This window comes from Pedobacter sp. L105, from assembly GCF_009765875.1.
Taxonomy (GTDB): domain Bacteria; phylum Bacteroidota; class Bacteroidia; order Sphingobacteriales; family Sphingobacteriaceae; genus Pedobacter.
The window spans coordinates 1-57,671 of sequence record NZ_LMUP01000002.1; the positions used below are offsets into that span (position 1 = coordinate 1).

The 57,671-nt window shown below is 39.3% G+C and carries 49 protein-coding genes and 1 riboswitch (1 of these 50 running past the window's edge); of the genes, 22 read left to right on the top strand and 27 right to left on the bottom strand.

The window, feature by feature from the left end:
* Positions 1 to 775, top strand: a 775-nt coding sequence (locus tag GSQ84_RS01230) for a chloride channel protein (RefSeq protein WP_174238622.1), incomplete at its 5' end; no start/stop codon positions are given.
* Positions 776 to 801: 26 nt separating this feature from the next.
* Here the strand turns inward: GSQ84_RS01230 and GSQ84_RS01235 are convergent.
* Both GSQ84_RS01235 and GSQ84_RS01240 read right to left on the bottom strand, forming a co-directional pair.
* Entirely contained in the window at positions 802 to 1,281 is a 480-nt protein-coding gene (locus tag GSQ84_RS01235; RefSeq protein WP_158795436.1) for an OsmC family protein, read from the bottom strand.
* A gap of 1 nt (position 1,282) precedes the next feature.
* Positions 1,283 to 3,862: a BamA/TamA family outer membrane protein gene (locus GSQ84_RS01240; protein ID WP_158795437.1), complete on the bottom strand. Its 2,580-nt coding sequence runs from the start codon at positions 3,860 to 3,862 to the stop codon at positions 1,283 to 1,285.
* Positions 3,863 to 4,086: 224 nt separating this feature from the next.
* Here GSQ84_RS01240 and GSQ84_RS01245 point away from each other — a divergent pair, with 224 nt between their 5' ends.
* From GSQ84_RS01245 to GSQ84_RS01255, 3 genes are all read left to right on the top strand, one after another.
* Positions 4,087 to 5,571 carry a carboxylesterase/lipase family protein gene (locus GSQ84_RS01245; RefSeq protein ID WP_158795438.1) on the top strand — a complete coding sequence of 495 codons (1,485 nt, stop codon included), beginning with the start codon at positions 4,087 to 4,089 and terminating at the stop codon, positions 5,569 to 5,571.
* Between the two features lie 109 nt (positions 5,572 to 5,680).
* On the top strand, positions 5,681 to 6,064 hold the full coding sequence (locus GSQ84_RS01250) for a hypothetical protein (RefSeq protein WP_158795439.1): 384 nt from the start codon (positions 5,681 to 5,683) through the stop codon (positions 6,062 to 6,064).
* A gap of 46 nt (positions 6,065 to 6,110) precedes the next feature.
* The gene (locus tag GSQ84_RS01255; protein ID WP_158795440.1) at positions 6,111 to 6,431 is read left to right on the top strand and encodes a Dabb family protein; all 321 of its coding nucleotides are present in this window, start codon (positions 6,111 to 6,113) and stop codon (positions 6,429 to 6,431) included.
* Between the two features lie 59 nt (positions 6,432 to 6,490).
* Here the strand turns inward: GSQ84_RS01255 and GSQ84_RS01260 are convergent, their stop codons facing one another.
* Positions 6,491 to 10,156 carry a CheR family methyltransferase gene (locus GSQ84_RS01260; RefSeq protein ID WP_158795441.1) on the bottom strand — a complete coding sequence of 1,222 codons (3,666 nt, stop codon included), beginning with the start codon at positions 10,154 to 10,156 and terminating at the stop codon, positions 6,491 to 6,493.
* A gap of 124 nt (positions 10,157 to 10,280) precedes the next feature.
* The gene (locus GSQ84_RS01265) at positions 10,281 to 11,780 is read right to left on the bottom strand and encodes an acyl-CoA dehydrogenase family protein (RefSeq protein ID WP_158795442.1); all 1,500 of its coding nucleotides are present in this window, start codon (positions 11,778 to 11,780) and stop codon (positions 10,281 to 10,283) included.
* Between the two features lie 279 nt (positions 11,781 to 12,059).
* Between GSQ84_RS01265 and GSQ84_RS01270 the strand changes: the two genes are divergently transcribed.
* Positions 12,060 to 12,740: a pseudouridine synthase gene (locus GSQ84_RS01270; RefSeq protein ID WP_158795443.1), complete on the top strand. Its 681-nt coding sequence runs from the start codon at positions 12,060 to 12,062 to the stop codon at positions 12,738 to 12,740.
* 7 nt (positions 12,741 to 12,747) lie between these two features.
* Here the strand turns inward: GSQ84_RS01270 and GSQ84_RS01275 are convergent, their stop codons facing one another.
* Both GSQ84_RS01275 and GSQ84_RS01280 read right to left on the bottom strand, forming a co-directional pair.
* Entirely contained in the window at positions 12,748 to 14,949 is a 2,202-nt protein-coding gene (locus tag GSQ84_RS01275) for an outer membrane beta-barrel protein (protein ID WP_158795444.1), read from the bottom strand.
* A gap of 437 nt (positions 14,950 to 15,386) precedes the next feature.
* Positions 15,387 to 16,073 carry a hypothetical protein gene (locus GSQ84_RS01280; protein ID WP_158795445.1) on the bottom strand — a complete coding sequence of 229 codons (687 nt, stop codon included), beginning with the start codon at positions 16,071 to 16,073 and terminating at the stop codon, positions 15,387 to 15,389.
* Positions 16,074 to 16,642: 569 nt separating this feature from the next.
* A riboswitch (TPP riboswitch) is annotated at positions 16,643 to 16,736 on the top strand.
* Positions 16,737 to 16,786: 50 nt separating this feature from the next.
* Between GSQ84_RS01280 and thiM the strand changes: the two genes are divergently transcribed.
* Genes thiM through GSQ84_RS01300 form a run of 4 tightly spaced genes read left to right on the top strand, consistent with a single transcriptional unit; the run spans position 16,787 to position 19,694 of the window.
* Positions 16,787 to 17,596 carry a hydroxyethylthiazole kinase gene (gene thiM, locus GSQ84_RS01285; protein WP_158795446.1) on the top strand — a complete coding sequence of 270 codons (810 nt, stop codon included), beginning with the start codon at positions 16,787 to 16,789 and terminating at the stop codon, positions 17,594 to 17,596.
* The gene (thiE, locus tag GSQ84_RS01290; protein ID WP_158795447.1) at positions 17,583 to 18,224 is read left to right on the top strand and encodes a thiamine phosphate synthase; all 642 of its coding nucleotides are present in this window, start codon (positions 17,583 to 17,585) and stop codon (positions 18,222 to 18,224) included. Before thiM ends, thiE begins: the two co-directional genes overlap by 14 nt.
* Positions 18,221 to 19,054 (top strand): bifunctional hydroxymethylpyrimidine kinase/phosphomethylpyrimidine kinase, encoded by an 834-nt coding sequence (gene thiD, locus GSQ84_RS01295; protein WP_158795448.1) that lies wholly within the window; start codon positions 18,221 to 18,223, stop codon positions 19,052 to 19,054. Before thiE ends, thiD begins: the two co-directional genes overlap by 4 nt.
* Entirely contained in the window at positions 19,041 to 19,694 is a 654-nt protein-coding gene (locus tag GSQ84_RS01300; RefSeq protein ID WP_158795449.1) for a TenA family protein, read from the top strand. Before thiD ends, GSQ84_RS01300 begins: the two co-directional genes overlap by 14 nt.
* Before the next feature lie 9 nt (positions 19,695 to 19,703).
* Here GSQ84_RS01300 and GSQ84_RS01305 read toward each other — a convergent pair whose 3' ends face one another.
* Together GSQ84_RS01305 and GSQ84_RS01310 are read right to left on the bottom strand one after the other, a co-directional pair.
* Positions 19,704 to 21,032, bottom strand: a complete 1,329-nt coding sequence (locus GSQ84_RS01305; RefSeq protein ID WP_158795450.1) for a serine hydrolase — start codon at positions 21,030 to 21,032, stop codon at positions 19,704 to 19,706.
* A gap of 116 nt (positions 21,033 to 21,148) precedes the next feature.
* Positions 21,149 to 21,625 carry an N-acetyltransferase gene (locus GSQ84_RS01310; protein WP_158795451.1) on the bottom strand — a complete coding sequence of 159 codons (477 nt, stop codon included), beginning with the start codon at positions 21,623 to 21,625 and terminating at the stop codon, positions 21,149 to 21,151.
* Between the two features lie 81 nt (positions 21,626 to 21,706).
* Here GSQ84_RS01310 and GSQ84_RS01315 point away from each other — a divergent pair, with 81 nt between their 5' ends.
* A complete protein-coding gene (locus tag GSQ84_RS01315) occupies positions 21,707 to 21,871 on the top strand; it encodes a hypothetical protein (protein ID WP_158795452.1) in 165 nt (54 codons plus the stop codon).
* Between the two features lie 52 nt (positions 21,872 to 21,923).
* Here the strand turns inward: GSQ84_RS01315 and GSQ84_RS01320 are convergent, their stop codons facing one another.
* Complete coding sequence (locus GSQ84_RS01320) at positions 21,924 to 22,754, bottom strand: S1/P1 nuclease (RefSeq protein WP_158795453.1); 831 nt, start codon at positions 22,752 to 22,754, stop codon at positions 21,924 to 21,926.
* A gap of 190 nt (positions 22,755 to 22,944) precedes the next feature.
* Here GSQ84_RS01320 and GSQ84_RS01325 point away from each other — a divergent pair, with 190 nt between their 5' ends.
* Together GSQ84_RS01325 and GSQ84_RS01330 are read left to right on the top strand one after the other, a co-directional pair.
* On the top strand, positions 22,945 to 23,637 hold the full coding sequence (locus GSQ84_RS01325; protein ID WP_158795454.1) for a hypothetical protein: 693 nt from the start codon (positions 22,945 to 22,947) through the stop codon (positions 23,635 to 23,637).
* Between the two features lie 36 nt (positions 23,638 to 23,673).
* Positions 23,674 to 23,889 (top strand): hypothetical protein, encoded by a 216-nt coding sequence (locus GSQ84_RS01330; RefSeq protein WP_158795455.1) that lies wholly within the window; start codon positions 23,674 to 23,676, stop codon positions 23,887 to 23,889.
* 10 nt (positions 23,890 to 23,899) lie between these two features.
* On the opposite strand, the gene GSQ84_RS01335 is transcribed toward GSQ84_RS01330, so the two are convergent.
* A complete protein-coding gene (locus GSQ84_RS01335) occupies positions 23,900 to 25,129 on the bottom strand; it encodes a ThuA domain-containing protein (protein ID WP_158795456.1) in 1,230 nt (409 codons plus the stop codon).
* 236 nt (positions 25,130 to 25,365) lie between these two features.
* On the opposite strand from GSQ84_RS01335, the gene GSQ84_RS01340 reads away from it, so the two are divergent.
* On the top strand, positions 25,366 to 26,130 hold the full coding sequence (locus tag GSQ84_RS01340) for a ThuA domain-containing protein (protein ID WP_158795457.1): 765 nt from the start codon (positions 25,366 to 25,368) through the stop codon (positions 26,128 to 26,130).
* Between the two features lie 42 nt (positions 26,131 to 26,172).
* Here GSQ84_RS01340 and GSQ84_RS01345 read toward each other — a convergent pair whose 3' ends face one another.
* A complete protein-coding gene (locus GSQ84_RS01345; protein WP_158795458.1) occupies positions 26,173 to 26,937 on the bottom strand; it encodes a ThuA domain-containing protein in 765 nt (254 codons plus the stop codon).
* 316 nt (positions 26,938 to 27,253) lie between these two features.
* Between GSQ84_RS01345 and GSQ84_RS01350 the strand changes: the two genes are divergently transcribed.
* Positions 27,254 to 30,154, top strand: coding sequence for a triple tyrosine motif-containing protein (locus tag GSQ84_RS01350; RefSeq protein ID WP_158795459.1), 2,901 nt, complete (start codon positions 27,254 to 27,256; stop codon positions 30,152 to 30,154).
* A gap of 68 nt (positions 30,155 to 30,222) precedes the next feature.
* Here the strand turns inward: GSQ84_RS01350 and GSQ84_RS01355 are convergent, their stop codons facing one another.
* The 3 genes from GSQ84_RS01355 to GSQ84_RS01365 all read right to left on the bottom strand — a co-directional run bounded on the left by GSQ84_RS01355 (position 30,223) and on the right by GSQ84_RS01365 (position 34,508).
* Positions 30,223 to 32,058, bottom strand: a complete 1,836-nt coding sequence (locus GSQ84_RS01355; RefSeq protein ID WP_216848843.1) for a glycoside hydrolase family 9 protein — start codon at positions 32,056 to 32,058, stop codon at positions 30,223 to 30,225.
* 97 nt (positions 32,059 to 32,155) lie between these two features.
* Positions 32,156 to 33,241 (bottom strand): glycoside hydrolase family 18 protein, encoded by a 1,086-nt coding sequence (locus GSQ84_RS01360; protein ID WP_216848844.1) that lies wholly within the window; start codon positions 33,239 to 33,241, stop codon positions 32,156 to 32,158.
* 94 nt (positions 33,242 to 33,335) lie between these two features.
* Positions 33,336 to 34,508, bottom strand: coding sequence for a heparan-alpha-glucosaminide N-acetyltransferase domain-containing protein (locus tag GSQ84_RS01365; protein WP_158795461.1), 1,173 nt, complete (start codon positions 34,506 to 34,508; stop codon positions 33,336 to 33,338).
* A 363-nt stretch (positions 34,509 to 34,871) separates the two neighbouring features.
* Between GSQ84_RS01365 and GSQ84_RS01370 the strand changes: the two genes are divergently transcribed.
* Complete coding sequence (locus GSQ84_RS01370) at positions 34,872 to 37,304, top strand: TonB-dependent receptor domain-containing protein (RefSeq protein WP_158795462.1); 2,433 nt, start codon at positions 34,872 to 34,874, stop codon at positions 37,302 to 37,304.
* 60 nt (positions 37,305 to 37,364) lie between these two features.
* On the opposite strand, the gene GSQ84_RS01375 is transcribed toward GSQ84_RS01370, so the two are convergent.
* The 7 genes from GSQ84_RS01375 to GSQ84_RS01405 all read right to left on the bottom strand — a co-directional run bounded on the left by GSQ84_RS01375 (position 37,365) and on the right by GSQ84_RS01405 (position 44,327).
* On the bottom strand, positions 37,365 to 37,775 hold the full coding sequence (locus GSQ84_RS01375) for a c-type cytochrome (RefSeq protein WP_254070757.1): 411 nt from the start codon (positions 37,773 to 37,775) through the stop codon (positions 37,365 to 37,367).
* Positions 37,776 to 37,799: 24 nt separating this feature from the next.
* On the bottom strand, positions 37,800 to 38,261 hold the full coding sequence (locus tag GSQ84_RS01380; RefSeq protein WP_158795463.1) for a RidA family protein: 462 nt from the start codon (positions 38,259 to 38,261) through the stop codon (positions 37,800 to 37,802).
* A 29-nt stretch (positions 38,262 to 38,290) separates the two neighbouring features.
* Positions 38,291 to 39,220, bottom strand: a complete 930-nt coding sequence (locus tag GSQ84_RS01385; RefSeq protein WP_158795464.1) for an SMP-30/gluconolactonase/LRE family protein — start codon at positions 39,218 to 39,220, stop codon at positions 38,291 to 38,293.
* 35 nt (positions 39,221 to 39,255) lie between these two features.
* Entirely contained in the window at positions 39,256 to 41,025 is a 1,770-nt protein-coding gene (locus GSQ84_RS01390; RefSeq protein WP_158795465.1) for a c-type cytochrome, read from the bottom strand.
* A 501-nt stretch (positions 41,026 to 41,526) separates the two neighbouring features.
* On the bottom strand, positions 41,527 to 42,939 hold the full coding sequence (locus GSQ84_RS01395; RefSeq protein ID WP_158795466.1) for a CehA/McbA family metallohydrolase: 1,413 nt from the start codon (positions 42,937 to 42,939) through the stop codon (positions 41,527 to 41,529).
* Between the two features lie 162 nt (positions 42,940 to 43,101).
* Positions 43,102 to 43,806, bottom strand: coding sequence for a dienelactone hydrolase family protein (locus GSQ84_RS01400; RefSeq protein ID WP_158795467.1), 705 nt, complete (start codon positions 43,804 to 43,806; stop codon positions 43,102 to 43,104).
* A gap of 50 nt (positions 43,807 to 43,856) precedes the next feature.
* Positions 43,857 to 44,327 (bottom strand): hypothetical protein, encoded by a 471-nt coding sequence (locus GSQ84_RS01405; protein ID WP_158795468.1) that lies wholly within the window; start codon positions 44,325 to 44,327, stop codon positions 43,857 to 43,859.
* 179 nt (positions 44,328 to 44,506) lie between these two features.
* On the opposite strand from GSQ84_RS01405, the gene GSQ84_RS01410 reads away from it, so the two are divergent.
* The gene (locus GSQ84_RS01410; RefSeq protein ID WP_158795469.1) at positions 44,507 to 44,860 is read left to right on the top strand and encodes a hypothetical protein; all 354 of its coding nucleotides are present in this window, start codon (positions 44,507 to 44,509) and stop codon (positions 44,858 to 44,860) included.
* Here the strand turns inward: GSQ84_RS01410 and GSQ84_RS01415 are convergent.
* Entirely contained in the window at positions 44,857 to 47,244 is a 2,388-nt protein-coding gene (locus GSQ84_RS01415; RefSeq protein ID WP_158795470.1) for an outer membrane beta-barrel family protein, read from the bottom strand. The genes GSQ84_RS01410 and GSQ84_RS01415 overlap by 4 nt on opposite strands.
* A gap of 122 nt (positions 47,245 to 47,366) precedes the next feature.
* On the opposite strand from GSQ84_RS01415, the gene GSQ84_RS01420 reads away from it, so the two are divergent.
* Both GSQ84_RS01420 and GSQ84_RS01425 read left to right on the top strand, forming a co-directional pair.
* The gene (locus tag GSQ84_RS01420; protein ID WP_158795471.1) at positions 47,367 to 48,821 is read left to right on the top strand and encodes a sensor histidine kinase KdpD; all 1,455 of its coding nucleotides are present in this window, start codon (positions 47,367 to 47,369) and stop codon (positions 48,819 to 48,821) included.
* A complete protein-coding gene (locus tag GSQ84_RS01425; protein WP_158795472.1) occupies positions 48,818 to 49,510 on the top strand; it encodes a response regulator transcription factor in 693 nt (230 codons plus the stop codon). Before GSQ84_RS01420 ends, GSQ84_RS01425 begins: the two co-directional genes overlap by 4 nt.
* A gap of 38 nt (positions 49,511 to 49,548) precedes the next feature.
* Here the strand turns inward: GSQ84_RS01425 and GSQ84_RS01430 are convergent, their stop codons facing one another.
* Positions 49,549 to 50,541, bottom strand: coding sequence for an Rpn family recombination-promoting nuclease/putative transposase (locus GSQ84_RS01430; RefSeq protein WP_158795473.1), 993 nt, complete (start codon positions 50,539 to 50,541; stop codon positions 49,549 to 49,551).
* Between the two features lie 230 nt (positions 50,542 to 50,771).
* Positions 50,772 to 51,023, bottom strand: coding sequence for a hypothetical protein (locus GSQ84_RS01435; RefSeq protein WP_158795474.1), 252 nt, complete (start codon positions 51,021 to 51,023; stop codon positions 50,772 to 50,774).
* A 320-nt stretch (positions 51,024 to 51,343) separates the two neighbouring features.
* Here GSQ84_RS01435 and GSQ84_RS01440 point away from each other — a divergent pair, with 320 nt between their 5' ends.
* Together GSQ84_RS01440 and GSQ84_RS01445 are read left to right on the top strand one after the other, a co-directional pair.
* A complete protein-coding gene (locus tag GSQ84_RS01440; protein ID WP_174238624.1) occupies positions 51,344 to 52,204 on the top strand; it encodes a flagellar motor protein MotB in 861 nt (286 codons plus the stop codon).
* A 221-nt stretch (positions 52,205 to 52,425) separates the two neighbouring features.
* Positions 52,426 to 53,544: a carboxypeptidase-like regulatory domain-containing protein gene (locus GSQ84_RS01445; RefSeq protein ID WP_158795475.1), complete on the top strand. Its 1,119-nt coding sequence runs from the start codon at positions 52,426 to 52,428 to the stop codon at positions 53,542 to 53,544.
* On the opposite strand, the gene GSQ84_RS01450 is transcribed toward GSQ84_RS01445, so the two are convergent.
* The 3 genes from GSQ84_RS01450 to GSQ84_RS01460 all read right to left on the bottom strand — a co-directional run bounded on the left by GSQ84_RS01450 (position 53,541) and on the right by GSQ84_RS01460 (position 55,785).
* The gene (locus GSQ84_RS01450; protein ID WP_158795476.1) at positions 53,541 to 54,932 is read right to left on the bottom strand and encodes an MFS transporter; all 1,392 of its coding nucleotides are present in this window, start codon (positions 54,930 to 54,932) and stop codon (positions 53,541 to 53,543) included. The two genes, GSQ84_RS01445 and GSQ84_RS01450, sit on opposite strands and share 4 nt — an antisense overlap.
* A complete protein-coding gene (locus GSQ84_RS01455) occupies positions 54,929 to 55,351 on the bottom strand; it encodes a MarR family winged helix-turn-helix transcriptional regulator (RefSeq protein ID WP_158795477.1) in 423 nt (140 codons plus the stop codon). The genes GSQ84_RS01450 and GSQ84_RS01455 overlap by 4 nt, the downstream gene beginning before the upstream one ends.
* Positions 55,352 to 55,554: 203 nt before the next feature.
* Positions 55,555 to 55,785 carry a helix-turn-helix domain-containing protein gene (locus tag GSQ84_RS01460; protein WP_158795478.1) on the bottom strand — a complete coding sequence of 77 codons (231 nt, stop codon included), beginning with the start codon at positions 55,783 to 55,785 and terminating at the stop codon, positions 55,555 to 55,557.
* A gap of 179 nt (positions 55,786 to 55,964) precedes the next feature.
* Between GSQ84_RS01460 and GSQ84_RS01465 the strand changes: the two genes are divergently transcribed.
* Both GSQ84_RS01465 and GSQ84_RS01470 read left to right on the top strand, forming a co-directional pair.
* On the top strand, positions 55,965 to 57,230 hold the full coding sequence (locus GSQ84_RS01465; RefSeq protein WP_158795479.1) for an Hsp70 family protein: 1,266 nt from the start codon (positions 55,965 to 55,967) through the stop codon (positions 57,228 to 57,230).
* Positions 57,231 to 57,378: 148 nt separating this feature from the next.
* A protein-coding gene (locus GSQ84_RS01470) for a TlpA disulfide reductase family protein (protein WP_158795480.1) crosses the window boundary here: on the top strand, positions 57,379 to 57,671 show its beginning. It continues 874 nt past the right edge of the window; 293 of the gene's 1,167 nt are visible here — the first part of the coding sequence; its start codon is at positions 57,379 to 57,381; its stop codon lies beyond the right edge, outside the window.

The window sequence follows — 57,671 nt, forward strand, 5'->3', positions numbered from 1 at the left end:
TATACAATATGATGCGATTTTTCCGGCCTTAACAGCCAGTGTGATTGCCGATATCACGGTATCTGCCTGGGGTATTCATCATACAGCTTACCATATTGACGTTGTTGCCCCATCTGCTTATTTTCTATCAGCCTGGCTGCCAATAGACCTGCTGCTCATCGCAAAAATAATCCTTGCTTCTGTTGCTTTTGGCCTGGCGAGTTATCTTTTTGCAGGGATGATGCATCAGATTAAAGCTTTTCTGAATAAAGTGATCAGCATAAAATGGCTGATCCCCGTAGCCGGTGGGTTGATCATCATTGGGTTAACTTACTTGAATGGCAAACAGGATTACCTGAGCCTGGGCGTGGAGCCTCAATATCCCGGGGCGATTACTATTCCTTCTGCCTTTCATGCCGGAGGGGCAGATACCTGGAGCTGGTTATGGAAAACAATTTACACCACCACTACACTAGCCACCGGTTTTAAAGGTGGAGAAGTTACCCCCTTGTTCTATATTGGCGCTACCCTTGGCAATACACTGGCTACATTTTTAAATGCTCCGGTCAGCCTTTTTGCCGCGTTGGGATTCATTGCAGTTTTTGCAGGTGCAACCAATACCCCGCTGGCCTGTACTATCATGGGCATAGAACTTTTTGGCGGACAGTATGCCCTGTTTTTTGCGATCGCCTGTTTTACTGCCTACTTTTTTAGCGGACGATCAGGGATCTATACTTCGCAAACTACAGCTATTGCAAAGTTGCCTGAATTGATAAATGAGCCACCTGTGCTGTAATATTTATCACCTTATTAAGGTAAGTATTATGGCTCTACCGCGATAATGGCAGTGGATTGATGCCGAACAGGGAAATTACAGGAATTGGCAATGAAACACATTTCATTAGCCTGATGATGTAACTGATCGGCCATTTCCACCATATTTTCATTAGCTACAGTGACAACAGGATGTAATATCACTTCTACAAACCTTCCGCTGCCATTTTCGTTTTCTTCCATGGTACCCTTTGCCTGATCGGTATATCCTGTTACAATTACTCCATTTACGGAACATATATGTAAATACCAGAGCATATGGCAGGAAGATAAAGAAGACAGAAATAGCTCCTCGGGATTGTACCTCGCAGCATCTCCTAAAAATGAAGGATCTGCAGATGCAGGAATATCAACCTGCTTATCTAAAGCAGAAATTACATGGTTGCGGTTATAAGACCTATAATCGGCAGTTCCTTTCCCCAGATTACCTGTCCATTTTGTTGTTATGGCGTAATGGTGATGTTTCATATTAAATTCTAAAGTTAAGGGAGATATATGGGTACCAGCCTTCCTGAGAGTGGCCCGCAAGGATTTGAAAGATCGTTAAACTTGCCGGGGCAAAGTAAATACCCCCACCGGTTCCCTGATGCCATTTATTGGAATCCTCTCCTTTTACCCATACCCTGCCTGTGTCATAAAATCCGCTGATCCCCAATTGTCCGGGCAGGATATAACTGGCTACATCCAATAGTTTTACCCGGGCCTGAAAATTATTAAAGGCCATATCCTGACCAGCGAAGCGGTTTTGCAGGTAGCCCAGTAAATTGCCCTGTCCGCCTAAGAACATAGATTGGTAGAAAGCCGGGTTACCAATGCTTACCCCTCCTCCTACGCGATCAGACAAAACGATGGTACCGCTGGAATTGAGCCTTTGATAATAAGTAAATTCTGGTTTGATCTGCGCGTAAGATTTTGAATTGCTATTGAGTCCGGTATATCCTTGTAAAGTAACAGCCAGATAATATCCTTTATAGGGCAGGATATTATTGTTTCTATGGTTACTTACATAGTTTACCAGCAGTCCCACATGTGCTTTATCTTTATTTACCGTTGCGCTGTCGTACGAATTGATGAGCGACCGCTGGTTGATAAAACGCCCTGTATTATCGTCCTCGTTCAGGTGATAGAACTGAATTGACGGCCCCGCACTCAGTGTACTCCATTTATCTGTGTGCCAGCGCAGCGCAGGGTCAAACTGATAGGTATCAAACCTGGCCCGGTAATATTTACGGTAATTGCCATCTTTTACCAATGGCGTTTCATTACCGCGTCCAAAAAAGTTCATGGTATTATCGGGTGCCTGTATATAAGACTGAATGGTAAAATCGGCCTTGCCTACCGCATGTATCCATTCTCCGTCATATTTGATCCTAAAGGCATCTGTATTAAAGGAATGGGTGATCATTACCTGCTGTGAAGTACTGTAAGGCAGGTTTCTGAATCCGTCTTTACCAATATATTTAAAACCTACGCCAAGCAAAAACCCGTCATCCCTATTGATGGCCCCGGTAGCCAGCGGCATCCATACATTATAGGGATTGGAAGCTACGAAATGGGTATTTGATGTATCATTTGATAAGTGCTGATGCAGCCTGTTTAACTTCCCGGTGAAGGTAACACTATCCACACGTGCATAAACATTGACTTTCCTGTCCGCCTGTTTCACCTCTATAGTTTTACTTCCCTCAGCGGCGATCAATCTTAATTTTACAGGAGAGCTGCTATTGATAGTCACCTGGTCATCACCCCCGGATACATATAACCTGATCTCTTTAGTAATGGATGGCTGATAAGTCATGTCCATTAAAAGATCTTTTTCTCCTCCGGATTTGCCTATTTTATGGATTTGCACCCGCATTCCTTTGTCGGCGCCATCAGTAACGCTTACCTCTTCGTTTTTATCACTGGTACGGATATCTACAATACGGTTGATAAACCGGTAATAGTTGTCCATCGCTGCAGGAATATGGTCTCTTCTTTCTCTGAGCTCCCGGAACAGCTCATCATGACGCACCGCATAAATTTCTTTTGGCATACGCTGCAGTCCTGCTTCCAGCACCTGATCTGTTTCTGATTTAACAAATTCATTCACAACCTGCATATAATCCTGATAGCTGAGCTGTGCATCAGGATAACCTTTAAGGAACTTTGTTTTAAACAGGCTATATTTTACATGCGGAATGGTTCCTCCGAAATCACCCAGCAATGGGTCAACCCATGGTAGTGCCGCAATGTTGGGAAACAAGCCCTGATTAACGTGAAATACCTGATCACGGTCGCGCGGAACAGCTTCATATTCCTTGCCTTTACCTTTTTTCTCATCCAGCCAGCGCCACTGATCTTCATGACGGTCCCAGTCGCCTATTAATAAATCCAGCAGCCGGGCCCTTAAAAACTGTTTTCCGTTAAAGCGGTTATCGTTATCTTCTTTTAATTTGGCAATCATTTCAGGAGAGTTATCCGATTTCCCCCCGGGTTCACGCTCTTCAAGCAATACCACCAGGCCAGAAAATATTTTAGTGTATTCTCCCAGTGTTCCATCATCCTTAATGACCCCTATAATAGGATTGGCATGATGAACGTCTGCAGCTTCGGCCAGCGGCGGTACAACCAATGCAGAGAAAGGATGCTGACCGCTCATGGCATCGTTGACCCAATCGAGCGCAAAGGTGCCTCTCAGATTTTCGGGTAATAGTTTATCAGGGGTTTTCTCCACACTGCGGATTACCCATTCTTTTCCACTTTTATCTTTTAGCCTTAAGGATTTGGACTGCATCCCCCCACCTTCTTTGATCGGCGTTAATCCTCCATAAACCGTGGAGATCCTGATTAAAGGGAGTTTTACAGAAGTCCCCCATTCTTTACGGTAGTTTTTTCCAAAAAACCATTCATGCACATGGCTTACCCGATCATAAGAAGGGTGAACTTTTACAATTACACTATCCGGAAAATCCCTGTTTTTTGAGGGCTGCCCATTTGCAGGACTTTGTGCCTTCGCATATATTGTAGTACAAGTTATGAGCAGTAATAAATAAAATTTATTAAGCATATGCATATAGATTGAGTGTCATTTAAAAGAAATCCGCCTCTAAAATACAGAATGATTACTTAAGAATTAATAGTAGTCAATTATAATAGTTCAAAATAATTAAAGAGATCATGATAAATTTACGATATTGGATAGGTATTAATTCTACTATAAAATATTTCAATTACCAGCTTAAGGATAGTTATAATAGCTTACCGATACGCATGATCAATCACCATATACCCATGAAGAAACTTGTTTTTTTATTCCTCTGCGCGCTGTTTTTTATTTCCTGCCAGGCTCAAACCCATACGATAAAGATCAGTAATGGTTATATCAGGGGGATCAGGGAAGATGAATCTTTGGTTTTTAAAGGTATTCCTTACGCACAGCCTCCTGTTGGAACAATGAGGTTCAAACCACCGCAGCCGATGAAAAACTGGAAAGATACTTTATCCTGTGAAAACTTTACAGGTATAGCTGCCCAGGGCGGCAATAAAGGATTATCGGGTGGAGAAGACTGTCTCAGTCTAAACGTTTACACACCTGTTGCATCAGCCAAAGCAAAACTGCCTGTAGTGGTATGGGTTCATGGCGGATCAATGACTGCAGGTGCGGGCAAAGGAATGAACGGACATGCTTTTGCAGACCGGGACAGTATAGTTACCATAACAATTAATTACCGGCTTGGAGTTTTTGGCTTTTTGTACCTGGACGATATCAATCCTGCTTACCGCAACTCGGGCAACAATGGTTTACTGGATTGTCTGATGGCTTTAAAGTGGATCAGAGAAAATATCAGTTCCCTTGGCGGAGATCCATCCAAAGTAACTGTTATGGGAGAATCTGCGGGTGCAAAATTAGTCAGCGCCCTGCTGGTTTCGCCTCAGGCCAGGGGATATTTTCACCAGATGGTTTTAGAAAGCGGCAGTGTACAATGTATCAGAGATCAATTTACTGCGAAAGCGATCAGACAGCGCCTGATGGATACCCTTAAAGTTACGCGTCCCGAAGAGTTACTGAATTTGTCTACCGAAAAACTAATTGACGCACAGAATAAGGTTTGCGGAGGTGCAAAAGGAACCAATTATTTCGGCCCTGTAGAAGATGGATATACCATCCCTGAAGATCCATATGACTACCTGGAACACCATCCCAATACCAGCGTAAAATTTCTTATCGGAACCAATAGCGCAGAAAGTAAAATGTTTATGGGATTTGACAAAAGGCTTTACCTTCCTGATCGAAAAGTACTGGAAGATTGGTTTGGCAATAATTACAACTTTGTCTTATCAGCAGAGCAAAAAAAAGGAGGAAACCTAAACATGACTGCCAACACTCATATACTTACAGAATATATGTATCAGATGCATTCTTATCGCCTTTCTAACGCCCTGGCTAAAAATGGCAATGTGATATGGATGTACCGCTTTGATTACAGTAAAGATAATACAGGCGCGAGCCATGCACAGGAGTTACAGTATGTATGGTCCACTCCTTCGGCTCATCTGTCCGATCAGCCCGATGCGCAGTTAGGCCCGCAAATGCACCAGGCATGGGTAAATTTTATAAAAACTGGAAAACCAGGAAAGGTGAATCAACAAAACTGGCCGCTTTACCAAAGTAACGCCAAGGCTATTTTTGTCTTCGACAGGGTTTCGCATCCTGAAACTTTAAAAGGTATTTTTAATGACAAGGAATATCCTTCAGCTGGTTTTGTATTGAATTAAATTAAACGCACCTATTTACATAAAGAAACAATAAAGAAATAAATATGAAATTTATTTTTGTTTATAAATATTAATAGCTAATTTTGAATATATTATTAACTATAGAAATATGGAAGATCAAAATTCAGCGATCAGGTTGTATCAGATCATTAAGTTACACACTGATGAACAGACAGCCATGAGATCTTTAGATGCAATACGAGGAACAATTAAAGGAGAAGCGGATAATCATATCAGCGTTAAAACTAGAGATGTAAAAATTGAATTAGAAGACAAAATCAATTTGGTTAAAATGGAACTGATCGATAGGATAAATGCATTAGAAATTAAATTAACAGAAAAAATAAACGCTGTTGAGTTTAGATTAACAGAAAAAATAAACACCGTTGAGGCTAGACTAACAGAAAAAATCGATGCTTATAAAGTTCAAACAATTATGTGGATCGTTAGCATGAATGTTATACAGCTGGTTGCTCGATATTTTTTTAAATAAGTTATTACAGGTTGCGATACGACTAATCTTAAAACACTTAATAGATATGGAAACAAAATATCCTCTTACACACCATGTATTTTTCTGGCTCAAGAATCCAGATTCAACAGCAGACCGCGACCAGCTGGTTGCCGGTGTAAAAACATTAGCCAAAATTGAAACTGTCCGTGAATTACACGTAGGCATAACAGCCAGTACTGAAAAAAGAGATGTTGTAGATAACAGCTGGGCTGTTTCAGAACTGATGTTTTTTAGTGACCTGGCAGGACAGGAAACCTATCAAACACACCCCCTACACCTGGAATTTATTAAAAACTGCAGTCATTTATGGGAAAAAGTACTGGTCTATGATGCTATAGAAGCATGATGTTGAAGAGGCTGTATGAATTTAAAGGCACCTTAAAAAAGTCATGCAGCCTCCATAATTTAAGATAGAGGTAATGTGAACCAAAAAGTACTTCCTTTTCCTATTTCACTATCTACTCCAATTTCTCCTTCGTTTTTCTTAATGATCTCTGCACAGATATATAATCCCAAACCTAATCCGGAATACTGCAGGCCGTTGGTGTTATCCACTCTAAAATAACGGTCGAACAGGTGTGGTAGTTTTTCAGCTGCAATGCCTGGCCCTCTATCAGTGACAGATACTTTAGCCATACCATTTGCCTTTTCTATAAACACATGGATTTCCTTTTCTTCAGGCGCATATTTAATGGCATTATTTACAAAGTTGATCATCACCTGATCAATACGTGATCCGTCTGCATACACTTCCAGCTCTAAATCCCCTCCTGTAATGATAGAATACACGCCTCCCATACGTACATGATGACAGCAATCATCAATTAATTTCGAAAGGGTAAGTTTTGTTTTATTTAACTGAAGAAAGCCCTGATTAAAGCGGCTTGCACTGAGCAGGTCTTCAATTAACACACTTACTTTCTCTAAACTTCTGCTCGAAACATCAATCAGCGAATGCAACTTTTCAGGAGTGATATTATTCTTCATCCGTGTAATCAATTGCAGTGATGCCTTTAAACTGGTAATTGGCGTTTTTAACTCATGACTTGCGATGCTGATAAAATCATCTTTTTGCTTTAGTAATTCTATCGTCGCTTCATCATGTAACTTTTGCACCGTAATATCAAGAGAGGTTCCTACAAAACGATATGCCACACCTATGATATTAAAATAGGCTTTGCCTTTAAATTTTATCCATTTCAGTTTTTTATCAGGTGTTTCCAGCGTGCGAAATTCCTTTTCATACTCTCCATTGTTTGTACCTTCAAGCGCCTGCCGCAAAGATTCATCGATATGATCCCTGTCATCAGCATGGATCATTTGAATGAATTGACTATATTCAATTTCATCAGCAGACATCAGGCCAAACATGGCTTTACTCCTATGGTCAAGAATTAATTCTCCGCTTAACGGATTATAATCCCAGGTACCTAAGCCTGCGGCATCTACTGCAAGTTTTAATCGCTCTTTGCTCTCTTTAAACAAAAGTTCAACCTCTGCCAATCCCTCTTCTACCTTCCGTTTATCTGTTACGTCTTCTATAGCCAGCAAAATCAGTTGCTCCCCATAAACATTATCCAGCTGCCTGGTATTAACCACCATTACCCTGCGTCCGATAGAAGGAAAAACATGGGTAAGTTCATAATCTGCAAACACCTTTTTTTCCGGCAGGATACTTTCTAAAAGGGTTCGGAGCGCAGGGTTATCCCATTGCTTATTACCGAGTTCGTAAAAATATCTGCCTTCGGTTTCTTTTTTAGTGACTTTAAATTTGGTGTAAAAACCACCGGTTGCCCGTTTTACTTTCAGGTCTCTGTCCAGTATAATTAATGGATCACGTATCGTATTGATAATTCCTTCAGTATAAGTCCTTGCATTATTCAACTGCTCATTACGGTCCAGCAATTCACTGTTAACAATATTTATTTCTTCATTGGTGCTTTGTAATTCTTCTTTGGAAGTTTCCAGCTCCTCGTTTAAGCTTTGCAGTTCTTCACTTCCGGAAAGTAATTCCTCATTGGCACTTTGTAACTCTTCATTGACAGCCTCCTGATCTTCAGTAACTGTTCTCATATCTGCACGGCTTTGCAACAACTCCTTTTCCAGCTGTGCAATTCTTACATCCCTCGGATCGGTAATTTGTTTTTTACTTTTTCCTGATAAAACCAGTTTCTCTTCCCTTACAGATCCTTTTTCAAAAAGAATCAGAAAATGAAGTTCTTCGGCACTGGTTAGGGGCATAACTTCCATATTCACGTATTGCTGCTGACTTTTAGCATTAAACAATACATTTTCTTTCCTCGCTACTGTATTTGTTTTTTTCGCCAGCAGTAACAAATTACGCAACTCAAAGGCTAAACCCTCACGGGCCATTTTTAATAGATTCAGTGAAGCTTTTCCTGGTGATAATGCCAGCCAGTTATCGGTTATTCCACGGAACTGGATAATATCGAAATGTTCATCTACCAGTACACCCGCAGGGGCATATTCAGCAAGAATGATATCATCGGCAATTTTTAAGATATCCTGTTTTCCTCCGTCTTTCTGCAGTTTCTGATCAATATCCTTAAAGTTTTGTTCGTTTCCCTGAGAAGTTACATGCATGAACCTTCTGCGGGCACCGTTAGGCCTGAAGATCCTTTCCATATTGTTGTAAGTAGTAAAAAGGTCTCCATTTTTACCAATACTTTCAGATTTGCCGAGCATTAGAAAACCCTGTTCATTCAATGAATAATGAAAGGTAGTTAATATTCTTTTTTGCAAAACAGGCTCCAGATAGATCATTACATTTCTGCAACTGATCAAATCTACTTTTGAAAAGGGAGGATCTTTTAACAGGTTGTGATGCGCAAAAACACATAAGTCGCGGGTAGCTTTATTAACCTGGTAATTATCATCCAGCTTGGTGAAAAATTGCTGCTGACGTGCAGCTGAAAGCCCTTCCATATCAGCAGGTTTATAAATACCTGTTCTTGCCTTGGCAATGGCCGTTTCAGAAATATCAGTAGCAAAAATCTGGATCTTCATGGTAGCTGCCTTTGCTCCCAGATATTCCTGTAAACAAATGGCGATAGAATAGGCTTCTTCACCAGTGGCGCAACCTGCAACCCAAATTCTCAACGATTCATTCGGACTTTTTTGATGAATGATATTGGGCATGATCACATTGCACAGCAGGTCAAAACTTGCCGGGTCACGAAAAAAGCTGGTTACCGAGATCAGCATATCATTGTATAAAGCATCCTGTTCATCTTTATTTTCGCGAACAAAAGCCAGATACTGGAGAGGAACCGATATGTTATTGAGGGCCATGCGGCGCACAATTCGTCTTTTTAAAGTACTTGGTTTATAATAGGTGAAGTCAACTCCCCTGCGAACACGCAATACGGTAAGCAGCTGGCTGAAGGTCTCTTCATCCTGTTCAGGAACTGTTTCTGTAATTTCAGTTTTAGAATAATCTGAATGGAAAGGATGGTTAATGGTCAATAAATGTTCAGCAATCTTTGCTGGCGGAAATACAAAATCTACCAGTCCGGTACTGATTGCGCTATTTGGCATCCCCTTAAACGCCGCCGAGTCGCCATCTTGTGCAAAGGTTATCCCTCCATATGCCTTAATGACTTCCAGACCTAATGTTCCGTCGGTTAAGGCACCAGATAGGATCACGCCTACGGCATAACTTTGGTGAACAACAGCTAATGAAGAGAAAAATAAATCAATGATCTTCACCTTATGGTGTTTATCATCCAGTGGTTCCAGCTTCAATATGCCATCTGTAGCTGTAAGTATCTTATTCACCGGAATAATGTAAAAATGATCTGTCTCCAGATGGATATTATCTGTGATCAGCACCACAGGAATCTTGGAAATCTTTCTTAATATCTCGGGCAGAGAACTTTCATGATGGGGGCTTAAATGCTGCACAAACACATAGGCCATTCCAGATTTTTCTGGTATTACTTCTAAGAATTGTCTCACCGCCTCTAATCCGCCAGCTGATGCCCCAATTCCTACAACTGGAAATTGATTTGGCGATACCGAGTCCTCAGGAGACCCATTTAATTTGTTCATTAAATGTGTTTAAGATAAAAGCAAAAGGGACACCAAAATCAACTGAGAGTGTACGAAAGAAAAAAAATCAGTCCCCGTTTATAAAGATAACCTTAATTAAGCAGGAACTGAAATGAAAATTCTTTTACACAAATTTAAGCCAGGAGCTATTATCGAGGTATTCATCTACTACCTTCACTGCATTATCAAATTTAAATGATGAAATCAATGCAGCCACTTCCTGTTTAACCAGGACAATACAATTATCTACTAAATCTTTTCTAAATCCTTTTACTTCCAGTTCCAACACATAACCTACACAAATAACCCTTCCTATGATCTTGCCCAGATCAACCAATTTACGTTGCGAAAGCGTATTGTCAATCGTAAAGCTCAGATCATTTTTAAAATGCAGGCATGATTCTGCGGTTAGCTTAAGTTCTCTCAGAAAATCAAATAAATGATTTTTCTTCTCTTTTTTCATAGAACGGGTAATCATTTCAGCCATTTGGGCATAGAGCATTTCATTGGAACCTTCAAAAATCTGGAAAGGCCTGCTGTCCATGATCCCACGTCCGCCGATATGACTTGTTCTGTAGCCGTTAGCACCTGAAAGCTGTACAAGCAGCTGTGCAGATTCCTGCATCAGATCGGTAACCACTGCTTTCATGGTATTGGCTTCCAAACCTTCCAAAGCCAGGTTAAATTCAATTCCACTGATAGAACTGCTTTTTGCGCACATCGCAGAGCATATGGTAAAGGCCGACTGAATCCTGGAGATCTGGAATTGTACCGAATCCATGGCCAGTAAATTACCCACGCCAACCATCCTGTTTTTACAATGCTGAATGGCTTCGTCCATCATTCTTTTGATAAAGCCCATTCCCATACCCGGAAACTGCATCCTGCTTCGGTGCAAAATATCCAGCATCATTTTGATACCGGTAGTTTCAGGCTGTAATTTAAAATTTGCAGGCACCTGTATGTCAAGCTGGTTTAATCCATAAGGAATCATATATAATCCAGCGTTATCATAATATTCATCTACAATTACCTTCTGACCTTTACGGGTAGTATCACAGATGAAGAAATCGATGTCCCTTCCCAGCTCGCCATTACCAATTGCTTTTCTGGAAGCAATCAGCCAGTAGTCGGCTAAGCCTGTTAATCCCTGCCAATGTTTAGTTCCTTTAATGCGGTATCCATCGCCAGATTCTTCATTCTGGGTTTTCATGCTCAGCGCATCACTTCCATAGTCAGGTTCGGTAATCATCAATCCGCCCATGTTCTGCTCTTCCAGAAAGCGGTCAAAAATTTCCTTTTTAACCCCTTCTTCGGCATATTTGGAGATAGGTTCTAAAAATAAGGCGATATTAATTCCGAAAGTTAGTGAAAGCGAAAGTGATTCATAAGAAGCTGCCGCCAGAAGTCCAAGACATTCTTTGACCTTACTTCCGCGACCCCCGAAATTCTCAGGAATAGCTACAGAAAGCGGTTTTTTTGATAAAATTTCATGCATTACCGAAGGTGGCAGCCCTCGTTCCAAACTAAGTTTGTTAATGTCTTCTTTTTCGTGAAATAGATTTTTTAATGTTTGCTCAAAGTCTTTTATAAATTCTGAAAACTTGATGTCGGTCAATGTCATATAAATGTTATTAGATATCATGGAGAACGAAAACCAAAGTTACTGCTGCTATGAGGATCAATACATGATACCGATCATCTTTTAGGAAAAATTCCTATGAATTATGCATCGATATTGCGTATTTGAGTCCTGATTAGTCTCAGTTTCTCTTAATTTACGTAAGGTACTACAAAAAAACTAAGATCTTATTTATAATCATACTAAATAGCATAATTTAAGTCATTTTTGTAATACTTACTCAAAACAGACAGCAAATGTTAACTTCGCCAAAAAAAAGTCATGCTGGAAATTGTTTATCAAGATGAACATTTAATTGCGATCAACAAACCTCATGGTTTACTGGTACACCGATCTGTAATTGCAAATGACGCAAAGGAATTTGCACTACAGCTCCTGCGCGATCAGGTGAACAGACGCGTAAGCCCTGTACACCGACTGGATAGAAAAACAGGTGGACTGTTACTCTTTGCTTTTGAAAAGGACGTGGAGATAGCAATGCACAAACAATTTCAGGAAGGACTGGTAAAGAAAAAATATAAAGCAATTGTGCGCGGTTATTCTCCGGATAGTTTAGATATCGATTATGCTTTAACGAATGATAATGGTGTTATTCAGGAAGCTTTTACTTCTTTTATCACTTTAAAAAAGGCAGAGGTGGAAGTTCCTTTTGGCAAACATCCCACTTCAAGATATTCGCTGGTAGAAGCCAGCCCCACTACCGGACGTATGCACCAGTTAAGAAAACATTTTGCGCATATATTTCATCCCATAATTGGCGATAGAAAACATGGCTGCAATAAACAGAACAGGTTTTTTAAAGAAGAATGGGAGATGACCACCATGTTATTACATGCTTCTGAACTGTTGTTTACACATCCGGTTACCAATGAGCAAATTCACCTCACAGCACCGCTGCAGGATGAATTTAACCGGATAATGAAGCTGATGAATTGGCTTTAGACCGATATCAGTTTGATACATCATTATTATTAATTCCATTTTTATTCTTTCTGATCTTTTCTTTAAGGCTGCCAAAATTGTAGTTTAAACTTAGCCTGTAACTGTTATAATAACTCTGAACAGAACTTCTTTGATAAAAATCATTTCCCGTAGTATATGTTTTACTGTACCAGTATTTTACAAACGGATTATTCACCAATGCGGCTACAGACAAGCGATGCTGGATAAGTTCTTTACTGAACCCAATAGACGAGCCTACCCTTCCATTAGTGCTTCCCTGAAAACCAGTGGGATTATGACTTTGTACATCGAGCCCTGCATTCAGTCTCCAACCTTTATCAAATTCATATCCCGTTGACAAATTTATCGTATAATTGAGTAACTCCTTTTTCACGAATACACCTTCGGCCTCTCCCTCCAGCCAGAAATAGATCATACTGCCGTTGAAACTTACATTCCAGCGTTTAGTGAGCTGACGGCTGATATTGATAAAATTACTTAACCCGGTTATTTTCCCTGTATTTTCATAAGTAGTACGGGTAATCTGGGTTAAAGGATTAAATGTAGCTACTGCGAGGGCCGAATTATTCAGAAAAGCGTAATCCAGACCGATAGTGACGGCTGTTTTTCCTGAAAATGTATAAGCACTTTGCAGGTCGTTGACCAGTTCAGGCTGTAAATTGGGGTTACCTGTAGTTTCAAAATTTGGATTTAAGCGGTTTACAAAAGGATTTAACCGATTGATACCGGGACGTTTTATCCGCTGTGAAAAACCAAAGCTCCAGCTATCTCCATTGGTGAAATTTTTATTCAAACTCAGGTTAGGAACCACCCTCAGGTAGTTCCGTTTCACTTTTGAAACCGTAGAGAGATAGTCTGCCTCTACCAGGGTCTCTTCAGCTCGTATCCCCGCCTGGAAACTCCAGCTTTTTAAATTTAAAATATATGAATTATAGGCACTTAGAACCTGTTGGGTATAATTATAAGAGTCCGAATTTATTGGCTGCAATTCAAATTCGTTATTGCTCCCATTTAGTGAAAGATATTGAAAATCACTTTTTTGAGCACGGAATATTCCTTTGATACCACTTTCAATGGTCAGATTTTTTAAAGGATATAGAAAATCTACCTGTAAAGTGTGTTCAGGGGAATGTTCATCATTATCCTGACGGTAGTCTGGTGTTAAAAAATTGACAGGATTAATCACATTGACATTAGCCGACAAATTGTTGTTGTTCTCACTGTAAAGGTAGGAGAAAGTAAGCAGCCTATTTTTATCGGCTTTAAAACCCAACTGGTAATTGAGGGAAGCGTCAACTCCACTCCTGCTGCCAACAGTTTGGTTATTCAATTGATAACTCTGCAATTGGTCCTGCGTACCTTCTAACTTAAAGTACTGACTACCAAAACCTTTGTTATGATTACCATACCAATTTAGCTGGGAAGAAACCAGGTGAAGAGAGTCTATTTCATAACTCAGTTCAGCACCGAAATAGCCGTTTCTGGAATTACTTTTAGTATTTCCCTCCTGTGTTAAACTGCCAGATGATACACCTGTGCTGGTCCTGTTAGCTGAGTTTGAAGTTTCAGGAGCATGGTTATATCCAGCCCCGCCAAAAGCTGACAAACCAAATTTGCCTTGTTTCATAGAGAAGGAACCTCCAACTCCAGGTCCTGCTGCAGGAAATTGTCCATTTACATTCAATGTACCACTATAACCATTGTTTTCTTTTTTGTTGGTAATGATATTGATGATTCCCGCTAAACCTTCAGCATCATATTTTGAAGGTGGTACAGTGATCACTTCAATGCGCTGAATAGTGGAGGCAGGCATTGTTCTCAACAGATCCGTCAGATTAGATTGCGCTACGCCTGATGGCTTTCCATTAATGAGCACCTTATAACTGGAATTGCCTTTAAGGAGGATGTTTCCACTGGGATCTACAGCGATATAAGGAATCTTGTGCATCATGCCCAGCACACTATTACCTTTACTCTCCGGATCTGCCTGTAAGTCATAGATAATCCTGTCAGATTTCTGTTTGATGATGGTCTTTCTTCCTGTGACAGCCACCTCTTTCAATCTGCGGGTAGAATCTTGTTTAACGATAGAATCTTGTTTAGCTTGTGCTTGGGTAAGGGAATTAACACCAAAAATAATAAGGATCAATGCAATGATAAAGTGAATAGTTTTACCTGTTTTTTTCATATGAACGTATTTGATTTTTAATATTTATGATGCTTGGATCCGCTAATTGATGCCTTTTTGTAAGCTGCAAACTGCTTTATATTCCATGTGAATGAGCGTTTATTTTAGAAAATGACCATAACAATTCCTGCCGGCAAGAAAAAGGCTTCCCGGAATTTATTGACGTAAATAATTAATTAGGCTTTTACTGAAGAACTATGCTGCTTATTTTTTTGCCGATGAGCTAATTGACGTCTCTTTTAATCTCATCTTTCAATTTTATGGTTGATAATGGTATGACGCCGTAATTTGATGATAGGTTACATCCCAAAATGAAATATAATAGCTTTGGCCGCAGAAAAGAGTATAGAAAACACAGCAAAAATTTTAGCCCGCGCACGGTTTACGCAGGCTTAAAGAGGGAATAATTTGTTTTATTAACTATAGTATGCAATATTTTAATCTTTTGAATAAATGAATTTGCCATTTTCATCTAATACATTGGGGGTAAATATCGCCGCACAGATCGCAGAGGGATTAAAATCTTTATTATTTAATAAAACCTTATACTCTTCGAGTATATAAAAATAGTCAAGAAAAACGCCTACCAGACATACACAACCATCTGGTACTTTAAATTGAAATTTATGTGCATTTAAAATTCCCTGGTTTATATCAACTAATACACTTTGAGATTTAACAGCTTTAGGCTTGGGATTGTTCAATCTTAATAACGCAACATATACATTCAATTTACAAAACTTGCTTTCAGGTATGAATTTCAGCTTTGCAGGAATTTTTAATTCAGGCAGTGATACGACTAAGTTATTGCCGGTTAAATTTACTGACGGTTTTACCCGTAAAAAATCAATCAGTTTCGAATTTGTATTAAATTCAAAATTAGACAGTCCATCAAAACTATTTTCAGTAAACTCAAATTTTGTTTCCTCACCATCACGCGAGTCATATAAAATCTTACTTATTTCTGAGTTCATACGGTTGTGCATTGTTCCATCCTGAAATTTGTGAAGACGCTCACTAAACTGTGTTTTAATATCACTTGACAGCTGAATGGCTAAACTGTAGACCGTAGAACATTTTTTAGTTTTTTCCGTTTGCTTTACTTTTCCGGACTTGATAGCCATAGTTTGCCGGCCATCTTTAAAATTTTTCATCACTACGGGACCCACTGCACCGGAGACGTGTTTTTTAGTTACTCTTGCCATGTTTTTTTAATTAAATATAAAACTCATTTTTTATAAATAAGAAATAAAATATCAATTATTGTGATTTTTTCCGACAATTTCCGGTAATTTCCGAAGATTTCCGACATTTTAATTTCACCATTAGCACATCCTGCAGAGAAGCTACAATACGTTGTCACCGTTTCAAGTTAAAGATAAATGCAGTCTGCAAAATTCAGGTAGCTGCGCTTATCCAGCGCTTAACAACAGCTGATAATACGGCTTCGATAACAATAAGCGCATTATTAGCGCATAAATAGCGCAGTATAAGCTCAGTATTGACACTTTGCAAATTATCTGTGAACCCGATTATGCGGGCGCATACCACAATGTGCTTTCATGTTTTACGTTTAAAGTATTGATAATAAATTATAAAAATTAAAGTCCTTAATTCACGAATTGAGGATTTCATATTTATCGTAATGCTTTATTTTTTTTGTCCTAAAATCCCGTAATAAATCGTTAAACTTGTAAAGCTTTAGTGGTGTCCTTTTACGGACTGAGATCATACACTTTGCACCTGATCCGGTTAGTACCGGCGTAGGAAAAAGCAAAATGGGTATAATACCGTCTTCTGTTCTAAGGAACATCCTTTCGCTGCAAATTTTATTGATATGAAACAGCAACTCTGGAATTATATTACAAATTTAAGAAAGGCCTCTCCCCTTGTACACAGCATCACTAATTATGTAGTGATGAACACGACGGCTAATGCTCTACTGGCGGCCGGAGCATCCCCGATTATGGCACATGCCCATCTGGAGATGGAAGATATGGTTAAGATTTCGGGTGCACTGGTCATTAACGTTGGTACACTCGACGAATATTGGGTAGAGAGTATGCGTATCGCTATTCAATGCGCCAATACCCTATCAAAACCCTGGATCCTTGATCCTGTAGGTGCAGGAGCTACCGCTTACCGAAATGAAATATTAAAGGAACTGATTAGTTATCGCCCTTCGGTTATCCGGGGTAATGCCTCAGAAATTATGGCACTGGCACAAATGAACAGCCAGACCAAAGGAGTTGACAGTACCCATAAAACTGAAGAAGCTATTACCGCCGCCATTCAGCTGAACCAAACTACCGGTGCTGTAATCTGTATTTCTGGAGCTACCGACAGTATTATCAGCCATGGAAAGCTGGTGAAATTGAAAAATGGCGATCCGCTAATGGCAAGGGTAACAGGAATGGGTTGTACCGCCACAGCACTGATCGCTGCCTTTTGTGCTGCTACTCCTGAAAATCTATTTGACGCAACAGTTACAGCGATGGCCTTAATGGGTGTGACAGGGGAACAGGCTGCAACTTTATCCAATGGCCCGGGAAGTCTCCAAATGAATTTTCTGGATGTTCTGGCTACGCTGAAGGAAGATGATTTTATTCGTTTATTAAATATAGAAGAAGGACATGTCGTCGTTTAAATATAAACTGTACCTCGTTACTAATCAGCAGGCTTGCCGGCAACGGGATTTCTTTGACGTAGTTGAGGCCGCTGTAAAAGGCGGTGTAGACCTGGTTCAGATCCGTGAAAAAGAACTGGATGAAAAACAATTCCTCTATAAGACATTAAAATTGAAAGCATTGCTGGATAAATACAATGTGCCGTTAATTGTAAACGATTCTTTAACTATTGCCATGCAAAGCCATGCAGCAGGTATCCATGTTGGCAATTCAGACCTGTCGCCAGCTGCTGTCAAAACAAAGTGGCCGGATGCAGGAATACTCGGCTATTCCCTTGAACATCTCGATCAGCTGAAAACAAATAACGCTGCCATTTCAGATTATATCGCCTTAAGTCCGGTATTTTCCTCCACTACCAAAACAGATACCCTTATAGAATGGGGATTGGAAGGCGTGCGATTAGTTCGCTCCTTAACAGATAAACCTTTGGTAGCCATAGGTAATATTCACGCTGGCAATGCATCGGCACTTGTTACTGCCGGAGCAAATTGCCTGGCGGTAATTTCTGCCATTTGTTCATCTGATGATCCGGAAAAAGCAGCGGCATTAATTAGAAATGAAATTGAAAAAGCAATCCCTAATTCATGAAACAATATAGATATCCAGCAGTATTAACGATAGCCGGATCTGACAGCGGAGGCGGTGCCGGTATACAGGCCGACCTCAAGACCTTTTCGGCCTTAGGATGTTACGGCACTTCGGCAATTACCGCAGTTACCGTTCAAAATACATTGGGCGTAACCGGTATCCATAGCATTCCTTCCGGGATTGTAGAGGGGCAAATTAAGGCCGTAATGGATGATATAGTTCCATTGGCCATTAAAATTGGCATGGTACACAGCTCTGAACTGGCTATGACCATTAGCGACACCTTAAAAGCCTACACAAACACACCTATTGTTTTCGATCCGGTAATGGTAGCTACCAGTGGAGACAAATTAATCAAAGATGATACAGTGTCTGTTTTGAAACAAGTTTTGTTCCCGATGACGATGCTGATCACGCCAAATTTAGATGAAGCAGAGATTTTAGTACAGCAAAAAATTAACAATGTCGAAGAAATGCGTACTGCGGCTAAATCTCTTTTACAGACCGGTTGTTTTGCAGTTCTTTTAAAAGGCGGACATCTTAAAAGCAAGAAATTATACGACGTTTATATAGACCAGAAAGGAGAGGAAAAGATCTTCGAATCTACTTATATAAAAAGCGAAAATGTGCATGGAACAGGCTGTACGCTATCATCAGCCATTGCAGCTTACCTTTCTCTGGGCTGCACTTTAATTGACGCAATAACCAAAGCAAGGGAATATATCCATAACGCAATTTTTTATGGACAACACGTAAAAACAGGTCACGGTCATGGCCCTTTAAATCATTTTTTTAATCCTCAAAAATTACAGTTATATGAAATGGAGTGAAAATGCCTGGAACAACATAGAAGAAATCTATAACAGTATTACTGAGATGCCCTTCAATCAGGAATTATTAACAGGACAGTTATTAATAGACCGCTTTAAATTTTATATGCAGCAGGATGGAGTTTACCTGGGCGAGTTTAGCAGGGCTTTATCGCTGATAGCCGCAAGGTGTTTTAACAATCCTTACACGCTGGATTTTATCCGCTTTGCGGAAGGCGCAGTAGTGGTAGAACGGTCATTACATGAAGGTTATTTTAAGCAGTTTGAAGTAAGCGGCATTACAGAAGCTTCGCCAACCTGCCAGAATTACACCCAGTTTTTATTGACTAAAGCAATTCTTGACCAGGTTGAAGTAGCCATAGCAGCTATACTACCCTGCTTCTGGATCTACAAAAGAGTGGGCGACTATATTTATGAACACCAGAACAGCGAGAATAATCCCTATCAGGAATGGATCAACACCTATGCAGGGGAAGATTTCGGGCTGCTGGTAGAAAAGGCCATTGCCATTTGTGATGATGTTGCATCGCAATGTTCAGCGGTACAACAACAACAGATGACTAAAGCTTTCATCATGGCTTCCAAATTAGAATGGATGTTTTGGGATAGTGCCTATAAAATGGAACAATGGCCAATTTAGTACAGCCGTTTATTGATCTTTGGTAAACATATAGGCACTGCCGCCCTGTTCCAACACAAATTCAAAATTGGCAGGTTTAAAATTAAAAACTAAGCCTGTCCTTAAAAAACCAAACTTATCGTCGCCCAGTGGTTTAAGTATAAATGATGGCTGCCCGGTAACCTGGGCCAGTAAAGTTCCTCCGTCTCTGGTAACCACAATCTTTATAGGTAAATTAAGGCAGGAGTAATTACCAATATATTTATCCAGCTGACCTGCAGTGAGTACAGGCGTATGAAAGACAGGGATATCATAGGGGATATTGTAATAAATATTTAAAACACCTGTCATTAGGTTACTTATAGGATAATCTACACCATTGGCGCAATAGGCATAAGCCATTTTTTGTTCTGGAAAGTAACCTACAACAGAAGAAAAACCGTCAATATCACCATTGTGTCCATAGGCTTTTTTATTACCAAAAGGCAACTGGAACATGCCCATACCAAAACCATTTCTAAATGTTCTCATTAAGCTCAGGTCGACCTCACTGATCAGTTTACCATTAAAAAGGGCATTGATAAACTTTACCAGGTCGTCTGGAGTAGAAACAATTCCTCCTGCCCCAGCTACAATACTGATATCCGTTTCCGGTACGGTTTGCCAGGTGTTCTTAAACTGGTAAGAATAAGCCTCACCTTTTAAGGGATTAATTTTAGCCCCGTAATAAGTATCCGTAAGTCCTATTTTATTGACTATCTGTTGTTTTAAGACCTGTGCATAAGTCATATTAGTCAGTTTTTCCACGATATAACCCAGCAGCACATAATTGGTATTACTATAATCTGCTTTACTATCAGGTTCGAAATCTGGCGCATCGTCCTTAAACATGGCAATCATTTCTGCCTCTGTATGCGGCTTAACCATATCCGACTGGTAAATTGAATCCCTTACAAAATTATGCAGTCCACTCCGGTGATTAAGCATTTGGCTGATGGTAATTTTATCAGCATTTGGTAGTTCAGGATAATATACAGACAACTTGGTATCCAGTTGCAGTTTATGCTCATCCATTAACTGAAAGATCATTACAGCGGTAAACATTTTACTGATAGAGCCAATACGATAACGTGTTTTATTTGTAGCTAAAGGATGATGATCTCCATTAACAGCACTGAAGCCGGTAGATTTTTGATAAACTATAGCTCCATTTTGTGAAATAGCTAAACTGCCCATTCCCTGGTTGTCGGCCGCAACAGCGGTCAGTAAGCTATCTATTCTTGATTTATTTACGGATTGCGCGTGGGTGAAACAAACACAACTGATGAACAGCAAAGAGGTTAAAATGGATTTTTTCATGATTAAGCATTGTATACCTGGCGGAGAAAGACCAAATATCGATCAATTGGCCAAATATGTATGTTAAACGGCGAATCTACCGATATATTTTTGATCCCTGAACCTTTTAACTTAGATTAACAATCATCAGTTTTTTTCCAGGTAATCTTAACCGCTGATAAATGCGGAAGTTCCAGACGTACATCTTCTATTACCCGGAAACCATTCTTCAGGTAAAAATTTAATGGGGAACGGTAAATTTCAGCGTTGGACCGGAGGTAATGGTTATGGTCAACCACCCAGCCATTCAACGATGTTTCTTTGTCTTTAAGCTGATCTAAAAGTAAACTGCCAAATCCTTTCAGATGAATAGTACCATCCAGAATAATCGCAAACCAGACAGCGGTATCACGGGTAAATTTAAAAGCCCAGCCTACTATTTCATGGGCATCATCTAACAACAGGAAATGATTTACATTAGCCAGGGTAAATAGATAGTGTTCAAACTCGGCCATCGTTTTGCATTGGAGCTGCTCCGGATATTCCAAATTCCAAAGTTTGAGAACAGCTATTTTTTGATAACTGCTCAATATATCCGTAGGTATAATTTCCATAAAGGGCTGGCCGTATACTGTGCTAAGATAATAATTTTAAAACTTTAGCAATAATTACCTGTTAACCACAAAAAAAGCATTATGGAAAACGGTAAAAAACATGAAGAAGCGGAATCATCTGTCAGCGGATCAACCGATAAAATGAAAAGACAGGAGCATGAAGGAACACAAGATAACCAATATGCAGACGGCCAGGGAGAAGATGAAAATGGCCCAAAACCATCAGCGGACGAACAGGATAAGTAAACAATTGTTATTCCCCATAAAATATTGATTACGGGGAATAACAATTATGAAATTATTGAATCGGGGCAGTACCAGACATTTCGCTTTTAGCCGTAGTATCCTTAAAGATATCATTTAATACCCCAGCCAACCGTATACCTGCCTGCTGGATTCTTAGTTCTACAATTGGCATATGTTTTTTGTAATAGTTTTCGTCTATCTCGTGGCCATTAGTTTCATCTGCTTCTTTATACAGTGTACTGCTGATCTGGTAACTTTCCCACATCCATTTGATCAATGGATCACGCTGCCATTGTTTAATTTTTCCATCCGGAATATGATCGTATTTAGCTGCCAGGTCTTCATAATTTAAACCCTGGTGTTCTACCAATTTGGTATCCCAAAGACTGTGTAAATTGGTTTCTTTACCTTCATAATTTACTTTAATGGTGTTACCCCCCTGATCTTCTGCCCTGCTAATATGCATTGGCTGATGAAGATCTCCTACAAAGTGGATTATAAATTTAAGTGCATCTATCTTTTTATCTCTTGTAGAGCTAGAGTCTGACAGTATCTGTTCCTGTTTTAACATCGCGCTGTACACATTGTCTTCTGTCATGTGCTCTACCTTATCTTTAAATTCCGTATAGGTTAAGCCCAGTGGAAGATTGATATAATGCCATGGCGTAGTGTATTTAAATTCCGGCTTCATCCTTAACTGGTCTGCCCATGTACTTACATCCGCCATATTTTCATTACCCAGCAAATCTTTAACAGCAGCTTGTGCATTTGAACTCAGATGGTTTTCGGCAATTTTACCGATTGCATGGTGACCCGTTACTCCCCAGGATATAAGAATAAGGGAGAATATAACAAAGGCTGATAATAGTAAATTTTGTTTCATTTGATATTTTATAATTGTACAAATTTCGATGATCTAAAGTTAAGCGAATATGAAGAATTTGATCATCATAAATTATCTCTGATATATAAAATTAGTCAAAATTACTATTAATAAGAATATTAAATAATAATTAGTTAATTTTATTTACTTTATTTATCTAAATATTTAAAATGTTAATTACATTTGCTTCATGAAACGGAATGAGGATATTTTATGGAAAGGCATTTTAGAAGATGCTTTCGACGACTTTCTGCGTTTTATAGATCCCGAAGCAGAGCGTCTTCTTGATCTGGAAAGAGGTTTCGATTTTTTAGACAAGGAACTATTACAGGAAGTTCCATCAAAGGGAAATAGGCATTCTTCAAAAATAGTAGACAAACTGGTTAAAGTATATACTAAAAATGGACAGGAAGAATATATCCTGGTACATGTTGAGGTACAGGGGAAATACCAAAAGGATTTTGGAAAAAGGATGTTTACCTTTTATTATCACCTGTTTGATAAATATAATAAACATATCACTGCCTATGCTATTTTCACAGAAGCCAACACTATAGAAAGACCAAACTTTTTTACGATAGAACTTTTAAGTACAAGCCTGTTGTACACCTTTAAAACTTATAAGATAGCAAATCAGAAAGAGGAAGAATTACTGGCCAGTAATAACCCATTTGCATTGGTGGTTTTAGCGGCTAAGACAGTATTGATGAGCAAAAAAATTAAAGATAATGGGCAACGTGATCAGCAGCTGTTAGCGGTAAAAACTAATCTGGTTAAACAATTATTATCAAAAGGCCTGAATAAAGAAAAGGTCAGGATAATAATGAACTTCATTAATTATTATATCAATTTTGACAGTAATGAAATAAATATTAAATTTTAAAAACAATTAAATCAACTAAAGAAAGAAAGGATAACTATGGGATTGGAAGAATTATTATTAGAGGACGCAAAAAACCAGGGAGAAAGCCAGGGAATAAAGAAAGGAATTAAAATAGGGGCCAAGCAAGAAAGAGAACAAATAATACACAACCTTATTTATAAGACTAATCTACCTGATCAACAAATATGCGACTTAGTTCCTGTATCTCTAAATTTCGTAAAAAAAGAGAGAATGAAACTTAGAAATAATTAATTCATTTAGATTATTGTTTTTTACTTTTTGTACCCAGCCAGATCACAGCATCTTCAAATAGCTGATTTTGTGTAGCAGAATTAAATATCTGATCGCCATGGCCCATATTCATGTATAACATGTTGTACCTGGTATTGGTCCATACCACAGGGATATCTCCATTTCTAATAATATCCTTTTTACCGAGTGGGTAATTAGAAGGATCCAGCGTGATCAATACTTTAATATCCTTATTTTCGCGGGGACTGGGTTTCCATCCATACCACTCATTCAGGGTGGAAATATATGCAGATGGCAAATGTCTGGTAGCAGGATGATGGTTATCATCAACAATTAACCTGGCGGGTAAGGGCGGCCAGTTATTATTATAAAAAACAGCTCCGCCAAAAAAGTCGACAAACCACGGCCATTTCGTGTATTGGTCATTGTAACCCGCCACATGAAATCCCAGCCACGCACCTCCATTTTTCATATAATGCTCAAACGCCTGCCGCTGAGTTTCATTTTGCGGAAAGTCATTCAGCCAGATCACTACCTGATACTTCTTTAATCCTTCATCATTCAGATTTTTCCAATTGGTAGTAGTATCAAAAACAAAATCATCTTTAGCAGCCATTTTTCGGTAAAACCTAATGGCATCTTTAGCAAAATCTACATGATCAGATTCTACAGTTGTGGTATACAATGCCAGCACTTTAAATTTAGGCGCCGCAGAAGGAGAAGTCATCTCTCGCTGAAGGGCAGTTAGTAAACCGGTAATGTGCACATCTATTTGTGAAAAAAGTACCTGATCTTCGGGCGACCATGGTTTCCCTTGCCTGTAGTCCCACCACCTATAACCGATTTTAGAATATTCATTAGAGATCCCTTTTTCTATCGGCTTCTCATAAAGGTCAGTCATTTTCACTGTATACTTACCATCATTCACTATGATATGCACAGCAAACTTTATCAAATAATAATTCCCGCTGCTGCTGGTTACAATTTTAAAAACTCCGTTCCCTTCGATTTCGCCCGTAATTTCATTAGCTGTTTTTACACTGGCTACTGAAAGAGGAAATGAGTTTTTCGCCCATTTCAATGCCCTGTTAAACAACTCATCCCTGGATAAATTTTCAGCGGCCTTTATATCTTTCTCATAACAGATGATTCCATCCTGCATCGGCAAAACAATCTTACTTTGAGCAGGACTTATCAGTGGGTACAAGATAAAGAAGATAATAATCCAGTTAGTTTTCATAAAAAGAGCGATGTAAAGCAAAGATGATCAATAATAGCTATTGCTTTTCAAATATCACCAGCAGCTGATCAAAACCTCAATTACCAGCCCCTACTTTAACACTACATAGAACTAATATCAATTCAAAAGGATGATTTTCCGCCGGTCAAGCTTTACTTTTATCTCTCCATCATTGATGCAGTTAAACCATATGATTAGCCTGTAATTACCCTGAAGCTCAGCCTCCACATTTCCACATGAAAAAAACACTCTTATTTTTAGCCTTTAGCCTGTTATCAATAATTAATATCCTTCCGGCACAAACCCTTAAAAAACCAAGATTTAAGGCAGTAGCGATTGCAGAAATTGGAGGAGGCCATGCGCTTTTTACTGAAGCAGCCAAAATATGGTTGAATAAATTGGCGGCCGACAGTAATTTTACGATAGATTATATTACAGATATTAAACCTATTACCAGCCATTATTTAGCCCAATATCAGCTTTTCATTCAGTTGAACTATCCACCCTATCCATGGAGCCATAAATCGCAGGAAGCTTTTGAAGAGTACATTGATAAAGGAAAAGGGGGATGGATCGGGTTTCATCATCCTACCTTGTTAGGCATATTTGACAATAATCCAATGTGGCAATGGTATAGTCAATTTATGGGAGACATTCAATTTAAAGACTATATACCTGGCGGAACGTCTGCGCTTTTGCATGTTGAAGATCAAGCTCATCCAGTAATGAAAGGGGTACCAACATCATTCAGCACTGAAGATGAATGGTACACCTATAACCAGAGCCCCCGACCAAATGTCCATGTACTCGCAAGTATTGATGAATCTACCTATCTGCCAGAAAAAACGGTGAAAATGGGAGATCATCCGGTAATATGGACCAATGAACATGTGAAGGCCAGGAACTTATATATAGCGATGGGACATTTTCCCGGCTTATTTCAAAATGAAGCTTACACCGCAATAGTAAGAAATGCGATATTCTGGGCTGCAAAAAAATAAGACGGGTTTAACGATCGGATTATTTAGGCCAGTAAAAAGCTGTTATTTCTCAACCGCCCAGAAGATTGCATTGCTGAATAATCTGGTGTAATTCTTATCCTGAAACAGGATTGGGGAATGCCCCATAAAGATGTAAATATTCCTGGCTTTATAATGAGGATTAGTCCATACTACAGGATGATCTCCATTCATTTTAATTTTAGAATCCGGCTCATAACTAGACTCATCTACTGTGGCCAATACCTGTACATTTGGTCGCGGACTTTTATCATAAGTATACCATTCTTCTTTTTGAACGGGGAAAGATGATGGGATACCTTTCATTACAGGATGATGTTTATCTTCTATATTTACCGTAGCCTTTGCAAAAGTAGCAATGTAATCCTTAAACCGGATACCTCCCATAAAATCATGGAACCAGTTCCACATTGGATAACCGTCAAATTCACCGATTAAGGTAGCATGATGAAAACCGACCCAGCCTCCCCTTCCTTCAGTAATATATTTTTGAAAAGCCGCAGCTGCCTTTTCTTTCCATGCATAAGGTGCGCAATCAAGTTGAATGAACAACTGATATTGTGATAAAAACTGATCATCTATCTGGTCGGTATTTTGAATATAATCGATAGCAAAATTATTATCCGCAGCTAATTTATCCAGCCATACTATGGCTGCTTTTGAATAATCTATGTGGTGCCCTCCATTTTCATATAGCGCTATTACCCTAAATTTGGGCGCTTTTTGTTGTGCGCATACCATAAAAATGGATAAAAGAAAACAAACAAACGTAGATCCAACCTTCTTCATGTTCAAATTTTAATTACCCTGCAAAAGTATCATGAAAACCGGCATACGCACCACTACATCAGCACTACTTTAAATCATTTTATTCATTTTTTTAAGATCACGGGATAGAAATTTAAGTATCTGCTTTTTTACGATATAAATTAACGTTTTTCCTCTCTTATCGGCTTTTCTTTAAGTAATTTACACACTCTAAGTAGTTATTAAAGGCTTAGCATAATAATTATCACCCTATTCTTAACCGAATTAACTTAATGAACCTGCATTAGCCCGTAGAAAAATAATGCAGGTTTCATCACCTTTAAACCAACTGTATCCAATGAAAAGAATCATTTTTATGATTATTTTTTGTCGTGTTTTACTATCTACAGCACTAGCACAAGCAACTATAGGCCTACCCACTATAAAGAATTACAAAAGCTCTGACTACAATGCGGCTACAGAAATCTGGGATATTCATCAGGACAGCAACGGGATTCTCTACTATGCCAATAACGATGGACTACTAACCTTTAATGGCAGTTACTGGAAGCATTATTCTATGCCGAATAAAACACCCATTAAATCTTTAGCCATTGATACCGATGGCAAGATCTACGTGGGCGGCCAGGATGAACTTGGATATTTTCTTCCCGATGAAAACGGGATTTTAAAATTTCATTCCATTAAACAACTTTTACCACCTGTAGCAAGGCAGTTCGCGGATATATGGGATATTATAATTATTGACCATCAGATCTTTTTTAGAACTGTAGAAGCTATTTTTCAGTACAAAAACAATAAAATAAAGGTCTTTGATGCCAATGGTGGTTGGGTTTTAATGAATAAAGCCGGTAACCAGGTTTATGCTCAGGACAGGGATTCCGGTTTGATGGTTTTCAAAAACGGGCAATGGGTTTCTCCTTTTACGAAAAAAGAAGGCAGCCCTCTCCGTGTTACAGGGATTATGGATTATCAAAAAGATACCCTGCTGGTCACTACTTTAAAAAACGGACTATATTTGTTACATGGCAATACGCTAACTAAAAAGACTACACTTGCAGATCATATTTTTGCGTACGACCTGATCAACTGTGCAAAAAAAATAGAAGATAACCGTTATGCCATTGGCACTGCGCTAAGCGGGATGTTGGTTATCGACAAAAAGGGAGAACTGATCCAAAGGTTTTCTACAGCTGAGGGACTGCAAAATGCAAAAGTACTGAGTATTTTAAGCGATCGCGACCAAAACCTGTGGCTGGGCCTGGAAAATGGCATCTCTTTTATCAATTACCATACAGCCATTAAACATATCCACCCCGTCAAAGAAATTCAAACAGTAAGCAGCGCCATCAGGATCTTTAACAAAAGATTATACATCGGTACGTCAAATGGATTATACAGCGTACCTATTGATCTTTCTAAAAAAGACCTGAGCGATAATAAAGGAATATTTACCGAGGTAGCTAATACCAGAGGCGAAATACTAAACCTTACAGAACTAAACCATCAGCTTTTATTTGGACATCATGAAGGCGCATCTCTCATTAAAGATAATACAGCCATTCCCATTACTACCAGACAAGGAGTTTGGTCCATTAAATCTTTCCCGGCTGAGCCGGACCTGATTGCAGGAACTTATACGGGTTTGGAACTGATAAAAAATGTGAACGGCAAGCTGAAGGACGATGGGAAAATTAAAGGCATTTATGAGTCGCTCGGTAATTTAGTAACAGATAAGCCTGACATCCTGTGGGCATCAAATCCCTACCGTGGTATCTATAGAATGCAGATTTCATCTGATAGAAAAAGCATTGTCAACTACCAGATCTTAACAAAAAAAGAAGGCCTGCCATCAGTTTTAAACAACCAGATCTACCGCATCCGTAACCAGGTAGTATTTACCACAGCACATGGGGTGTTTGAATACGATACTAAAATCAAAAAATTTGTTCCTTCCGCTTTCTTTAAACCTATTTTTGAACAAAGAAGCGTACAATATTTAACTGAAGATGCCGAACATAATATCTGGTTTGTGAGCGATGATTGTGTCGGCGTAATCGACTTCAGGAAAAAAGAAGCGCACCGGCCTTATGCTGTCATCTATTTTTCTGAATTGAATGCCCAAACAACAAAAGGATCTGATTTTATCTATCCCTATAATAACCAAAATATTTTTATCAGTGCTAATGATGGTATGTATCATCTCAATTATAGCCAGTATTCACAATCCCGTACGCCATTCCGGGTGTTGCTCAGTACAGTAAAAACTATAGATAACAAAGACAGTTTAATTTATGGGGGATATAATCCTGCCCATACGCACAAGACTATACACCTGGCTAAGCGATGGAATTCATTTCATTTCGAATATTCTTCTACTTTGTATGGACAGGAAAGCAATGTAGAATTTAGCTATAAGCTGGAAGGATTTGATAAAGAATGGTCTGGCTGGTCGTTAAAAACGGAAAAGGATTACACCAATCTACCCTATGGAACCTATACTTTCTCTATAAGGGGACGCAACAATTTAGGACATGCGTCATCTCCTGTAAGTTATACTTTTGTGGTTGACCCTGCCTGGTACCAAACGATTTGGGCCAATCTGGCGTATGTGTTTATCTCCATTTACGCACTTACACAGATTCTAGCCTGGCAGAAAAGGAGATTTATACTCCATCAGCAAAAATATGAGGAAGAACAGGTGCGGCTGAATTATTTACACAGTCTAGAGCTGGACAGAAATGAAAAAGAGATCATTACCTTACAAAAAGAAAGTCTGGAAGCCGAGCTGCAGTTTAAGAACAAAGAACTGGCTACTGTTACGATGCATCTCGTTGAACGGGGTGGCATTTTACTGAATATCAAACAGGCGTTGCTTACCTTAATGAAGAATACAAGCATCCCTGATCCGGAACATGAGTTCAGGAGCGTGTTCCGTTTACTGGATGAAATTGAGAAAAAAAATGATGACTGGAATCAGTTTGCCATTTACTTTGACCAGGTACACAATAATTTTCTTACGATTTTAAAGAACAAGTATCCAGGTTTAAGCTCTACAGACTTAAAGTTATGTGCGTATTTAAGACTAAACCTGAGCTCTAAAGAGATTGCCCAGCTGATGAATATCTCGCTTAAGGGAGTAGAGATCAGCAGGTACCGTATCCGTAAGAAAATGGAATTGACAACAGAGGTAAACCTATACGATTTCTTAATCAGGATAACACAAACCCCATCTTAATAACCATGTAGATTACTGTTGACTTTCTTACACAAAGATTTTATACATAGATATTACCCATAGCAGCATCATTCATTTGTAGCCACTGCCAAAAGGTACCATGCGTTATGGGGCAGCCACTGTTCTGCCCATCTCCAGTCGTAATCTTTATGGATCTCTTTGTAAGAGCGGTTAAAATCTATATTCTTTTCATTGGTTAAACCTGAAGTAATTCCATTCACTATTCCTCCCGGTGCGTTCGTGTATTCAAAGGTTCCAAAAAAGCCATAGGTAGGATTATTATGACCAGTTCCCTGAAGCATAGAAGCATCAAAAGGATTTAAACCGAGTATCCAGTTCAGCTGATTTAAGGCAAAAATTTCTGCCTGATCATGGAAAAGCTTATCGGTGGTAAACAGCTTTGCGGCCATTTTTGCAGCCGTAGCCATTGAGGCCAGTCTTGCGTTTTCCCCCTGCCACCATGGCGATGCATCACTGCCATGCGGGAAGAAAAAGGAGCTGCGCCTACTGCCCAGTGTATCCTGCACCAGCTGGCGGCTATAACCAAAAGGATTGTTCACCTCTCTGGTAATCGCCAATTCAAAATCCATAGATTTGTGTACGGCTTTTTTTATCTTAACCTGCATCTCTGCCGGGGCTTCAGGATAATAATACAACAGGCTCACCAGTGGCATTCCCGCATCAGAGGGATGAAAAAACGGACGGTCTTTATTGTCGGCACGCCAGTAATTTTTATAATTCATGCCGGAAATCAGCCTGTCCATCAACTGGCCAGCCCTTTTTTCGGCAGCGCTTTTATAGACTTCTTTTTTGGTTACTTTATATAATTCTGTGGCGGCATTCAATGCACAATAATCATCCAGTATGTTTTCCTGACCATCATAATCCATTTGCGGATTTTCCTTTTCCAGAAAGGCAAAAGCATTCTCCGCAGCTTTCAGGTAATCGGCCTGACTAAAATCACCCGAAACAGGGTAAGCAGACGCCATGGCGAGGGAAGCAATAGCCATTCCTCCACCTGAGCGATAGCTCACTTCATAACTCTTTAAACTCTTGCCAGACATCTTTTTACTGAAAGCCTGATCACTGCTTTGTTTGATCCGGTAACTCCCCTCTTCAGCCTGGATCACCCTGTCCTGTGGCAACTTCCCGGCTCCAGGTGCAGCAACAGAACGATAAAAAGATCCGTTTTTCACCTGCATACGCACCAGGTAATCTGCTCCGTATAGGGCTTCATCCAGCACACGCCTGTTGATCTGGCGGAAATCTGTTCCTGGTTTACTGTGTAAAGCTTCATATGTTTTAAACAGGCTCCAGTCGGTTAAACCAATTTGCTGGGGATTAAAAAATGAGGAAAAAGAAAGATGGGAAAGATGTTTACCATAATCACCAGTAGCATCATACCATCCGCCATGGGCATCAATAGTATCTTTTGAAGTACCTGCCAGGGCCAAATGATGGTCGGCCTTGTCTAGCAGGCCTGAACTTCGCTGACCTTTAAAGTAGTATACCACATCAGATAAAGTAGCGCCTTCCAGTACATTTTTCCCGATTAAAAAAGGATACGAAGAAACGCCTCCTTTTGCTGAGCTGACTTCAATCCTATAGCTACCATCAGTTGTAAACCTGCTAAAATCTATCGTCCAGAATTGCCATTTCTTCCACTGATCTACTGTACCGCTGAACACCGGTTTTCCGCTAAATACAGGCCGACCAGTTTTCATATCAATCACCTTAAAAATTGGAACAGTTATTTTACTATCGGCTACCAGGATGGCCTGTTTAGCCTTGTTGTCTTCATAACCCACATGGTTAGTCAAAACTTTTACAGATTGTGCCTGAAGAAAAAAAGGAATAAATAACATGATATTCAGTATTCCATTTTTCCTGTTGAATAAGTTCATAAAAATTATTTAAAAATTAGCTTTATTCACCTTCCACCTTAACCGAGTAAGCCATTATCAGGCCCTCCCAACAAAGAAAGAGCTGGATAGTTGAGCGTTAATTTAAAGACTTGTAGGCCTGTGTTAAAAGATATCCTTTCTTGTCGTCGGCATATTCCCAGAACATCACCCCGCCCATATTTTCTGTTTTTACATACTTGCATTTATTTTTGACCGACCACTCATCATCAAAAGAGATGAATTGCCGGGTGGTCCCGTTAAATAAATAAGCAGCTTTAGCATCATTATCTTTGTAATATTTAAATCCTTTCCGGTTTATCAGGCTATCTTTAAGAAAAGTATAACCGCCACCCTGGGCATGTAAAGTTGTTTTCCCGCCCAGTCCGTGGTTTACATCATCCGCTACGATAGAGGAGCGACCATAAAAAGCAAGTCCCATAACCAGTTTACCAACGGGCACTCCTGCCGTTATATAATCTGCCACAGCCTTAGCGGCATAATCTCCTGTATGATAAATTTTTGAAGGAAATAGATTGGTATGGTGAATAGCAACTCCCAGGCTGTCCTGAAAATAGTCGTAGGTCATCAGATTGATATAGTTCAGGTAAGCCTGGGCTTTATCCATTTCGGTATGCTCTAAAAAACGTTTAAAAGCACCTACTGCGGCAGTCAGCAATAACTTTTGTCCGGTTTGCTGCTGCATGACATCCAGTTCTGCACGTAATGCCTGGAAAAGCAGGGTATAGTTTTGCTTATCTTCCGGGCGGTGTACGTTGCCTATACCTAACTGATCGGGATACTCCCAGTCGATATCAATACCATCCAGATGATACTGTTTAATGATGGCTACGGCACTTGCTGCAAAAGCCTTTCTGGAAGTATCAGAAAGTGCGGCATCAGAAAAATTACCGCTCCACGCCCAGCCGCCAATAGATATCAGGATCTTAAGGTCCGGGTTCTTTTGTTTAAGCAGGTTCAGGTTTTTAAAATTAACAGAATCTGTTTTGAGGTTTGTTAACCACGCCCGGTTATGCTGTATATTAACAAAAGCATAATTGATATGCGTTAGCTTTTTTACATCCAGCACGCTGGTATCTACTAAACCTTTGTAACCGCCAACATAGCCGATCACCACATATTTATGAGCCGCCTTGTTTTGTGCATTCACCGCTGAAACTATCATCAATAAGCCCAACATTAAAAGGAGCCTTAATGCAGGTAGTTTTTGACCTGGATGTTTTAAGTATAAATTTATCATAAGTTATCAGTCTGGGTGATTAAATTTTTAGTCTCAATCTTTTCTTTTCCATCAACCCTACCAGTGTAATTAACAGCAGCGACATCAACACCGAGCGGATTAAGCCAACTGCTCCTGTATTAAGGAATGGAGGATAGATCACATGAAATAACCTGAAAAGATATACTTGAAAATAAGGCATCAGGTAACAGGTAAGCGTACTTGTTCCGGCGGGGCTGATGAATTTAAAGAGATCTTTCTTTCCCTTGATATCTACCAGATAAATGGCCATTTCAAACACCAGTATGGTGATGCCGCTACAAATAAATACCCACGCCGGGGTAGAATGTATTTTCGAAATTCCTTCTGCATAAGGGCGAATGATCAAACCAAGCGCAATTGCCAGGATACCCGCCCCGGCAAGGATCAGCCAAAGCTGCTGCGTTTTACCTTTTGCTACCAGTTGCGCATACAATCCTGAAATTACGATACCGCCCATGGTTAAGGTTACTGAAGATCCATCGCCTATTAACCAAAGCCTGTGTGTGATCATCCCGGTATGTGCGGCGATATTAACTCCCGCAAACAAGATCAGAAACAGTAATAACAACCCCAGCTTTCCTTTGGTAAAAAAATATACCAGTGCACAAACCAGGTACGACCAGCCAATGATACCCAATATTCCCCACCATCCTGGCCGCATACCAGTCGGCATATCGGGTTTCCCCCCTTTATAGAGCACCGCCATTACTACCAGTAACCCTACTCCTATTCCCATTAGGCTATACTTTTTAGCTTTCTCCATAGTTTCCGGATAATCCAGCCATATCATGAAAAAAGCAACGGTAATGATTAATGCCCACACGGCTTTGGGTAGTAATGAAGCAGCGCTATATTCTTCCAGGTTCACATGGTAAAAACCCATGATCAGCAAGGCCGCACTGCGACTAAGGATATAGATGATGATTTTTGTGGAAGACTCTCCTTTTTTGATTTTATTGCTGATAGCAAAAGGAAGGGACAATCCAACGATAAACAAAAAGGCCGGAAAAATGGTATCTGCAAAGCCCATTGCATTTGCAGTTCCTTCTGCATGGTCTATCCATAACGGAATGTGTTTTACTCCGCTCGCGTCATTAACGAATATCATTAAAAACATGGTTACAGCCCGGAGTACGTCAATTGATAAAAGTCGTTTAGGTAATTGTGACATCAAATTATTATAGTTTGAAAAATTGCGTATAAATCCCCTTAGGGCCTTAGCACCATATATCTATGGCATTGTGTTAAGATACATAGAAATAAAATCAGGTACGATTTTACTACCACTACTTTACCACTACGGATTAAAAAAAGCCTTTATTTCTGGTTAAATTAAGATTTGGTTAAATATTTATTAAAAATTATTGATCTATGTGGCTCATCAATGCCATACAAAAATATCCGGTTGTGTCATCAAAAAAGCCATGAAAGTCACTGATCACTGTTAAATCATCTTATGGATAAATTATTTTTCTACAGATGCAACAACTGATAAAAGTTCACGTCTCATAACATGATACCACTAAATCCTTTTATGAATAGACAATTACAGATTCTCGTATTTTTCCTTATTTGCAGTTTCTCTTTACGAGCCCAACCTAAAAACCCAACTGCTACTATCAAAGGGGTAGTAATTGATTCTGCTTCGAAAAAAGGGCAGGAATATGTAACCGTTGCACTTAAACAGGGAAATGCCGCTTTAAGAACAACCCTTAGCGGACAAGACGGCTCTTTTCTGTTTAATAAAGTCACCCCGGGTAAATACACGATTGTTATTGCAGCCATGGGTTTTACCCCAAAAAATATTCCTATTGAAATTAACAAAGACCAGGTGCTTGATCTGAGTAGTATTAGCATTCTTTCTCAATCAAACAACCTGGCTTTGGTTAATATTACGGCAGCAAAACCAGTTATCAAACAGGATATAGACCGGATAACTTATGATATACAGGCAGATCCGGAGAGTAAAGTAAATACGCTGCTGGATATGATAAGAAAAGTACCATTGCTGGCAGTAGATGGAGATGATAACGTTACGCTTAAGGGAAACAGTAACTATAAGATCCTGATCAATGGAAAAACATCTTCTATGGTTGCCAAAAATCCTTCGGATATATTCAAAACGATGCCCGCTTCCAATATAGAAAAAATAGAGGTGATCACTACACCTCCTTCAAAATACGATAGTGAAGGCTTAGGTGGAATCATCAATATTATCACTAAGAAAAATGCAGATAATGGTTATAACGGAAGCCTCAACTACAGACAGTCGGCACCTGTAGGGGGGAAATCGGGCTCTGGTTCCATCTCGGTTAAAGAAGGTAAACTAGGTGTTTCCGCTAATTTTGGTCTTGGTGATTACAAAAGCAGCAATACGGGTATAGGAAAAAGCAGGACTACCACTGGCGACTCGCCTACTGTCCTTAACCAAAGCGGATTGAATAATTACCATGGAAATTTCGGTTATTTAAGTACCGAACTGAGTTATGAAATTGACACACTGAATCTCCTTACGGCAGATATATCCTATAACAGGAATGATGAAAAAAGTTTTATCCCTCAAACGTCAACACTATTTGAAAATTCGATCCTCACCCAGAGTTATGATTTCCTTGCCAATGAAGATGAGCAATGGAAAGGCTTAGACCTTGGATTGAATTACCAAAGGAATTTCAAAAATCATAAAGACCGCATATTTACCCTGTCATACAAAATTAGCAATTCTACCAGCAGCGATGCTTATGACCAGGAATTTCAAAACCGGTTTAACTATGATGCACTGACTAATCCCAATTACAACCAATACAATAATGCTAAATCCAATGAGCAAACCATACAGGCAGATTATGTAGAACCGCTCACTAAAAAACTAAACCTGGAAGGTGGCGTAAAAGCAATCCTGAGGAACAACAGCAGTAATTTTGATTATAAAAATCAAACGCCCACAGGTGAATATGTAACAGATCCGGCACTCACTAATGATTTTAACAATAACCAGAATGTATATGGCCTGTACAATTCCTATCAGTATAACCTGAAAGACTGGGGATTTAAAGCCGGTGCCAGGGTCGAAGTGACCACTATTACCGCAGATTTCATCTCTCAGACTACTAATCTGGATAAGAATTATTTCAATGTGATCCCTGCCCTATCTATTAACAGGAAATTTAAAGACATGAGCAGTTTAAACTTTGGCTACACCCAAAGAATACAGCGTCCGGGCATCTGGCAGCTTAACCCTTTTGTAGACCGCTCCAATCCGAATTTTGAAACCAGTGGTAATCCTGATCTGGTGCCTGTGTTAAACAATAGCTTTGAGGCAAATTATAGCAGGTTCAAAAAAGGATCTATTAATATAGGTTTAAACTACTCTTTTGCCAATAATACCATACAACAGATCAGCAGCTACAATGCTGCTACAACTATCACCAGCACAACGTATACCAATACTGGTCATGACAGTAAGCTGGGCACTAACTTTAATATCAGTTATCCTTTTACTGATGCCCTTAATCTAACGATGGGCGGTAATATGAACTATGTGTGGCTGGAAGGGATGGTAGACGGAGTAGATTTTAAAAACACTGGTTTCCAGGGCTATGCCTATGGCTCTTTAACCTACAAAGTTAAACCCGACTGGCGTATTGGGGCAAATTTATCCTACAACAGTGCATATGTATCCTTGCAGGGGCAATCCAAACATAACACTTTCAGTTCGTTCTCTGTGGCTAAAGATCTGATAAAGGATAAATTAACTTTATCGGGAAGCTTTAATAATATTTTCCAGAAATATATGGTGCGTGAAAACGAAACTACCGGAGAAGGTTTTACACAAAGCTCTTACAGACAGCAATATTTCCGCAGGTTTAATGCCAGTTTAAACTGGAAGTTTGGGAAACTAAAAGATGCCGTTAAAAAGAGTCAGCGGGGAATCAAAAATGACGATTCATCAGGAACTACCAAATAGAAGACTGATCAACGTAAACTAATGCCGGCCCGGGCTGGCATTAGTTTATCAATTGATATATTATCCTTTTTTAACATTTAATGAAAGGATGTATTTAACCATTTTCTTTGCATCAGGAGAAGTTAATGCCGGATGGGGCGACATTGCCACCGGCCCCCAGTTACCACTACCGCCGGCAATTATCTTTTGTGATAAGGTATTGATATTAGCTGTAGTCATTGGATATTTCTTGGCTACATCCATATAAGCAGGTCCGACCATCTTGTTCTGCACATTATGACAACCCATACAATCCAATGATGCGATCAGGGCTTTACCCTGGGCAATCTCTTGCGGATTAACCGTCATTTTATGCACCGTTGTAGTTTTTACCACGGTTTTTGTAACCTTTTTTGTTTGAGAAAAAGCTGTATAATTACTGCTCAAGGCAGCCATAAAAATGCAGCCGGAAATAATAAAATTTAACTTCATAAAAATAGCAATGGTTTATAATATTTAAATATAAGCGATGCAGTCCATCTCAACGAGTGAATCTCCCGGAACACCCCCTTTAGCTACAGCTACTGTAGTACGCACAGGAGGTTTGCTGCCAAAACGACCTTTGTAGATGGAGTTCATTCCTTTATAATCAGCAATATCATTCAGGAATACCGATACTTTCAGTACTTTCTCCATTGACGAACCTGCTTTGATCAATTCAGCCTCCAGCGCCTTCAACACGATTTCGGTATGTGCTTCAATGGTAAAAGGTGCAACGTGGGCTCCCATGCCAGCAATAAACACCATATTTCCTAATTTAGTGTGACTAGAAAATAATGGCACATCATCTAATGTAGTGACATCCCCTGCTTTTTTTTCCGGTGCTGCTTCTGCTGCGTTAGCAAAAAAACCAAGTCCTGTTACGCCAACAGCTGATAATAACAATTTTTTTAGTGCAGATCTTCTTTCTGTTCCCATTTTGTTTAAGATTTATAATGATTGATTTGTTAATTTTTCTTTCTCATGGTCCATTCACGGCCCGGTACATCCACCCTGAAGGTTTCCAGATCGCCCTGGTCTTGCAGCGTTACATACATCGTGCGGCCATCTTTTCCGCCAAAGGCAACATTGGTAGGCTTTTTACCTATCAGTACGATCTCCCTTAGAAGTTTTCCCTGCGGAGAAATCTTGGCGATAACCCCCTTGCCATATCTGGCCTGATAAATATTGCCATCTTTATCCACTCTCAGCCCATCCATACCAAAATCAGGAAATTCAATGATCAGGTGTTTGTTGCTGATCTCTCCTTTTGGTGACAGGTCATAGGCCCAAATTTTCAGCACCTCATTGACGTATAGGGTTTTGTTGTCGGGACTCACATCAATGCCGTTTACCGTTTTCATACTGTCTAACAGGGTAAATTTCCCGTCAGTATCTATACGCCAGATACGTCCTGTACCTGCTTTCCAGTTCGGGTCGCTGGCATAAAGACGGTCTTTATTGTCTATTGCAATATCGTTTGGCTGGCTCATACTTCCTTCATGCGCAAATACGGTCAGCTTTTTTGTCGCCATTTCTACCTTAAGGATGTTATGTTTTGTATAATCAGCAATCAGCATGTCGCCATGGCTGTCAAATCTGATCCCGTTGCCTACACTTCCTGCCGGCAGCTCCAGAAATATGCTGGCTTTCCCATCAGGAGTGATTTTTCCTATTGTACCTTCATGCTGATAATTTACTGCATACAGATTGCCATATTTATCAACTCCCGGTCCTTCTACACCAATGGTAAAGCTATTTTTGGGGGTTAAAAGAGAAGAAGTAAATAGTTCAGCAGATGAAGCCTGTGCTTTTACAGTAAATGACGCCCCTGTTAAAAGGGATAATAAAAGTAATGTTTGAGCACTTTTGTACCGGTAATTTTTGTTTTTAAGCATGAATAAAATGATATAAAGTATAGGTAAGGTACGAATTATGGTTTTGCGGTTGCTTTTCTTACTGCAGCAACTTCTGCCGGTGTAGTTGGCCCTGTTGCCGTATTGCCAAAGTTGCTTTTGATATAAGTTACTACCTGTGCTATTTCCTCATCTTTCAGAAAAGTTCCATGGGCAGGCATCACTTCATTATAGGAAGCGCCTTTGACCTGTACTGGACCAGTCAGGCCATTCAGGATCACACCGATCAGTTTGGTTTTATCACCAGTAACCCATTCAGACGAAGCCAGCGGAGGAAACCGGTTTCCATCACCTTTACCATCACGCTGATGACAAGGGCTACAGTAGTTGGTATAAATTTTTGCCGCAGCAAGTAACCTGCCCCTGTCCAGATTATCTTTAAGGCTATCCGGGGTTTTGATATTGGATCTGGTAAGTTTACGTTTTGCCATTCCTGCTAATTGTATAGGCCCAAAGGTTTTTTTGTTGCCTTTAAACATGATCCGCCAGATTTTCCCTTTTTCCGTATCGCTGATGTATAAGGATCCATCCGGACCTTCAGCCAATCCCATTGGACGATAAACGGCATCGCTTACATTAACGATTGGATCTGCTTTTGCGAAACCATCAGCAAATACCTCCCATTTACCGGATGGCAATCCATTTTTAAAAGGTACAAAAGCAATGATATATCCGGCCTGCGGATAGGGTGCCCTGTTGGTAGCACCATGAAAAGCAATAAAAGCCCCGTTTTTATATCTTGACGGAAATTGGTTTCCTGTATAAAAAAGCAAATCATTAGGGGCAAAATGCGCGGGGAAGGCCACTATTGGTTTTGGTAATTTAGCACCGTTACCTTCTTTTACCTTATCGCCGCCATATTCAGGATTTAATAATTTCTTTCCTTTTAACTGATCATAATAGTAATAAGGCCAGCCACCGTTAAAACCATTGCTGCCTATCTTAAAAAACTCTTCGGCAGGCAGCATAGCGCTTTCCCATGGTGTATAAATAGCAGGCCATAGCATTCTTAAATCATCTCTTCCATGGTTAATCGCAAATAGGGAATTACTTTTGTTATCCCAGGCCATTGCCACAATACTTCTTAAACCTGTGGCATACTTTACGCCATCAGCCTGTTTCTGATTGGTTTTGTTTTCATCAAACATCCATATCCCACCATGATCTACTAAAAAGGGGCTTCCGTCTGTCGGTGAATCGGGAGTTCCTACTCCAGGAGAGCCTGGCTGTCTATTTTTCACCTGCCCCGCATTGGAGCCCGCACCCCATCCTACAAACATATGCCCCTTGCCATCAAAAGCAAGTGGTTTTGTCTGGTGTTCATGGTAAGGGGGATCATCCACAACTATGGTATCCAGCTTACTATCAGGAACCAGCTGTCCCGGTTTCAATTTATACCGGTAAACTACCAGTTCAGAACTAAAATAGAGATATCCATTATGAATCCGCATTGCCGTTCCATAAGTATGTCCGTCATACTTGCCAAAAGGAATTACAATATCTGCTTTCCCGTCATTATCCGTATCCCGCAGAGCGATATTACCATAACCATCATTCATTCTATGGTTTCTGGCTTTTACATAAATATCACCGTTGTCATTTACCGCAATATGCCTCGATTGTCCATTTAAACTGTCGATTACAACTACAGCACGAAAGCCGACCGGAAGGGCAAGTCCTCCATTGTCCTTATCTGCAGGAGGCAAACCACTATGAGGTTTATATAAACTAAAACCCATTACTACTAAAAAAATCGAAAAACTAAGCAGGTAAAATTTTGTCCTCATATCAATAATTCCCTATTTGTGGTTCATTTATCATCTGGTTAATAATTTATAATATCTGGGGATACCTGTTCTTCAGCTAAAGTTTATCTATCCTTTCAGAAAAAAAGCGAAATATCAGTCAGTAAATTAAATGAATTTACAATTTAAATTGATTTTTGCACATATTTTCTAGCAATTCACCCCCCCTACATCACCTCTCTATAGCCAATTAGCTTATTTATAGCGCAGGATTTTTCAATATCTATCACAAAGACACCTATTAGGTCATATCAGACTAAGGAGATAGCAGATTTATTTGAAACATCTGTGTGACAATTCAGATTATAAGCGTGGAAAAATGACAAAACAACATTAGTCGCAATTAGTGATGCAAAAATCAAAGCTTTTTCAAAAAACATAATGATCAATAGAAAATCACCATCAGGCAAACCATCAAGATGTTTTTAATAAAAAATTAGGGACACAAAACAGTCAACAAACAACTGAGATAGGCAAAAATAATTAATTGAGCCAAATTGGATTTGTAAGCGCCAGCATTTTACCATCTAACTTACGGATTTCCGCCCGGATGTAAAATGTAGATCCTCGTTTAACTTTTAGCCGAATCATTTTTGAATCTGAGGTAACCGGAATTTTAAAAAGTAGTCCCTTACTCCCTATCAATGTCATTACCGAATTTTCGCAACCTTTAATATCCAAATATACATGAATCAAAGGATCAGAATGTTGTGCCAATGTTTCGCCTATATTCGCAGTTTCACCAGCAGAGCGAACCTCAAATTTAAGCAAAACTGAATCTGTAGCAGCCAGATAGACCCTGCCTTTTTTAATTCCCTCAATAATTCCATTTCTTGATAATGCATTTGCATAAACAACTGTTTGCGGCCGGCCGAGATTATTTGCAGAACCGCTAATTGTATGTGTGTCACTAGCCCCTATAGCAGTTTTCCTTAATTTTTTTTGCAATAGTCCATCCCACCATTGTAATGCCAGTTCATTTAATTTGTTCCATTGGCCATTCCAAATTTCAATGCCATCGAATTCCTGAATTTCAAATTTGAATGTTTTATCTCCCTTGTCAAAAAAAGGATGGTTGATAATAGCCAGTCCATTATCCTGATGAACCTGTTCAATATACTTTTCTATGACTTGATCTTCGGGTATATAACGCCAGTCGATCACTGTTTCAGGCTGAAGCCCAATGGCATTCCAATGGCCGTAAGCTGTAGTAGTTACTTCCTCACCATTAATAATCAGCAGGTTTTTTGAATCATATTTACCCCAGCTTAAATTAGCCGAATTGGTATTATGTTCCGTAGAAATAATATAATTGAGTTTTTTGGTTTTGGCCTCTGTAACCAATTGTTCAACGGTGCGTTTTCCATCAGAATGTAACGTATGCATATGAAGGTCACCCCTGTACCAGCCTGCAATAACATTGACCTGTGTAGCAGCAGGTCTGATCTCGAATATTTTTTGATGTTTTCCAGAAACGAGGGTTATTTCCAGCGTCCAGTTGAGTCCGGCAAGTGCAATTGCCGATGGGTAAACTAAAACATTCCATGTTCCTGCTTTGATAGTACCTGCTATATAACCTGCAGATGCTTCTCCCTCATTGATAAAGAATTCTTTTTTAGCTCCTCCAGACCAACCCCTGAATCCGGAAACATTTCCAACTTCATGCCCCTGGGGCCCATAAATCCCCAAATTAAAAACGTTGTGATTCATGTCATCATATCTCTCTTTTACCCTGATTTCAGTTGTTCCCTCGGGCACATCAAACGGGACATAAAGTAATTTGAAAATTTTATCGTTGGTGATATGCCCACTTTTGATGACCGTGTCTAATTGACGGGCAGATACGAAATGATAGAAAAATTGAAGGATCAGAATAAGGGACAGGGTTTTCTTCATGTTATTGATTAAGACCTGCAAATTAATCAGTTCATATTAACTGACCATTAATCCTGCCATAAATAGCCTTACCTTAATTCTCAACAACAATTATAGTTAAACCCTGGTCAGTTATACTATTCCGCTCCGGGAACGAACAACTGATCAGGGTTTAGACTGAAATTATTTCAGCCTGTTTTCAAAAAAAGCTAAAGTATGCGCCCATGCTTCTTTTGCAGCAAGGGGCTGATAACTTTCACGTTCATCACAATTAAAACCATGATCTGCATAAGATATGGTTACACTGGTATAATCTTTACCGGCTGCTTTTACTGCATCAACGATAGTAGTGATTGTTTCCTGCGGGATATGCTTATCCAGTCCTCCCCAATAAAACAGATGCGGTCCATTCAAATTCACAGCTTCATCAGCAAATTGATCCAAACCACCGCCATAATAAGAAACTGCTGCGGCTAATGGCAATGTAGCATTAGCCAGGAAAGAGACCCTGCCACCAAGGCAAAAACCTACGCTGCCTATCTTATCCTTCGAAACAGTATCCTGTTCCAGCAGAAAATCATAAGCGCCTTTCAGGTCTGCGGTTAAACCTTCCTTAGTGATAGCCTGGAAGTGTGGTACTACAGAAGGAAAATCATTATAAGCAACTTCGATACGTCTTACCGTACGATGAAAAAGGTCTGGCGATACGACAGCATAACCCTCGGCACATAATCTTTCCGCTACATTGCGGATATGATGATTTACGCCAAAGGCTTCCTGTAATAAAATAATAGCCGGAAACGGCCCGGCTCCTTCCGGAAAAGCAGTATACAGATCAATTTCAGTGTGATCCGCTAATGTTACGGTATTGAATTCGTGATTTGTCATTTATTTTAAACGGTTAAAAAGTAATCTTCTTATGATAATCAATGTAAGAATTAACTATGCTGTGTGGAGTTTAAAAATTCATCATTCTCATCATATCCCGGATCTGTATCGATCAGATCATCATCGTCATCATCCAGATCCAAATCATCTTTGTCGGGTTCTTCAGGCAAACTATCGTCCTCATCTAAATCGAAGTCATCACCATCCAGCTCATCGTCTTCGTCATCATCCGGATCGTCATCATCCGGATCAGTTGACAAACTGGTAAACTGGCCTTCGCCAGTATCTTCACCATCAGGTCCCGAATTAGTATCTTTATCATTCATTTCTTCCAATAAGCTATCTACATCGGCAGTTCCTACCTCATCAGTTTCCGGTAATGTTTCATCACCTGCTTCTGAGGGGTCGCCCATAACTTCCGCTTTTTCATTGTCGGCTGAATAAATAGATTGGCTCTGTTGGTTTTTTTCTTCTACGTCAGCACGCTCGTTTTGCACGTAGGTTTGATTTTGATTTTCCATAGTAGAATAATTTAGTAGAGTAATCAGACAACACCAATTCATCCTAATGGTTCTCAGAATTTTCAATCTCTTTTCGTCAACAAACTAGGATGACAGTTGAGGCTCTTCAGCGCCGTCGGGAGTAGCTGCGATTGGAACAATTAATAATTGATTATCTTTGAAGATATTACCTACCTAAGATGAAGAATAAAGACGGCCAACTATCAGCAAGAGAACCCCTATCCGGCGAATATGACTGGGATGAAGAAGATCAGGCATTTATCAGTACGTTGAATGATGAAAGAGCGGCGGCACTGGTTAAGCGTATGAAAAATGCATCCTTTTACAGGTCTTTATTTTTATACTCGAAATACTCTATTTTTGTTGCCTTTATCATTGTATATACAGTGAGGTATTTTCATTACCAGTCATTGAGCATTGTTATTCAGCTGATTATTATCCCTATCGGGATATCTGCTATTTTCTCCTTCTTCAAATTAAGAAGGGTAGAATCAAATACAGATTATAAAACCCTTTTTATAGAAGAAGGCTAATTTGCCCTTTTCTTTTCATCTTCACTGGCTGTACTTCTTTTACGGGAAGCAGCAATATTTTTACCCAGTTTGTAAGAAAAACTTAGCGTAACAGTACGGGTATCATTTTTCTGGAATAATCCATTATTCTGTCCCTGGTTGTTAACCAGTATCTTATAAGGGTTACCATCTAAAATATCAGTTGCACTTAATCTGATCGTTCCCTGTTTATTCAATACCGATTTACTGATTCCGCTGCTCAGGTCATAAGTCCTGGCAATTTGCAAGGTACCCTGCTCCACTGCACTTTGGTACCAGCCACTGAGTTCGGCCTTCAGCCCGCTGTTCTTGTCGAGAGTAAAGGATTGATCAGTTCTCAGATAACAGTAAAAATTACGATAATTATAACTTTGCAGTGCGCTATTTGCTTTTTGCGATCGATGGTAGCCCTGTACGGTATTATCTATTTCCCACCAGTCTGCAGGGTGATGAACTGATGAAAGTTCCAGGCCGATATCCCTTATACTTCCAATATTCAATTGTGTATCATAAACCGTTTTATTTACATTATCCTGAACAGTAACGTTACTGGCAAGGTCATCCTGCTGGTTAATCACAGCAGCAAAAGTATAATTCTGCTTTAAAGTATAACTCAACCCTACGCTATTAAAAATAGCCGGTCTTAAAAAAGGATTCCCATCCTGGTAACTATAAGGACTTGTATAAAATTTAGCCGGGTTAAGTTGTCTGTAATCTGGCCGGTCTATTCGTCTGGAATAAGTAAAACCAAATTCGTCATGGTCTGAAGCTTTATAGGTAATAAATGCTGTAGGGAACAAACGCAGGTATTTGTTGGTATTGATCGAGTCCAGTGAGACAGAATATCCTTTTGTACGGGTGTATTCAGCACGAATACCTCCTTTAAAATTCCATTTGCCAAGGTCACCGGATATACTGGTATAAGCAGCAGCAGTGTTTTCTGTATATTGGAATTGGTCGCTTCTTGAAGGATCAAGCACAGGGGAAACACCTGCCGTGTTAAAGAAATCAAACTGGTTTTCACTCACAATACTGGTATATTTTAAACCTGATTCCATGGTCCATTTTTTACCTAATTTATAATCGTAATCTACCTTACCCGACCAGATATTTATTTTTTGCATGGCGGGAGAGGATATCTGATAAGGAGCAGAAGCCAGGCTTCCATCAGGCAGATAACTGAGGTTATTCAGGTTCTGTGTGTTGTTTTTCTGATAAGGAACATAATCCACATCTACATTCAGGCTCTTGCCTGAGGTATCCAGTTTCACCTTATAATTCAGATTAAAACTATACTGATTAGTATGGCCCTGGTTTTGGCTTAGCGTATGCAGTACAGAATCAGGCACAAGTTCATGGTTATTGTTCACATTGGTTCGCCCGGTACTCACGATGGAATTTGCAGAATTATTTCCGGTAACCAATATGCCCACAATCTGGTTGTCTGTTAAATTATAATCGGCACCAGCAGTATAATTACTGGTTTTACTATTTGATAAGCTCACTCTGTTCAGATCCCAATAAGAATAACTTGCCGGGGTTTGATAAATGGTATATGTATTCAAATGACGCTCAATATTCCGGTCAGAATAACCATAACTTCCAAAAACATTCAATTTATCTTTACGGTAATTGAACACACCGTTGGCTGTATACCGGCTCCTTTCACCCTGGGTATAACCACTGCTTAAAGAAGCATTAAACCCTTCTGCTTTAATCTTTTTAGAAACAATATTGATCACCGCCCCGCCCTGTGCTTCATATTTGGAAGAAGGATTAGGCATCACTTCAATTTTAGAGATATTATCTGAAGGAAGGCTTTGCAGATAGGCAGAAAGGTCATCGCCAGATAAGCGTACAGGTTTACCATCCATGTAAACGGTAACCCCTTTGTTATTAGCCTTTACATTACCATCGGAAGTGGTTTGAACGCCCGGGGCCTTACCTAAAGCATCCCAAACCGAACCACCGCTGGCCATAATACTATTTTCTACGTTGAAAACCACCATATCTACCTTACGTTCTATCGTAGGTTTTTTAAAAGTGATAGCCACTTCGTTTAACTGTTTACCTTCGCTCAGCATTTTCAAACTAAGACTGTCCTTGGGCATACTGAAAGTACGCAACAGAGATTTATAACCAATCAGGGAAACTGATAGTTGATATGGAGATTGGTTGAGGCCGGTTAGTATAAACTTTCCCTGGTCTGCCAGCTGGCTGCTGATTACCTGTCCGTTTTGGGAAAGTGTTACCGTAGCTGCGTCTAAAGGTTTTCCCTCGGCATCATTAACAAATCCGCTAAGCCTGTGCTGTGCCGCTAGCTGAAAAGGAAGTACAAAGAGCAGGATATAAAATAAAGATTTCATGAGTTTTAATTATGATACAAACGTACCCTGTTGCTTCCTAAACGAGAGTTAAGTTGAGTTAAATAGAGTTAAATCGTATCTTGACCAGATCGTAACACGTAAATTATAAAGAACTTAGCCCTATGAAATGGTTTAATGCTAAATATACCTATGTGCTTATTGTACTTTCCCTGGTGTTATGTACAGGTCTGCAGGTCATGTGGCTGCAACAGCTTTTTTTAGCGCAGCGTAAACAGCTGAAGGAGGAAATTGAGCATGTGATAAGCAATACTGCGCAGACCAATGTTTATCTTAGCCTAACCACGCTGAAAAGACCTGGAAACCTTCGTCAGATTAAACAGCTTTTCCTTTCTCCCGAGTGGGATCAATTGCGTCAATCATTTGACAACATGCGCACCCTACATGGCATGAATGGGACCTTTAGTATCAGTATCGATAATGACAGTACTTCAGTAATGATGAAATTCAGTCTGAAAGATGTTCCTGTACATAACCATAACCAAACTTATAGCAATTATGGTGGAATGACAAAGGCTCAAGTCATCAGAAATGACAGAATATCTTTATTAGAAATGAAAAAAAAGGTAGTTTCCAACTTAAGACTGATGGGTATTACATCTAAAATATATCATATTATTTATGTCTATAACAGATCTAAAATACAGATAAATTTAGCTCCAAAAGGAGGGACCTCTGCGTTTACCAGTAAATTATACGCTTATGACATACAGAATTTTTATAAATATCAATTGTATCTACCAACTATCAATTCAATAGTATGGTATAGAATGCGCTACTACCTGGTTTCCTCGGTGCTCATGATCCTGCTTACCTGCACTGCTTTTTATTTTATACTGAGACTCTTACGTAAACAGCAGTTATACGCCCATGCCAGAGCTGATTTTGCCAGTAACATGACTCATGAATTTAAAACACCGATAGCTACGGTATCCGTTGCACTGGAATCTATTAAAAAATATAACCTGATTAATGACCCCGAAACCTTGCAAAACTATCTGGATATCAGTCAGCATGAGCTCCAAAGATTGAACCTGATGGTGGAAAAAGTATTGAATATAAGCCAGGATAACGATGGGAACCACCCTCTTCATTTGGAATTATATGATGTACAATCAGGACTGCAGCAGGTGATCTCTTCTATGCAACTGCAATTGTTAAACAGCCACGCCAGCATTCGTTTAAATGCATCCGCCGAACCTTGTTTTGTGTTTGGAGATCCGGTACACCTGACCAATGTTTTTTATAATTTAATCGATAATGCCATTAAATATGCCGTTGACACCTTGGAATTACAGATTGATTGTGAATGTGATGCAGGTAGAGTAGTGCTTAGTTTTAAAGATAATGGGCCAGGCATTGAAAAAATTTACCAGGAGACTATCTTTGAAAGGTTTTTTAGGATTCCCGGAGAAGGCAGCACACATAATGTCAAGGGATCAGGACTGGGCTTACACTATGTAAAAGGAATGGTAGAAAAACATAAGGGTACCCTAAAACTAAAAAGTGAGCCAGGCAAGGGAAGCAATTTCATCATCACTTTACCAGCAGCAATATGAGTTTTAAAGTATTATACGTAGAAGACGAACCTTTTTTATCGCGTATTGTAAGCGATGGTCTCAAAAGCAGTGGTTATATTGTTCAGGTAGTTGGAGACGGTAACCTGGTCATGGATGCTTATGGAGCTTTACAGCCCGATATTTGCATCTTAGATATTATGTTGCCTTCAAAAGATGGTTATGTACTGGCACAGGAATTACGGGCCATACAACAAGATCTACCCATTATATTCCTCAGTGCAAAAGTGCTGACCGAAGATGTGGTAAAGGGATTTAAAGTGGGTGGCAACGACTACCTTAAAAAACCTTTCAGCATGGAGGAATTACTGGTGCGGCTGGAGGCTTTGCTGCAGCGTTTTGGCCGAAATACCACGATTACATCTCCTGAGCTTAGTACCATATATTCTTTTGGCCATTGCCAGCTGGATACCGTGCAGCAGAAACTAAAAACTTCTACCGGTGAACATTCACTGTCCTTCAAAGAATCAGCCCTACTGGAAATGATGATCCTACGCAAGAATGATGTGCTGGAACGCCAGGAAGCATTGCTTAAGATCTGGGGTGACGACAATTATTACAATACGAGAAGCATGGATGTTTTCATGACCCACCTGCGAAAACTACTAAAAGATGAACCGGATATTCAAATTATGAATTTAAGAAGCATAGGTTATAAGCTCATCTGCTGATGCCTAACTCTCTAACTTTTTCTTCCTTAATGTATTAATTATAATAGGATAATTTCTTCTACAGGAAGCTTTGTCACCCTCGAGATCTGCTCTAAAGAAAGATCGATTTTCTTTAATTCCTTAGCAATTTCGTAAGCTTCCTCCTGTCTACCTTTTTCAATCCCTTCCTTTACACCTTCTCTTTTACCCTCCCTTACACCTTCTTTTTTACCTTCTTTTTTACCTTCTTTTTTGCCTTCTTTTTTGCCTTCTGCGATACCTTCTTTTTTGCCTTCTGCTAGACCTATTTCCCGGGCTTCTTCTTTCGCATAATCCATGATATTTTTATTATCCCATCTGCGCATTTGACTTCTAATGTAATCCATTTTTTCTTCCTTTTTTAAGTTACTATATTCTGCTATGTTAAATAATTTCTCAAATATTGGCTCCTGAAAAATCACTGGTATTTCTTTCATATCCGCAATATTTTTCAGCAAATACAACCATTTGTCCAGGTTAGTTTCCAATTCATCTTCTCCTTTTATGAAATTAGCCAGTTCAATAAAAATAAACCCTGATTCACTATGAACAATATTCCTTGTATACCTGTCGCACAGACACATATCAGTCAAAAACTGATTTTCAGGATTAATATTTAAAGTAGAATCTCCAAGGATCCCTATCACATATACTTCGTTAAAATCATATCCCCATTCATAACGTTTACCTTTAGGTGCCTGCCCGCTAATCTGATGTGAAGCATAAAACAAGGCTCTTTTGATAAAATTCTTTTGTTTTCTGCGCTGAACCTCTATTAAAAAATGATCTCCATGATCGTCTGTACATAATACGTCAAAAACAGCCCCTCCTTCTTCTTTGATATCTCCCGGATGATCGTTCTTTCCGTAAACTAAATCAATGATATTTTTCCTTCCCTTGAAAATTTCATTCAAAAAAGTAATCAGCAAATCCTTATTGGATTCACTTCCGAATATTTTTTTAAAACTAAAATCCAAAAGTGGATCAATATAACGGGTTACCTCAGCAGTCATATACGTTCATTTATTAAGCAAATATATTACATAAACCGATTATTTAAAAATAAATGTTCTTAAAAAACAATAAATAAAATTTAAAAATAAACTTTATTTCACAAATGGTAAATTAAATTTGAATAAATGAAAAGCCTAGCAGTAAAAACCCAACTGCAGATTTAACAGCTGGAGAAACAGTTTGGATGAACTATGTCGTTAGACAAAGTCTTGAATTAGGAAGAATTTCATCATTTGGAATTATCTTCTATCATCTGTCCGATAAACTCTACCAGATCGAGGCTCATACTACCATCGGTATGCCATACATAACCTAAATCCGTATCCACTATCGGATAGACAATGCCTAACAGTTCGGGGATTACTATTCCATAAATATCTTCATCCTCATTCATCGTTACTATAAAATGATTAGGTTCATCCAGTGGGGTAACCGTAACCGTTTTATATAAAAAACGTATACTAAATTCCTGCATTTCCATAAAAACAGACAGTTTATTTGTTTGTTTTGATTGATTTAAATTAACACTTAATTTTCTTCAGACTGCTTCAATTTACGATTATTTTACAGAAAACAAACAGCTTGATATCATGCAAAATTGCGCGACTCTACCAAAGAATAAACTAGCGTAAGATACAATTTCGCTGGAATGAACCAAAAAGAAAATTAAAAAATTGCGTGTGCTAAAAATTTAACAGACTAGTGTCACCAACTGCTTTGGCAGCAGCTTTTTTGCTGATGTGGCACGATCTGTGCAACAACCCGTCTTTACACCAATTCTTATCTTAATAAAATCAGATTATGAAATTTTCAATTTTGCCGGTAGCCTTAGTGGCGGTCGTTTTGCTCTCACAAGGTTGTGTGAGTAATAAAAAATTTAGTGACTTACAATCTAACTATACCCAATTACAATCAAAAAATAACGATCTCAACAACAAGTATCAGGAAAGCCAGAATGGATTATCCAATGCCAATACAAGGATAAAAAGTTTAGAGGAGCAACTGGCTAATGAACGCGCCAACGTGGCCGCTTTACAGGCTTCACTGGACAAAGCATTAAGTTCATCCAATCAGGGGAATGTCAACATTTCTAAACTGGTAGATGAAATCAATTCATCAAATAAATATATCCAGCATTTAGTTAACGTTAAAAATACAAGTGATTCACTGAACATGGTACTGACTACAAACCTTACCCGTTCATTAAGTGCAGACGAAACTAAGGATGTAGATATTAAAGTATTAAAAGGCGTAGTTTATATCTCGCTTTCTGATAACATGTTATATAAATCAGGAAGTTATGATATCTCTGACAAAGCAGGACAAACATTAAGTAAAATTGCAAAGATCATTACAGATTATCATAACTATGATGTGTTGATTGAAGGTAACACCGACAATGTCCCTGTTAACATGCCTAATATCCGTAATAACTGGGATTTAAGTGCTTTAAGGGCTTCGTCCGTAGTTCAGGCTTTGCAAACTACCTACAATGTTGATCCAAAAAGACTTACTGCCGGTGGAAGAGGAGAATTTAATCCTATAGCCGATAACAGTACGGACACCGGTAAAGCACAAAACAGACGTACCCAAATTATTATCACACCTAAACTGGATCAGTTTATGGAATTGATCGGAAAAGCTCCGGCTCCTAAACAATAATTCACATTCTTTAATTGAATTATCCCCTATTTTCCTGTAACATGGAAGATAGGGGATTTTTTATGCTTTTTTCAACGGTCGGGTATAATTTCCTTTTACAACAACCAGAAGCACCAAAAAAAATCTGTAATACCGTAAAAAACTAAATATTTTATTCCCAATTACTTACATTATTTATAATAAATAGTACTTTGTGGTATAAATCATTTTAGCACTCTCCTATGATATATAGATTCATCGTCTTTTCCTTATTTATCTGCTTTACCTTTACTGCAAAATCACAGAACAATCTATCCATAACAGGAAAAGTAACCGACGAAAAGAATCTTCCCATGCCCGGAACAACTGTTTTTTTAACAGGTACAAAAAGTATAATTTCCTGTTCAGCTTCAGGCGATTTCCGGTTATCCTATCTCTCTCCCGGAACTTATGAAATCGTAGCAAAAATGATCGGTTATGAGCCTTTTATACAATCTATCAAAATAACGGAAAAATCTACTGTACTGAATATTCAGCTCAAACCAAATAGCCAGCAGTTAAAAGTAGTAACCATCACTGCCGACAAGAACAGGCCCAGGTATCTTGCCCAGTTCACAAAAGAATTTATTGGTCAATCCTATAACGCCAGGTATTGCAAAATAGTAAACCCGGAAGTACTGTTCTTCAGTTTCGATAAAAAGACCAAAGTACTCACTGCCAGTGCAGATGAGTTTCTAACCATAGAAAACAAAGCTTTGGGATACCAGCTCAAATATCTGCTTACTTATTTTCAATTTGACGACAATACCGGCATTGTAAGTTATCAGGGTTTCCCTTCTTTTGTGGAAACGAGGGGTACAAACCAGGAAGAAGCCAATTGGTTAAAAAACAGGAAAATTGCTTATTTAGGTTCTTCCACCCATTTCTTAAAGTCAATTTACGATCATCGTGTAAAAGAAGAAGGCTATCTGGTCTTTAAGTTACTGAACCGTCCAATGCAGGGAGTTCCGGACGACCATAAAATCAGAAAGCCCATAATTGTAGAAAATGAACCTGTTTTAATGGATAGCCTTTTAACAGTAGTGGACAACAATACCGTATCTTTAAGTTATCGGGATGCTTTATATGTGATCTATAAAAACGAAGAAGAACAGGAAGAGTATCTGCGCTTAGGGTATCACATTGGTATACAAGCAGGCAATATAATCACGGGCCAGCGTTCCTTTGTTTACCCGCTTACCAGGAGTATCAATATTGATAACAACGGATTAGCCAGTCCTGCAAATGGTCTCTTTTTTGAAGGATACTGGGCCTGGGAAAAGATGGCCGACCTCATGCCGCAGGAATATACAGTTCATTAGCTCACCGGTGCCTGAGCAGCGGCGGACAGCGACCTTCTTCTAATCCAAAGCGGTATCAGTAAAAGAATCAGTAAACTACATGAAATCCCCACAGTATAACTCAACTGGTGAAAACGCTGGTCTGTTATACCCTCATGAAAAAGCGTTTTTAACTGCGTGCTGGATAAAATGGCACCCAAGTACCCAAATGTTCTGTACAGACCAAAAGAGACACCTTTTTGTGCCAATGGAGCTTCAATATTCAGCAAAGCTTGATTGGCAATCATGTTTAAACCTTCTGCTACACCCAGGATGATGGTCAGTATAAAAATCATAAAAATGCTCACTTGTGCATTCAGCAAATAAAAACCTATACAAGTGATCACCATAAATACTACTCCCAATAAATTTTGTCTGAACAGTTTTGTACTTTTTGAGATCAGCAGCCCTACACCTATTGCAACTATCGAATCGGGCAACATCATCAAACCGGTTTTCGCCGGCTGAAGGTGCTTAATACCTTCAATCCATTGCGGCAAAGCATATAGCATAATATAGAGCACATAATTGGTAGCCAGTGTCCTGAGATAAACCAATAATAAAGCTGGTCTGTCTGCCAGCAACCTTACATCAATAAAAGGAGTTTGCTCTTTACGTTCCCACACAATCAATAAAATCAGTAAAAGTACCGGCGGTATAATTAGCTCCCACATAAAAGGACGCTGTATAAACAGGAACATAAATGAGAGCAGAAACAAGCTAAAAATGAGTATTCCGATAACATCCAGTTTTTTAAACAGGCTTTCTTTAACGGTAATTGGTGCTGCCGGATAATCCGGGATGGCCCTCGACAGATAAACAGCGAGCAATACCCATGGGATATTGATAAAAAATATCCCTTTCCATCCCAGATATTGTGTCAGCAAACCACCCAGTACAGGCCCGAGGATCATACTTACCTGACTGGATATCGCTACAATACCCAAAACATTACCAGGAACAGGTTTATTGGCCTGTGCATATTTTCTATTGATCAGCGCCATGGCTGATGGATAGGCAGCAGAAGTACCCAAACCAAGGATAATCCTTGAAACAACCAGCCAGGAAATGCTGGGTGCTACAACGCCGATAATCGCGGCAATCATCACTAAAATGAAACCCAGGGTATTGATCTTCTTTGCACTGAATAAATCAGCCAGGCGTCCCATCACGGGCTGGGCGATTGTAGACGTAACATAAAGTGAAGTGATCAGGATAGCTCCCTGGCCAACGCTTACTTTAAAAGAATTACACAAAGGGATCAATGCAGTGGCCAGCATTGTTGAATTTAAAGGGTTCATCATGGTACCCAGTACCAGCGGCAGCATAAACCTATAGGAAACGGCTTCTTTTTTTACCTGGGCGCTCATTCTGTCAGTCTATCTATTAACGTAACAGCTTTTTGCAAGAGTTCCTGCTCATCGGCCGATAAATGTTGTGCAATGGCATTACTTAGCCATTCATCACGTTCTTCGCGGGTGTGTTCTACCATTTCCCTGCCGTAACTGGTTAATGAGATCGATACTTTTCTCTTATCTGTAGAAGAAGGTGTTTTGCTGATTAATTTGAGCTCTTCGAGATGGTTAAGCACCTGCGACATCGATTGTGCTTTCACTTTTACCATTTCGGCCATTTCTGACGGAAAAAGAGAAGAATGATGAAATAAATTAGAAAGTGTAGTTACCTCGGTCATAGAGAGACCGTCCACAGTTCTCATCTGCCGGCTTAATCTTTTATGCAGTTTTGAGATAACTGTTCTTAGCGATGATGAAAGCGTATCATTTTTCATCGCAACCTGGTTTTAAGAGGGATAAAGCTATTGGGATCATATCTTGCTTTTTGGTAATCACCTGTCCGGCTAATAATTAAATTAAAGCTGTACAGATTAATATAAGTTTAACTTGTAAGTTTACCTTACAAAGGTATATACTTATTCCAACCAAGTAAGAAGTTATATAGAATATGACATTAAGCTGCTAAGCCAGAAAATCCTCAGGGCAGAAATTCGCGCGGGGGAATTCTGAAATATTTTGCTAAAAGCGCGATATGTTTAAGATTATACTTAGCAGGATTACGTGGATTTTCCACATTTCCAATGAATGATCCTTTCGTTTGAATGATTTCTGCAATATCCTTTTGCCTTAACCCTTGTTCCACCCTCAGGTTTTTTACTTTTTCTATAACGTAAAGTTCAATATCGATAGTATTAATTGTTCCGTTCATTACACACGACAATAATGGTTATTTAATGTTATTTATTAATTCAAAAATAATTATTTCAATGGAAATATCAAGGACTTATGACCCAAAGAGGAATTTAATAAGGCACCATCCTGATTTTTTTAATACATTTGAAACTTTGCCTTTATACATCCATTTACTAATTAGCTTTCCCTTCCGCAATGAATAAGTTTCTCTATGGAATTGACTTTGGAACAACCAATTCTGCACTATCTATTTTCGATGAAGAAAAAAAAGAGATTATCACCACGATTATAGTTCCTTCCCTGATCTATTTCCCCCAGGATCCGGCAACAGCTGCCCCCTTAAATTATGTAATCGGCGAACAGGCTATTTCTGCCTACCTCGAAGACGGAATGAAAGGACGGTTCATTAAATCCATCAAACAGATCCTGTCGAGGAGCAGCTTTATAGAAACACGTATCCAAAACAAAAGATACAATGCCTCAGACCTCGTGGCCTTAATTCTGAAAGACCTGAAAGCCAAGGCAGATGAAATTATCGGATATGATTGTCAGAAGGCAGTGATTGGTAGGCCTGTGTTTTTTGATGACGATAGTACTTTAAAAGATACCCTTGCACAAACACGGTTAAATAAAGCGGCAGAAATTGCCGGATTTACAGAAGTACGTTTTCAGTTTGAACCTATCGGGGCTGCCTTTGCCTACGAAAAAACGATTAAAAAAAAGGAAAAAGTATTGGTAGCCGATCTGGGTGGAGGAACAACAGATTTCACTTACCTGGCACTTGACCCTGCACAAGTGGGCAGTAAAGACAGGAGAAATGATATGATTGCTACCGGTGGTATCTATATTGGGGGCGACAGTCTTGATTCTGCATTTATGTGGGACAAGGGAACGCCGCATTTTGGCAAAAACACTTTGTACGAAGCAACACCCGGCAAAGTACTTACCGTTCCGATATCACTATTTGCCAATATTTGTTCCTGGGACCAGATGAATTTTTTTAACGGCCTCCGGATAAAGAAAGACTTGCAGGATTACTATTATTATTCAAAAAACGACAGGAAATTTAAAAACCTGCTTACCCTTATTGATAACAACCTGGGTTATTCCCTTTTCCAGGCCATTGAAAAAACAAAGATCGAACTGTCTGACCAGCCCGTTTCCCGCTTTGCCTATTCGAATATGGAAATTGAAATTGACGACCAGATTTCCATTGATCAATATGATGCCGTTATTCAAAAGGATATCAAAAAGATCAGTGTTTATCTGGATGAATTTATGCTCAAACATGAAATTAAAGCAGAAGATATAGATAGTCTTTTCCTTACCGGGGGTACGTCAATGGTTCCTGCCATTAAGGCCCTGTTCAGCGAACGCTTCCCTCATATCCCTGTAAATTCCGGAGATAACTTTCAAAGCGTGGCCAAAGGCCTTGCTTATAGTGGCTACTTATTTGGGTAGATTAATACTACCGGCGTTTGGGTAAAATTTAACATAATTTAAGACTTCTTAGCTATAAATAGTTTTATATTTATAGTTAAGAACCTTTCATACAGTGTAGCCATACAACTGTATGCCAATGCAGATACTTGATCAATAAAACGCCCAAATGAAAACAACAACTGGCAGGCTCATTCTTGTGATCTTTCTCCTGTTCGCCGGCACCATAAAGAGTAATGCCGCCTCACACTTTCACAATTACCTCTTTAAGGTATATCCTGATACTTTAGCTTTTGAAAAATATATCAATACTATTCCCTATGGGCAGCTTATCCCCTTATATCATCAATTGATAAAAATGCCTTTCGATGATCACGAATTAAAGGCACCTGAATTATATCCTTACGCCAGTAAAATAGTTAAACGACTGGAAAGCTTCCGCGATCATCAACCAGAATATCT

Coding starts and splice junctions, on each gene's coding strand:
- GSQ84_RS01235 (WP_158795436.1), bottom strand. CDS start 1,281: ATGAAACATCACCATTACGCCATAACAACAAAATGGACAGGTAATCTG.
- GSQ84_RS01240 (WP_158795437.1), bottom strand. CDS start 3,862: ATGCTTAATAAATTTTATTTATTACTGCTCATAACTTGTACTACAATA.
- GSQ84_RS01245 (WP_158795438.1), top strand. CDS start 4,087: ATGAAGAAACTTGTTTTTTTATTCCTCTGCGCGCTGTTTTTTATTTCC.
- GSQ84_RS01250 (WP_158795439.1), top strand. CDS start 5,681: ATGGAAGATCAAAATTCAGCGATCAGGTTGTATCAGATCATTAAGTTA.
- GSQ84_RS01255 (WP_158795440.1), top strand. CDS start 6,111: ATGGAAACAAAATATCCTCTTACACACCATGTATTTTTCTGGCTCAAG.
- GSQ84_RS01260 (WP_158795441.1), bottom strand. CDS start 10,156: ATGAACAAATTAAATGGGTCTCCTGAGGACTCGGTATCGCCAAATCAA.
- GSQ84_RS01265 (WP_158795442.1), bottom strand. CDS start 11,780: ATGACATTGACCGACATCAAGTTTTCAGAATTTATAAAAGACTTTGAG.
- GSQ84_RS01270 (WP_158795443.1), top strand. CDS start 12,060: ATGCTGGAAATTGTTTATCAAGATGAACATTTAATTGCGATCAACAAA.
- GSQ84_RS01275 (WP_158795444.1), bottom strand. CDS start 14,949: ATGAAAAAAACAGGTAAAACTATTCACTTTATCATTGCATTGATCCTT.
- GSQ84_RS01280 (WP_158795445.1), bottom strand. CDS start 16,073: ATGGCTATCAAGTCCGGAAAAGTAAAGCAAACGGAAAAAACTAAAAAA.
- thiM (WP_158795446.1), top strand. CDS start 16,787: ATGAAACAGCAACTCTGGAATTATATTACAAATTTAAGAAAGGCCTCT.
- thiE (WP_158795447.1), top strand. CDS start 17,583: ATGTCGTCGTTTAAATATAAACTGTACCTCGTTACTAATCAGCAGGCT.
- thiD (WP_158795448.1), top strand. CDS start 18,221: ATGAAACAATATAGATATCCAGCAGTATTAACGATAGCCGGATCTGAC.
- GSQ84_RS01300 (WP_158795449.1), top strand. CDS start 19,041: ATGAAATGGAGTGAAAATGCCTGGAACAACATAGAAGAAATCTATAAC.
- GSQ84_RS01305 (WP_158795450.1), bottom strand. CDS start 21,032: ATGAAAAAATCCATTTTAACCTCTTTGCTGTTCATCAGTTGTGTTTGT.
- GSQ84_RS01310 (WP_158795451.1), bottom strand. CDS start 21,625: ATGGAAATTATACCTACGGATATATTGAGCAGTTATCAAAAAATAGCT.
- GSQ84_RS01315 (WP_158795452.1), top strand. CDS start 21,707: ATGGAAAACGGTAAAAAACATGAAGAAGCGGAATCATCTGTCAGCGGA.
- GSQ84_RS01320 (WP_158795453.1), bottom strand. CDS start 22,754: ATGAAACAAAATTTACTATTATCAGCCTTTGTTATATTCTCCCTTATT.
- GSQ84_RS01325 (WP_158795454.1), top strand. CDS start 22,945: ATGAAACGGAATGAGGATATTTTATGGAAAGGCATTTTAGAAGATGCT.
- GSQ84_RS01330 (WP_158795455.1), top strand. CDS start 23,674: ATGGGATTGGAAGAATTATTATTAGAGGACGCAAAAAACCAGGGAGAA.
- GSQ84_RS01335 (WP_158795456.1), bottom strand. CDS start 25,129: ATGAAAACTAACTGGATTATTATCTTCTTTATCTTGTACCCACTGATA.
- GSQ84_RS01340 (WP_158795457.1), top strand. CDS start 25,366: ATGAAAAAAACACTCTTATTTTTAGCCTTTAGCCTGTTATCAATAATT.
- GSQ84_RS01345 (WP_158795458.1), bottom strand. CDS start 26,937: ATGAAGAAGGTTGGATCTACGTTTGTTTGTTTTCTTTTATCCATTTTT.
- GSQ84_RS01350 (WP_158795459.1), top strand. CDS start 27,254: ATGAAAAGAATCATTTTTATGATTATTTTTTGTCGTGTTTTACTATCT.
- GSQ84_RS01355 (WP_216848843.1), bottom strand. CDS start 32,058: ATGAACTTATTCAACAGGAAAAATGGAATACTGAATATCATGTTATTT.
- GSQ84_RS01360 (WP_216848844.1), bottom strand. CDS start 33,241: ATGATAGTTTCAGCGGTGAATGCACAAAACAAGGCGGCTCATAAATAT.
- GSQ84_RS01365 (WP_158795461.1), bottom strand. CDS start 34,508: ATGTCACAATTACCTAAACGACTTTTATCAATTGACGTACTCCGGGCT.
- GSQ84_RS01370 (WP_158795462.1), top strand. CDS start 34,872: ATGAATAGACAATTACAGATTCTCGTATTTTTCCTTATTTGCAGTTTC.
- GSQ84_RS01375 (WP_254070757.1), bottom strand. CDS start 37,775: ATGAAGTTAAATTTTATTATTTCCGGCTGCATTTTTATGGCTGCCTTG.
- GSQ84_RS01380 (WP_158795463.1), bottom strand. CDS start 38,261: ATGGGAACAGAAAGAAGATCTGCACTAAAAAAATTGTTATTATCAGCT.
- GSQ84_RS01385 (WP_158795464.1), bottom strand. CDS start 39,220: ATGCTTAAAAACAAAAATTACCGGTACAAAAGTGCTCAAACATTACTT.
- GSQ84_RS01390 (WP_158795465.1), bottom strand. CDS start 41,025: ATGAGGACAAAATTTTACCTGCTTAGTTTTTCGATTTTTTTAGTAGTA.
- GSQ84_RS01395 (WP_158795466.1), bottom strand. CDS start 42,939: ATGAAGAAAACCCTGTCCCTTATTCTGATCCTTCAATTTTTCTATCAT.
- GSQ84_RS01400 (WP_158795467.1), bottom strand. CDS start 43,806: ATGACAAATCACGAATTCAATACCGTAACATTAGCGGATCACACTGAA.
- GSQ84_RS01405 (WP_158795468.1), bottom strand. CDS start 44,327: ATGGAAAATCAAAATCAAACCTACGTGCAAAACGAGCGTGCTGACGTA.
- GSQ84_RS01410 (WP_158795469.1), top strand. CDS start 44,507: ATGAAGAATAAAGACGGCCAACTATCAGCAAGAGAACCCCTATCCGGC.
- GSQ84_RS01415 (WP_158795470.1), bottom strand. CDS start 47,244: ATGAAATCTTTATTTTATATCCTGCTCTTTGTACTTCCTTTTCAGCTA.
- GSQ84_RS01420 (WP_158795471.1), top strand. CDS start 47,367: ATGAAATGGTTTAATGCTAAATATACCTATGTGCTTATTGTACTTTCC.
- GSQ84_RS01425 (WP_158795472.1), top strand. CDS start 48,818: ATGAGTTTTAAAGTATTATACGTAGAAGACGAACCTTTTTTATCGCGT.
- GSQ84_RS01430 (WP_158795473.1), bottom strand. CDS start 50,541: ATGACTGCTGAGGTAACCCGTTATATTGATCCACTTTTGGATTTTAGT.
- GSQ84_RS01435 (WP_158795474.1), bottom strand. CDS start 51,023: ATGGAAATGCAGGAATTTAGTATACGTTTTTTATATAAAACGGTTACG.
- GSQ84_RS01440 (WP_174238624.1), top strand. CDS start 51,344: ATGAAATTTTCAATTTTGCCGGTAGCCTTAGTGGCGGTCGTTTTGCTC.
- GSQ84_RS01445 (WP_158795475.1), top strand. CDS start 52,426: ATGATATATAGATTCATCGTCTTTTCCTTATTTATCTGCTTTACCTTT.
- GSQ84_RS01450 (WP_158795476.1), bottom strand. CDS start 54,932: ATGAGCGCCCAGGTAAAAAAAGAAGCCGTTTCCTATAGGTTTATGCTG.
- GSQ84_RS01455 (WP_158795477.1), bottom strand. CDS start 55,351: ATGAAAAATGATACGCTTTCATCATCGCTAAGAACAGTTATCTCAAAA.
- GSQ84_RS01460 (WP_158795478.1), bottom strand. CDS start 55,785: ATGAACGGAACAATTAATACTATCGATATTGAACTTTACGTTATAGAA.
- GSQ84_RS01465 (WP_158795479.1), top strand. CDS start 55,965: ATGAATAAGTTTCTCTATGGAATTGACTTTGGAACAACCAATTCTGCA.